Source organism: uncultured Cloacibacillus sp. (assembly GCF_963926575.1).
GTDB classification, from domain to species: Bacteria; Synergistota; Synergistia; order Synergistales; family Synergistaceae; genus Caccocola; species Caccocola faecigallinarum.
On record NZ_CAWUXW010000003.1, the window covers coordinates 171568 to 229238 of the forward strand.

The window sequence follows — 57671 nt, forward strand, 5'->3', positions numbered from 1 at the left end:
GTCGAGGACGAGAAGTCCGTATTCACGGCGCTGCCGGGAATTCACCGTCTGCTGATGATTCTCGACGGCGAGATAGAGGTGACGCACAACGGCGGGCGCGCGCTCGCGATGAAGCCGCTTGCCGACGTCGACGAATTCGAAGGCGGCTGGGAGACGGTCTCCGTCGGACGCTGCGTGGACTTCAACCTGATGACCGTCGACGGCTACCGCGGCGCTATGTCGGCCTGCGCGGCGGGCGGCGGGTGCGCCGAGATCGCGCCGGAGGGCGCGTCGGAATACTGGCGCGGGATTTATTCGCTGACCGACGGCCTCACGGTGAAGTGCGCGGCGGGCGGCGAAGAGGGCGAATACAAGCTCGACAAGGGAGATTTCCTGCTCTTCTCATACTCGCCCGCGAAGGAGGGAACGGCGCGCGTTTCGCTCCGTTCCGCCTGCGGCGGAGCGCCCGCGGTATGCGCCGAGGTGTGGAGATAAGAGCTTGGATTTGACTGGCGTACTGCGCGGCGCTGCGGCCAGACTTCAGTTCGCGCCCGAGTCGCGCTGGGAAGAGTGCGTCGCGCTTTCGCGAGGCGAGCCTGCGGACGCTGTCTTAAAATGGTTCGACGGCTTTCACGATGAAAATATCGGCGCGGAGCTGTTTTATGAAGCCGAGGCTGAGGAACGCCGCTTTTCCGCTTTTATAGGCTTCCGCTGTAATTTTGCAAAGCGGCGCGCCTTCGTCGAAGCGGCTGCGCGGGGCTTCGCGGCTGGAAAATTTGTGCGCGCGGAGAATTTTATAGCGGGGGCGGAGAGAGAATTCCGCGCGCCGCTTTTTGTCGGATGGCCGGATTTTATGGAGCTCGGACTCGTCAATCTGTGGAAGTCTTGCGGCGCGCTTTCATTTGCGCCACTGCCGGAAGAGCCATATGCCGTGTTTTCCGCCGCAGTCTCGGCGTCGCCGCGCTGGTGCGTCGCGCTGCCCGCACCTCCGGCTCTCGAGCTCGCCTTTTCGTCGCCCGTCCCGCACTGGCTCGGCGTTGATTTTTCGTCGCGCGCGGCAGACGGCTGGATGCTCGACATGAGAAAGGCCGAAGCCTTCCTTGGAAAGCTTCGGCCCTGAAAGCTGCGGACAATCCGCGCGCGTTATCTCTCGCAGAGACCTCTGAAGAACGAGAAAAGCGCCGAGGCCGCGAGCGCCGCGGTTCTGTGGTCCTCGTCGAGTGGCGGCGAGACCTCCATGATGTCGAGGTACTTGACCTTAACGCTGCGCCCCGCGAGGTAGGCTATCTTGTCGAGCTCGGGCGCTTTGAGGCCGCTCGGGTTGCTGGCGGACGCGCCTGGCGCTTCCGTGCTGCGCACCGCGTCGATGTCGAGCGAGACCGCTATCGCGCGCCCGTTCTTGCCCGCCGCGTTGAGCGCCTGGAGGAAAAATTCCATGACGCGCTCCGAGACCTCGCGCAGCGTGACGACGCGGCCGCCCTGCTCGAGCACCCAGTTGTAATAGTAGGGCGAGTTGTACTGCTCCTGTATGCCGAACTCGACGAAGGCCTCGCCGGAGAGCGCGCCGCCCGGCAGCTGCGTCAGCGCGCGGTAGAACGACGTGCCGCTGTTGATTCCGTTCTCGTCGCTGCGCACGTCGAGGTGCGCGTCGACGTTGATGAGCCCCATGCCGCCGCGCCCGATATTCGCACCCGTCACGAGGCCGCGGACGCCGGGGTAGGTCAGGTCGTGTCCGCCGCCGAGGACGACGGGCAGCCCGCCGCGCGCGACGATCTCCGCGACCGCCTCCGTCTCCGCGTCGTGGACCTCGGCGAGCGTCAGCTCCTTCGTGTCCACGTTGCCGACGTCGACGATGCGCAGCCTCATGAAGTCGGAGTTGAAGCCCGGCGTCAGCTTGTAGAGCCTGCGCCTGATGTCGTCCGGCCCCGCCGCCGCGCCAGCGCGCCCCTTGTTCGCGGTGATGCCGCGGTCCTCCGGGACGCCGATTATCGCGACCGTCCCCTCCGTAACCTCGTCTATCGCGGCGCGCCCGATGAGCTCGCCGAGGCGGCGGTCCTTCGGGTCGTTCCTGCTGTAGAACAGGTCCCGCGCCGCCGCGTTTATCTTATATGCCATCCGCAATTCCTCCCACGCTCAAAAGCATTCGCTAAATTCTATCCCCAGCGGCCCGCTTGCGCAACATTCCGATTCTCGCATCTTCGGGATATAATAAACGGAAACGAAACAAGGAGACTGAGAATAAATGAAAGAACTCAAGATGTTCATGTTCGAGGGCTGCCCGCACTGCAAACGCGCGGAGCAAATGATAGCCGCGCTGCTCGCCGCCCATCCGGAATATAAGGAAGTGCCGTTCGTCAGGATAGACGAGAAAAAGGAGCCGGAGCTCGCGGACAAATACGACTACTATTACGTGCCCTGCTTCTTCGCGGGTGACGAAAAAATCGCCGAGGGCGCGCCGACGGAGGAAAACGTGGCCAAGGCCTTCGCGGCGGCCTGCAACGGCTAGGAGGCGCGCCTTGCTGAAGGATATAGACAGCATTGAAATTATGCGCCTCGTCGGAAACACGCCGCTCTATCGCCTCGGCTGCGAGACGGGCGGCGCGGAGCTCTGGATAAAGCTCGAGGGCGGCAACCCCGGCGGCTCGATAAAGGACCGCGCCGCGTGGGGGATGCTGCGCGAAGCGCAGAAGCGCGGCGAGCTTACGGAGCGCAGCGTGATAGTCGAGCCGACGAGCGGAAACACCGGCATCGGCCTCGCGCTGCTCGGGCGCGCGCTCGGCCTCTCCGTCGTGCTGACGATGCCGGAGTCGATGTCCGTCGAGCGCCGCGCCGTGCTCTCGGCTTTTGGCGCGGAGCTGGAGTTGACGCCCGCCGCCGAGGGAATGGCCGGGGCCGTCGCGCGGGCGCGCGAAATCCTCGCGGGCAACCCGGACGCCGTGATGCTCGACCAGTTTTCAAACCCCGGCAACCCGCTCGCGCACGAGCTGACGACAGGGCCGGAGATACTTGCGCAGCTGCCCGAGGGCAAAAAACTCGCCGCCTTCGTCGCGTCGTTCGGCACGGGAGGCACCGTGACCGGCGTCGCGCGCGCGCTGAGAAAGAAATTTCCCGACGTTCACGTCGTCGCGGTGGAGCCCGCGTCGAGCCCGCTCGTCACGCAGGGGCGCTCCGGCGCGCACGCAATACAGGGCATAGGCGCAAACTTCGTCCCGGCTTGCCTCGTCGTCGGCGAAATAGACGAATTTGCGGCCGTGACGGACGAGGAGGCGGTCGAGACGGCGCGCCGCCTCGCCTCGGAGTTCGGCCTTTTCAGCGGAATTTCGACCGGCGCGAACGTCGCGGCGGCGCTCAAAATCGCGGCGAAGCTGCCGAAGGAGTGCGCCGTCGTCACAATCCAGCCCGACAGGGGCGACAAATACCTCAGCGTCTTCGCGCGCTGAGCGGAACGCGGACAAAAATCTAAGCGGGGTGCGCAGCATTGAAGGTTGACAAAAATCTGAAGGACCAGATGCTTTTCATAAAAAAATTCGTTACGGAGCCGCGCACGATAGGCAGCGTAACGCCGAGCTCGCCGCAGCTCGTCGACTCCATGCTCCAGAACGCCGACTGGGCGAAGCTCAGCGCGGTCGCCGAGCTCGGAGCGGGGACGGGCGTCATGACGCGCGCGATAATCGAACGCAAGGCGAAGGAGTGCGAGCTGCTCGTCTTTGAAATAGAGGAAGAGCTGCGCAAAAATCTGGAGGACGAAACTGGGCTCGAGATATACGCCGACGCGCGGACGCTGCCCGAGGTCATGAAAGCGCGCGGAATAGAAAAGGCGGGGCTCATCGTTTCGAGCCTGCCCTTCACCGTCCTGCCGCGCGAGGTGACGAAGAGCGTCATGGATGGCGTGACGCGCAGCCTCGCGCCCGACGGCAGCTTCGTCGCGTTCCAGTACTCGCTGCACATGAAGGGGACGCTCGAGAAGCTTTTCGACAAGGTGGACGTGCGCTTCGTGATGATGAACATACCGCCCGCCTTCGTCTACGAGTGCCGCGGCGTGAAGGCGCGGTAAGCGGGAATTTTTGCCGTCGCACGGAATCGGAGGCCGCGCGGCGATTTTTTTGCTGCGCATTTTCAATGCAAATAGTTTATAATATCTTGTTAGTTTGAATATCAATGGGGGCTGTTTCATGGAACGCAGGAGCGGGAAGGAATTAAGAGAACTTTTTCTGAACTTTTTCGAGGAGAAGGGCTGCAAGCGCTATCATAGTTTTTCGCTGGTGCCGGACGACCCGACCCTCCTTTTTACTATAGCGGGAATGGTGCCGTTCAAGCCCTACTTCCTCGGGCTCAAGACGCCTGAGGTGACGAGGGCTACGACGTCGCAGAAGTGCGTGCGCACCAACGACATCGAGAACGTCGGCCGCACGGCGCGCCATCATACGTTTTTTGAAATGCTGGGCAACTTCAGCTTCGGCGATTATTTCAAGAACGAGGTCATCCCGTGGGCGTGGGAGTTTCTCACACAGCGCGTCGGCCTCGAGCCGGAGCGTCTGTACGTTACGATATACCTCGACGACGACGAGGCCTTCGATATATGGCACAAGAAGGTCGGCCTGCCCGCGGACAGAATTTTCCGCCTCGGCGAGGACGACAACTTCTGGGCGGGCGGGCCCCGTCGGACCCTGCGGGCCGTGCTCCGAGATAATCTACGACCAGGGGCCGGAGTTCTCCTGCGGCAAACCCACCTGCACCGTCGGCTGCGACTGCGACAGATATCTCGAGATATGGAACCTCGTCTTCATGCAGTACAACCGCGACGAAGCGGGCAACCTCACGCCGCTTCCGCATAAGAATATAGACACGGGCATGGGGCTCGAGCGCCTCGCCTCCGTCGTTCAGCGCGTGCCGAACGACTTCGAGACGGATCTCTTCCGTCCGATTATGGATAAAGCCTGCGAGCTCGTCGGCGTGAAATACGGCGAGGACCCGAAGAAGGACATGGCCGTCAAGGTCATCTCCGACCACATCCGCGCCTCGGCGTTCATGATCGCCGACGGAATCCTGCCGACGAACGACGGCGGCGGCTACGTCCTTCGCCGCCTCATCAGGCGCTGCGTGCGCTACGGCAGGCTGCTCGGCATCGACAAGCCGTTCCTTACGGGGCTTTTGCCCGTCGTCCGCGAGTCGATAGGCGACGAATACCATGAGCTCGTCGAGCAGTCCTCCGCAATCGAGCAGGTGCTCAGCACGGAGGAAGAGCGCTTCTCGCGCACGCTCGCGCAGGGCAGCGACCTCATGGATTCCGAGATAGCGAAGCTCGAAGCCGCCGGCAAGAACGAGCTGCCCGGCGACGTGGCCTTCGTCCTCTACGACACCTTCGGCTTCCCGCTTGAGCTTACGGAAGAGATGTGCGCCGAGCGCAACATCACCGTCGACAAGGACGGCTTTGAAAAGGCCATGGAGGAGCAGCGCGAGAGGGCGCGCGCCTCGAGCAAGCAGACGAGCAGCGTAATCTCCAAGAACGTCTACACAGAGCTCGCCGACAAAATCGCCCCGTCGCCCTTCTGCGGCTACAGCGAGACGAAGTGCGAGGCCGAGGTCAAGGCCGTCATAATAAACGGCGCTCTCGCGGACGAAGCCTGCGAGGGCCAGGAGGCCGAGCTCGTGCTTTCCGACACGCCGTTCTACGGAGAAAAGGGAGGACAGGTCGGAGACACCGGAAAGATTTACGCCGACGGCGTGGAATTTGAAGTTGCCGATACAGTTTACCCCGTCGCCGACCTCATTGTTCATAAAGGGAAAGTAACCAAGGGAACGATAAAGCCCGGCGCTCACGTGACGGCGGAGATAGACGCCGTGCGCCGCGCCGACATACAGCGCCACCACACCGCGACGCACCTTCTGCACGAGGCGCTCGCGCGCGTGCTCGGCAAGCACGTGCGCCAGGCCGGCTCGCTCGTCACGCCGACCTTCCTGCGCTTCGACTTCAACCACTTCGCGCCCGTCAGCCTCGACGAGCTGCGCGAGGCCGAGCGCATAGTCTACGAGCAGGTGCTGAAAAACAGCCCAGTCACGACGCGCGTCATGCCGATTGAAGAGGCGAAGAAGACCGGCGCCCGCGCGCTCTTCGACGAAAAGTACGGCGACGAGGTTCGCGTGCTCGGAATCTCCGACTTCTCGACCGAGCTCTGCGGCGGTACGCACGTCAAGAACACCGGCGAAATCGGCCTCGTCAAGATAGTCCGCGAAGAGGGCATCGGCTCCGGCATCCGCAGGATAACGGCGGTCGCCGGTACGCAGGCGCTTCCGCTCTTCCAGTCCTACGGCAACGCGGTCATGTCGCTTGTGACGATGGTCGGTGGAGACGCCGAATCGCTGATGGCGAAGGTCGGAACGATGATGGACGAGAAGAAGGTTCTCGAACGCAAGAACCGCGAGCTTCAGGTCAAGGCCGCGATGTCCGAGATAGAGAACAGCGTCAAGCCCGTCGCGAACGTCAACGGCGTCGACTTCATCGCGGAAAAGTTCGACAACATCACGCCGGACCTCCTGCGCCAGATAGGCGACAGAATCCGCAATAAATATCCGAACGCTATGATGCTCCTCGCGGGCGTGGCGTCGGAGGGCAACGTCGCGCTGACGGCCATGGCCTCCGACAACATCGTCAAGCTCGGAGCCAACGCGGGAGCTCTGCTCAAGGCGGTAGCCGCCGAGCTCGGAGGCAAGGGCGGCGGACGCCCGACCCTCGCGCAGGGCGGCGCGCCGGGCGCGGACAAGCTCGACAAGGCGTTCGCGGCCGCTCCGAAGATTTTCGAGGAGCTTATGACAAAAGGAAAGTAATGCGGCGTATCGTAGCTCTCGATATAGGCAGCGTCAGAATCGGAGTTGCGGTCAGCGACCCTCTGGGCATGTTCGCCCAGGGGGCCGCCGTTTTGAACGCGCGCGGCGACTGGCTCTCGGAGCTTGCCGGCATAATCGCTCATTACGAAAGCCCGGTCATCCTGATAGGGATGCCGCGCCGCACCGACGGCAGCGAAGGTCCGGAGGCGGAGCGTATGCGCGCGACTGCCGAGACGATAAAAGAGCGCTTCCCGGAATGTGAGATACGCTTCTGGGACGAGCGCTTCACGACCACGATAGCGCAGCAGGCGCTGCTTGAGGCCGACGTGTCGCGCAGCGGCAGAAAACAGAAGGTCGACAAGATAGCGGCGACGCTCCTGCTGCAAAGCTACCTCGACAGCGGAAGGAACATCTGAATTTGGAACTGCCGCGCGGAGTAAAAATGACTCCAATGCTGGAGCAGTACGTCGAATGGAAGGACGCCTACCCCGACTGCCTGCTCTTCTTCCGCATGGGAGACTTCTATGAAATGTTCTTCGACGACGCGGAGATTGCGTCGTCCGTCCTTGATATAGCCCTCACCTCACGCTCCAAAGAAAACGAATACAAGATACCGATGGCGGGCGTGCCGTACCATTCCGTCGACTCGTACCTCGGGCGGCTCATCTCCGCCGGCTACCGCGTCGCGATATGCGAGCAGATAACCGAGCCGGACGGCAAGGGGCTGCTTGAACGCGAGGTGACGCGCGTCGTCACGCCCGGCACGTGGCTGCCGGAGAACTCAGACGACGGCGGAAAGATAGCGGCCTGCCTATTCGACGGAAAATCGACGGCCGTCGCGCTTCTCGAACCGGCGGGCGGCGCGCTGCGCGCCGGGACGTTCTCGAACGAGGGCGGAGCCGCCGTGATGTCGGCCTTCATGCCCGACGAGATACTCCTGCGCCGCGGACAGCGCGAGCTTTTTGAGAAAAACTGTCCCGGCCTCGCCTCGCGCGGCGTCATCGTCACGGAGTGCGAAAAGGGATACTTCGCCGTCGAGCAGGGCGCGGCGTGGCTCTGCCGCAAATGGGGCATAGCCTCGCTCTCCGCGATGGGCCTCGACGACAGGGACCTTGCAGCGGGAGCCGCGGCCGCCGCGGTGAAATACCTCGAAGAGACGCAGTTCTCGAACGCCGATAACATCTCCTCGCTCACGCCGATGCTGCCGAAGGAGAACCTCGTCCTCGACCAGAGCACGCAGGTGAACCTAGAACTCGCCGACAAGGGGCAGGCGACGCTCTTCTGGGTGCTCAACCGCTGCCGCACGCCGATGGGGCGGCGCGCGCTCAAAGAATGGATAACGTCGCCGCTTCAGGACCTCGACGAAATCTCGCGCCGCCAGGACATGATAGAGACGCTCGCGGGCGACGGCAGGCTGCGCGCCGGGCTTGCGGAGCTGCTCTCGCGCTGCCGCGACATGGGGAAATCCCTCTCCCGCCTCACGCTCAAGATGGGGTTGCCCTACGACGTGCAGTCTGTCGGCGTGACGCTGGGCGTCGTGCCGGAGATAGTCTCGCTCGTCTCCGATTATCCGGCGCTCGCGCGCATCGTTCCGCAGTGCGACACGTCGGAGCTCGCGGCGCTGCTGCGCGCGGCTGTCGCGGACAATGTCCCGCGCTTCGTGCGCGACGGCGGAGTCATCAGAAGCGGCTTCGACGCGGAGCTCGACGAATGGCGCGACAAGGCGGCGCACTCTTCAGAGTGGCTCGCGAGATTCGAAGAATCTGAGCGCGAACGCACCGGAATAAAGAACCTGAAGGCCGGAGTCAACAAGGTCTTCGGCTACTATATAGAAATACCGAAAGCGTCGGCCTCGAAAGCGCCGATGGACTACGTGCGGAAACAGACGCTCGTGGGCGCGGAGCGCTTCATCACGGAGGAGCTCAAACGCTTCGAGCACGACATGTTCCGCGCCGAGGGCGAGATACTCGCGATAGAGGAGCGCATATATGCGCGGCTCGTCGGCGAGGTGCTCGGACATTCCTCCGAAATACAGCTGACGGCGAACTTCATATCGGCGCTCGACGTGTTGCTCTCGCTCGCCGCCGTCGCATCGGAGCGCGGCTACACGCGCCCGACGCTCGACATGAGCAAGGACTTCATCGTGAAAAACGCGCGCCATCCCGTCATCGAGGTGACGCTCGGCAAAAATCCCTTCACGCCCAACGACTTCAACTTCAGCGCGGAGAACGGTCGGCGCATCGCGCTCATAACCGGGCCGAACATGGCGGGAAAATCCACCTACCTGCGCACCGCGGCGCTCATCGCGATAATGGCGCACATGGGCTCCTTCGTCCCCGCCGAGAGCGCGAAGATCGGCCTCATAGACCGCGTCTTCACGCGCATAGGCGCGCGCGACGAGCTCGCGCGCGGGCAGAGCACCTTCATGGTCGAGATGGTCGAGACCGCGAACATCCTGCGTCACGCGACGGACAGAAGCCTCGTCATCTTGGACGAAGTGGGCCGCGGCACGTCGACCTACGACGGCCTCAGCATCGCATGGTCCGTCGTCGAATTTTTGCAGGGGCAGGAACACGCGCAGCCGCGCGTGCTCTTCGCGACGCACTATCACGAGCTGACGCAGCTCGCCGACCTTCTGCCGGGAATAGTAAATCTCAGCATGGGCGTCGACGAAAGCGCCGGCCGCATAGTCTTCCTGCACAAGATAATCGAAGCGCCCTCCGACCGCTCCTACGGCATCGAGGTCGCGCGCCTCGCGGGCGTCCCCTCCGCGGTGCTGCGCCGCTCGCAGGAGCTTCTCGCGCAGTTCGAGGAAAAGGCCGAAGCGCGCAACGAAAACGTAAAAAATTCCTCGCAGAACCAGCTCACGCTCTTCGACGTGCGCCAGGAGGCGATACTCGAAGAGCTCGCCGCCTGCGACCCGAACAACATGACGCCGCTCGCGGCTCTAGAGCTCGTCATGAGGCTGCGCGGCGAAAGCCGTAAGGTGCTGGGGTTTAAGTAGAAATTATATATATTTGGCTGCAGCATTTACATAAAGAGCCGCTCCTCTAAATTACTAGCGGAGCGGCTCTTTGGTATAGTGCCGATATTTAAGTAGGATTAGTTTGTACCTAACCTCGCGCTTCTGCGCTCTTCAAGCTTTGCCACGCAAACCGTGCCGACCAGGTCGCCGAGGCAGTTTACCGTCGTGATGCCCATGTCGAAGAAGCGGTAGAATCCGGCTAAAAGTCCGGCGAATTCCGTCGGAAGCCCGAACGTTCCAAGAATCATCATAATCTTTACGACTCCGCCGCCTGGAATTCCGCTTCCGCAGCTTGACAGGAGCAGAGCGACGAGGATTATATGAATCAGCGTTCCCGTGCCGAATTCTATGCCGTTCATCTGCGCGACAGTTATAAGTACGCAGCTGAAGGCCATGCAGAGCCCGTCGTAGTTAAGCGTAGCGCCGAGAGGAATGGAGAAATTGGAAATACTGTCGGGGACATTGAAAACCTCACGTGCAGTCTTTATGCTGTTGGGAATATTGGCCGTGCTGGAGCATGTGGCAATCGTAAAAGACCATACTGGAGTTGCATCGCGCAGAAATTTGAATATGTTCATATGTGCGAATACGAGCAGAGACAAACCATAAACTATGAGTATCTGAGCACCGAGACCGATGTAGAACGTTCCGAAGAATTTGGCCATCGTCGTGAAGACGGAAAGTCCGTACTTGCCGAAGGAGTCTGCCATTAGGCACAGAACGCCTATCGGAGAGAGGTTGATTATCATTCGGAGGTATTCGTTGATAAGCGCATTTAACGCATCGAAGCATCGCAGGACGCGCTGTTTTTTCTCGTTGTCCTTAATCTTGATGACGGCTATACCGAACATGATACCGACAACAAGTGTTCCTAAAACATCGCCGTTACTCAAGGCTTTAAATAGATTTGACGGGAATAGGCTTGTGAAAAAGCCTTGTACACTTAAAGAGACTGTCTTAATTGAATTAGATGCATTTTCCACGGCCATCATGCTGAATCCGACACCGGGTTTGAAGATAAAAGCAATTATGAGCCCGATGATAATAGCCATGACGGTAGTTATCATATAATACGCGATGATTCTTGACGCTACACGTCCGAGACTGGAGAGATCCTGTTGGTTCCCTATTGAAGTAATAACCATGCATAAAACGAGTGGAATCATAATGAGCTGAATACAACTAAGCCATATTGTACCTATAAACTTCAACTCACATGCAGTTTCTCCTAAAACGAGACCGATAATTGCCCCGAGTATGATTGCGCCTACATTAAGATATACGCTTTTAAGGTTTGATGCTTTGCCTGCCATAATGAGTCTCTCCTTTCATATTTACAATGATGCGTCATAGCCGCGTATGATCGCCGCAGCTTGTGAAATTTGTTCATCTGTATTATTGCGGCAGAATACTATGCGTGCGTGATTGTCACCGGATACGCTAAGCCACACTCCGAGCTTTTTTATTTCTTCTACAACCTCGGAGGATGTTTTGCCGCTTTTCTCTATGTCCAGAATAATTATGTTGCTCTGTATGCTTTTGGGAACAGATATATGTTTCATTCCCCGTAGAAGTTCAAGACATTCTTTTGCGCGTCTATGGTCTTCTGCGAGGTCAGAGATTTGATGCTGAAGTGCGTAGATACCGCATGCCGCTATAACGCCAGCCTGGCGCATCGCTCCTCCCATAAGTTTTCTCGTTGCGGCTGCTTTCACGATAAAGTCATGAGTGCCGCACAGCATCGAACCTATAGGTGCGCCGAGACCCTTTGAAATGCAGAACATTATACTGTCTGCATAATGGCATATTTCTTTTACCTCTAAGCCAGAGGCGACGGATGCGTTGAACAGACGCGCGCCGTCCATATGGATGGGGACGTTAAATTTATCCGCCAATTTGCGGATAGCTCTCAGCGCGTCAAGCGGGATGAAAGTGCCGCCTGCACCGTTATGTGTGTTCTCGATACACATCAGTTTTATGTCGTGTTCCTCCAACGCTCTTTCCACATCAGCGACGTTTGGATAGCCATCGCCGGTAAGATGATAGAACACGGGATTAAGCTGCCCGAATCTTGCATCAAAGCAAACTTTTTCAGTACGATACAAATGCTGCATTGTGTCAATGAGCACGTTGTCGCCAGGCGCGCAGTGCGTCAGAAGCGAGACTGTGTTTCCCATCGTGCCGGACGGCAGCAGAATCGCCCTCTCCTTGCCGGTTATCTCGCAGGAAATATCCTCAAGGCGGCTTACGGTTGGATCTCCTCCTCGCGCATCTCCGTCAAGTCTTCCGGAGTCGCCAAGCGGCGCGGTCAGAATAGTTTCCAACATCTCATGACTCGGTAGCGTAAGAGTGTCGCTTCTTAAGTCAATCATGCTATCTCCTCGCTTTCTATTTTGCACGGATTAGTGATGCATTTCTCTATTGACTAATTTAAACGCAGAACTATGATATAATCAAATATAAATTAGAATATACATACTTTGATAAATATCAATAATTATGAAGAAGGGAGTTTATGAAAATGTTTGAACATAGAGAGTACGTCTACGCAGTTTATAAGGAGCGAAGCTTCAGCAAAGCCGCCGAAAAACTTTTTGTTTCTCAATCTACGCTTAGCCTGATGGTGAAGAAGGCGGAAAAAGCTTTGGGCGCACCTCTATTCAACAGAAAATCAAACCCTCTGTCTCTCACTCCATTGGGGGTGGAGTATATTCACGCGATAGAACAAATACACCGCCTGGAAGGCGAGATTGATCAGTTCATAAACGACGAGCAAAATCTGCAAAGAGGAACGTTGACGATAGGCGGGCATAATTTCGGGCTGAATTATTTTCTCCCGCAGAAGATAGCCCAATATCATAAGCTTTATCCTAACGTAAACTTAAGAATTATCGAGATGAATACCGTTCACGGAAAGCACGGGCTTGACGAGGGTGAGCTTGATTTTGTCGTCACGAACAGGAAATATGATTCAAAAATATATGAACAAAAAGTTTGCGACAGGGAGAGCCTCGTTCTTGTTGTCCCTAAAAGATTTCCCGTTAATAATGAATTAGCGGATAAAGCGCTTAGGCGCAGCGAGCTGGGAAATGCTGTCTTTGACGTGCCGTCCGATAAGGCCGTCGATTTATGCGCATTTCAGGAAGTTCCGTTTATCTTACTGAGCGATTCCAATTATTTGCGCGAATGTACCAATATGCTTTTTCATGAAAGCAAATGCATGCCTTCCGTCATTTCTGAGATGGAACAATCATCCGTATCTTATAATTTTGCGAAAATGGGAATTGGAGCTACTATTTTGAGCAATAGGCTAGTAGAGAACGATGCGGATAACGACAGTGTATGTATTTATAAAATCAAGAGTGAATATGTTACAAGAAACACCTATATAAGTTATAGAAAGGGCAGTTATTTTACCTTTGCTATGAGAAAATTTTTGGAAATGATTTTAACCCGTTAGGTTATGTTGTTGATGTTAGAATGCTATCGGACAAAAGCTGTTGCATAGAGTAAAATAAATCCGATATAAGGTCATATGCGCTGAGACTGATTTATGTTTCAGTGCATTTTGATTGCATGTATTGTTAAGGAGCAGATATATCAGCGAATGATTAAACGTCTCGCACCGGACATTTCCACAAGGATAGCGGCGGGGGAGGTCATCGAGCGGCCTTCTTCGGTTGCTAAGGAGCTTATCGAAAACTCGCTCGACGCGGGGGCGAAGTCGATTTCGCTCTACACTGAGCAGGGCGGCAAAAGCTCGTTCGTCATCGAGGACGACGGCTGCGGCATCGCCTTTGCGGAACTGCCGCTCGCCGTCGAGCGCTACGCGACGAGCAAGATAAGCACGCTCGACGACCTCGAGAACATCGCGACGCTCGGCTATCGCGGCGAGGCGCTCGCGAGCGTCGCCGCGGTCTCGCGCATGGAGATACGCAGCCGCGCCGCGGGCGCGGAGACTGGCGGCCTGCTGCGCTGCGAGGCGGGGCGGATTACGCTCCATTCGGAGACGCCAGCGAAGCCCGGGACGCGGATACAGATAGACGACCTTTTCTTCAATTTACCCGCGCGGCGCAAATTTCTCAAAAGCTCCTCGGCGGAGCTGCGCCGCATCATTCAGATAGTCAACGACTACGCCCTTATACACCCTGAGGTCTCCTTCCGCGTGCAGGAAGAGGGACGCAAAATTCTCGAATATTCCGCCGCCGCGTCGATCGCCGAGTGCATCGAGCGCCGCTGGGGGAAGCAGACGAAGATTTTCTATTCCGCCTCGGCGCAGGGAGCCGTTTCTGCGCGCCTGTGGTGGAACCCTATTCCCGACTCGCGGCGCGTCGTCGTGATGCTCTTCGTCAACGGGCGGCGCGTGCAGGATTCCGCGGTGCGCGCGGCGCTGACGGCGGCGGAGGGCGCGGCCTACGGGGAGTGGGCCGTGATGATAGACCTGCCGCCGCACGACGTGGACGTAAACATCCACCCGACGAAGGAAGAGATACGCTTCCGCAGAAGCCAGGATATCTTCAAAATCGTCTACGACAACGCGCGGGCAGTCTACGCGCAGCGCCATTCGATAACCTCGGGCGGCGCGTCGCCTCAGCCTGCGCCTTTGCCCGGCATGCCCGCGCAGTCGTCTGAACAGCCGGCGCAGCCGCCGGTCTCGTTTTACCCCTCCGGCGCGCAGCCGTGGAACCTAGTCTCGAAGAAGGCCGCGCCCTCATACGCCTCGCGCGTCGCCTCGCCTGTCGAGAGCGTCTTCTTCCCCGCAGAAAACGACGAGCCGCGCGCGGAAGTTCCGCAAATTCAGACGAAGAGATACGTCGGGCAGAGCGCCGAGGGATTCCTGATTTTCGACTTTCCGGAGGCGCTCGCGATAATGGACCCGCACGCGGCGCACGAGCGCATACTTTTTGAGGAAATATGCGAGAGCTTCAAAGACAACGTCGCGACGCAGGGGCTGACGCTGCCGATGGAGATTCCCGCCGCGGTGCGCCCCGAGGCCGCGCTTTACGAAAAGGAGCTCGCGGCGCTGGGCTTCGAGACGGCGGACGGAATGGTGACGGCTGTGCCCGCGATACGCGGCAAGGGACACCTTTCGCCGGTCGACATGCTGCGCTCGGCGCTGCGCGGAATAGAGACGGAGCGCGACGCCGCTAAGCGCGACCGCGAGGTATGGTGGCGCATGGCGCGCCTCGCCTGCCGCGACGCGGTGAAGCTTGGGCGGCGCTTCGAGCCGGAGGAGGCCGCGGAGCTGCTCGCGCGCCTCGAGCGCTGCGAGACGCCATACACCTGCCCGCACGGAAGGCCGACGGTCTTTATAATAGAAAATAAAAAACTTCGGGAATGGTTTGAAAGATGACGAAAGAAAAAATTCCGGTAATCGCGATAATAGGGCCGACCGCCGTCGGCAAGACTGAGTTCAGCCTCTCGCTCGCGAAGGAGCTGAACGCCGAGGTCATCTCAGTCGACTCGCGGCAGGTCTACCGCTATCTCGACGTCGGGACGGACAAGGTCTCGCGCGAGGTGCGCCGCGAAATCATTCATCACCTGATAGACATTGCTGACCCGGACGAAATTTATTCCGCCGCCGACTTCGCGCAGGACGCGGACGGCGCGGCGCGGCGCATCATCGCGCGCGGGCGCGTGCCTCTGCTCATCGGCGGCACGCCCTTTTATTACCGCGCGCTCTCGGGCGCGCTTTCGGAGGATTTGCCGAAGGACGAGGCCGTGCGCGCGCAGCTCGCCGCGGAGATAGAGGAGCGCGGCCTCGCTGCGCTTCACGACGAGCTTTTGGAAATAGACCCAGAGGCCGGCGCGAGGATACACCCGAACGACCCCGTGCGCACGATGCGCGCGCTCGAGATTTTCAGGATAACGGGGCGCAACGCGAGCTGGTGGTACAAGGAGCAGCAGAAGATGGAGTCGCCGTACGACATCTTCTACATCGGCCTCACGCGGCTGCGCGCGAACCTATATCAGAATATCGAGCGCCGCGTCAAGGAACAGTTCGCGAGCGGCTATCCAGAAGAGGTCGAGTGGCTGCTCAACAACGGCTACTCGCCGTCGCTGCCGGCGCTGCAGGGCTTCGGCTACCGCGAGCTCGTGGACTACCTCGCGGGGCGCTGCACCTTCCTTGAGGCGATAGAGGGCGACATACGCTCGACGAAGGCCTTCTCGCGCCGCCAGACGACGTGGTTCAAGCACTTCGAGCCCGCCGTGTGGTTCGACTTCGACGAAATCTCGAAGGCCGAGGCGCTGCGCCGCGCCGTGCCGCTCTGCCTCGCGCACCTGAACGGGGAGCGCGCGCAATGAAGGTCATAACGGCCGACCCGACCGGCCTCTGCTTCGGCGTCAAGCGCGCTATAACGACGCTCGAGGAAGAGCTGCGAAAATCGCCAGCCGTCTACGCGCTCGGCAGCCCGATACACAACCCGCAGGAGATAGCGCGGCTCACGGAGATGGGGCTCGTCGTCGTCGACAAGCCCGAAGACGTGCCTGACGGCGCGGTTTCGTTCGTGCGCGCGCACGGCGTCCGCCCCGAGGTGCTCGACGCGCTGCGGCGCAAAAGCTCGAAAATGGTCGACGGCACATGTCCTTTTGTAAAAACGGCGCAGGAAAAGGCAAAATCGCTGTCACAAGAAGGCTATATCGTGATAATATTAGGTAATGCGGCGCATCCTGAAGTTCAGGGAATTATGGGATATGCGTCGGGGGAGGTACACGTCCTCGCGTCAGCGGACGAAATACCGCCGGGGCTGAAAGGCAGGCGCTGCGGCCTGCTGAGCCAGACGACGCAGCGCGTCGAGACGTTCTCCGCGCTCGTGGGCGCTTTCGTGCCGGTATCTCCCGAGCTGAAGGTTTATAATACCATTTGCCGGGCTACGCTGGCTCGCCAGCAGTCCGTCTGCCGCCTCGCGCGGGAAGCGGACGGAATAATAGTCCTCGGAGGCAAAAACAGCGCGAACACTCGCAAGCTCGCCGAGATAGCCTCCCTTTCGGGAGTGCCGTCGCTCTGGATCGAGCACGCGGGCGAGCTGGACGGGAGGTGGCTGGAAAATAAGAGCAGCGTAGGAATAGCCGCGGGCGGAAGCACGCCTGACTGGCTGATAAAAGAACTTATTCAAAAATTAGAGAAGATGTAAGCAGGAGGATGTTGGGTATGGTTGACGAGCTTCACAACGAAGACGTAATCGAAACGCAGGAAAAGAAGAAACAATGGAAGAAATGATGCAGCAGTACGATGTGATGGGCGATTTCCACCGCGGCAAGGTCGTCGAGGGGACAATCGTCGATACACAGGAGGACGGCTGGCTCGTAGACGTGGGCTACAAGTGCGAGGGATTCCTCCCGCGCAAGGAGTGGACCCACCGCGTGCTCGTGGAGGAGACTCCCGAGCCGCAGAACGGCGATAAGGTCCGCGTCCAGATAACGAACATCAATCAGGGCGAGGACGCGCAGCTCGGCCTCTCGCGCTGGCGCTGCGAATTCGACGAGCGCTGGAATAAGCTCGAGGAAGAGGCGGAGAACAACGAGACGATCAACGTCAAGGGCCTCCGCAAGGTAAAGGGCGGCCTCATCGTAAACTGCTGCGGCATCGAGGGCTTCATTCCCATCTCGCACCTCACGCAGGAAGGCCGCGGAGTCAACCCGGGCAACCTCGTCGGACAGGAATTCCCCGTCAAGCTCATCGAGAAGGACCGCAGAAAGCGCCGCCTCGTATTCTCGCGCCGCAGCCTCATCGAAGAAGAACTCTCAAAGACTCGCCAGGCCTTCTACGAGCAGGTCCATGAGGGCGACGTCCTTGAGGGCGACGTCAGCAGCATCACTTCCTTCGGCGTTTTCGTCAACCTCGGTGCCATGGAAGGGCTCGTCCACATCAGCGAGCTCGCGTGGCAGCGCAACGCCAAGGCCAAAGACATCGTGGCCAAGGGCGACCATGTGAAGGTCAAGGTCATCGGCATCGACACGGAGAACAACCGCGTTTCCCTCTCGATCCGCCAGACCCTCGACGATCCGTGGAACACCGTCGCCGAGCGCTGGACGCCTGGAAAGACGACGGAAGGCACCGTCACCAACCTGACCGACTTCGGAGCTTTTGTTGAAATAGAGCCCGGCGTGGAAGGACTCATCCACATCGGCGACCTCAGCTGGACCCGCATCAAGCACCCGAAAGAAGTGCTCAAGAAGGGCCAGAAGGTCGAAGTTTCCATCATAGACGTAGACAAGGACCGCAAGCGCATCAGCCTCGGCTACAAGCAGCTCCACGATCCGTGGAAGAACGCCGCCGAGAAGTACCAGAAGGACGCCGAGGTTCCCGTGAAGGTCGTCAGAATCGCCGACTTCGGCGCGTTCGTCGAGCTTGAAGAGGGCGTCGAGGGACTCATCCACATCTCGCAGCTTTCGAGCCAGAGAGTCGAGAACCCGAGAGACGTGCTCACCGAGGGACAGGAAGTCACGGCCCGCGTGCTCGAAGTCAACCCGACCGAGCGCCGCATCCGCCTGAGCCTCCGCCCCGCTCACGAGGAGCCCGCGAAGCGCGCCCCGCGCGACGAGCAGCCGCGCGAGCGCTTCCAGCAGGACGACCAGCCGCGCCGCGACGAGCGTCCGCGCCGCCGCCGTCCCGACGGTGACCGCAGGAGACAGGAGAACCCCAACAGCCAGCTCCCGCAGGAAGAGATGAACTTCACGCTCGGCGACTTCCTCAAGAACCGCGAGAAAGAAGACGCCTAACGCAGGCACAACGCCGTAAACCCGCGCCCGCGCTCGTTCCCTTGAGCGCGGGCGTTTTTTACGTTAGAATATCTTAAAAAAAGCGACGGGAGGTCAATTTATGGCCCTTAGGACTATATGCGTTTATCCCAACCCCGTTCTCCGCGAGGAGACGGAGGAGGTGACTGTGTTCGGCGACGAGCTCAAGGCGCTCGTGGCCGACATGTGGGAGACGATGTACGCGAACGACGGCATCGGCCTCGCGGCCCCGCAGGTAGGCGTCTCGAAGAAGGTCATCGTCATCGACTACAAGGACGACAAATACGTGCTCGTGAACCCCGTGATACTCTCCGAGGAAGGGGAGGTGACGGGCGAGGAAGGCTGTCTCAGCTTCCCCGGCATCTATGAAAAGGTCGTCTCGCCCGAGAAAATGACCGTGACCTACAAGGACGAGAACGGCGAAGAAATTACGCGCGAGCTCGAAGGATTCATCGCGCGCGTATTCTCCCACGAGATAGACCATCTCAAGGGACGGCTGCTCATCGACCGCGTCTCTACGCGCTATCTCAGAGTAAAGATCGCGCGCCGCGCTGCGGAGGAGAAATGACGAAGCTTACGGCGGCCTTCCTCGGCTCCGGACATTTCGCCGCGCGCTGCCTCGAGCTAATATCCGGGCGGCTGCGCCCCGAATGGGTGCTGACGAACGCGCCGCGCGGAGCGGGGACGCGGCCTCGCGCTGCGCAGCACGCCCGTCTGGGAGCTCGCGCAGAAGCTCGGCCTTCCATCCTACACGACGGAGCGCCTTTCCGCCGACGCGGAGCGCGTCGAATGGATAAAGGCCAACGCGCCGGACGTCCTGCTCGTCATAGACTTCGGACATATAATCAAGGAGCCGGTGCTCAGCGCGGCGAAGTACGGCTGCCCTAAACATCCACCCCTCGAAGCTGCCCGAGTACCGCGGCTCCGCGCCGCTCCAGCGCGCGCTGATGGACGGGCGCGCGAACACCGCGGTCTCCATATTCCGCCTCGACGCGGGGATGGACTCCGGCCCGATACTCGCGCAGCCGGAGCTTGAAATCGCGCCCGAGGACGACTTCGCCTCGCTCGCGGAGAAGGCGGCGAAGCTCGGCGCGGAAACGCTGCTGCATTACCTCTGCGACGTGCCGCCGGACGAATGGCGCTTCACGGCGCAGAACGAGGATGGCGCGACCTACGCGCCGAAGATAGACAAAGCAGAAGGAAAGATAGACTGGACGCGCCCCGCCGCCGAAATCGCGGGACAAAATACGCGGCATCGGCGCGGCGCCCGGTGTGTTCTGCACGGTGCGCGGCAAGCGGCTGCGCATATACAGGGCCGAAGCCGTCTCCGGCTCCGGAGTGCCCGGGACGTACGCGGTGCGCGGCGGGAGTACCGTGCGTCGCATGCGGCGAAGGGCTTCTGCGCCTCGCCGAGGTACAGCCCGAGGGCAAGAAGCTCCAGCGCGCGGAGGACTGGGCGCGCGGCCTGCGCGTGAACGAGGGCGAAAGCCTCGAATAGGAGAGACGCCATGACGGAAGCTAAAAATCCACTCCGCAACATATTAAAGAGCGAATTCCCCTACAAGGGGCATATAATCGACGTGCGCGTCGACACGGTGAAATTCCCGTCGGGCGCAGAAAAGCTGCGCGAAGTCGTGCTGCACAGCCCGGCCGTCGCGATGCTCGCCGAGGACGCCGATGGCGGGATATTCCTCGTTAAGCAGTACCGCCACGCGGTGGACGAAGAGAGATATACGAAATCCCCGCTGGCCTCGTCGAAGAGGGCGAGTCGCCGAGGAGACTGCGGCGCGCGAGCTCCAGGAGGAGATCGGGCGCAGGCCGGGGCGCATGGAGAGGATCGCCGAGCTCTACTCGTCGCCCGGCTTCACGACCGAGAAGATAACGATGTTTTACGCGACGGAGCTCTCCGATTCCAAACTGCCCGAGGACGACGACGAATACATAAAGGTGCGCAAATTCTCGCCCGCCGAGCTTGCGTCGCTCGTCGCGGAGGGCGGCGTCAAGGACGGCAAGACCCTCGCCGCCTACTACTGGCTCCTCGCGCGGAAGGCGCAGATATGATCCGCGCCGCCGCGGACGACCCTGGAACGTACCGCCGAAAGATTCGGCGACTACATAAAGCTCGAGCGCGCCTGCAGCGAGAACACGAGGCGCGCCTATCTCTCCGACCTGTCTATATGGACGGCGTGGTGCCGCCGGAATTCGCGCGACCCGCTCGACGTGCAGGCGGACGCCGTCTCGCGCTTCCTGCTCGAAGCGCAGATAGAGGGGCGCAAAAAAAAGCTCCGGTCCAGCGACTCGGCGCGGTCCTGCGCTCCTTCGCGAAATTCCTCCAGTACGACGGGCAGACGGACAAGGTGCCGCGCCTCTCCCCGCTTCCGTCTCGCGAGGAAAAAACTTCCCGAAATACTCAACGAAAACGAATCCAGAGAATAAACAACGCCTGTGAGGACGGCACGGCGCTCGGCAAACGCGACCGCGCCTACATAGAACTCGCATACGGGGCCGGAATGCGCGCCTCGGAGCTCTGCGGCCTGCGGCTGCGCGACCTCGACCCCGGCAGCGGGATTTTATACGCGCGAGGCAAGGGCGACAAGGAGCGCGCCGTCCCCTACATGGGCGCGCCGCGCCGCGCCGTCGAGGAATATATAGCGGAATATCGCCCTCAGCTCGACAAAAACAAGGCCGAATGGCTGTTTTTATCGCGCAACGGCAAGCAGCTCCACCGCGAGACGCTATGGGTTATCCTGCACAAGCGCGGCGAGGCCGCCGGAGTGCCCGCGAAGCGGCTTCACCCGCACGTGCTGCGACACACCTTCGCGACAGTCCTCATCCGCAACGGCATGGACCAGAGGACGCTGCAGGAGCTGCTCGGACACAGCTCGATAATGACCACCGAAAAAATACACTCATCTTGATTTAAGCCTGCGCGACTACTACGACCAATACCACCCGCGCGCAAAGTAAAGGAGGAAACGCGATGTACTACTGGGACAAAGTCGAAGAAGCGCTCAAATATATCGAAAAGAAAACCTCCGTCAGGCCGGAGGCCGCCGTCATACTCGGCTCTGGCCTCGGCCGCGCCGCGGAGAGCATAGAGGAACCGGAGATAATCCCCTACGAAGACATACCCTACTGGCCGCGTTCCACCGCGCCGGGCCACGCGGGCCGTCTCGTGCTCGGACGCCTCGGCGGCAAGACCGTCGCCGCGATGCAGGGGCGCGTGCATTACTACGAGGGCTACAACATGCAGGAGGTCACCTTCCCGATGCGCGTCCTCGCCTGTCTCGGCGTCAGGGCGCTCGTCGCGACGAACGCCTCGGGGCGCGTCAACACCGACTTCCGCCCCGGCACGATAGCCGCGATAACGGACCACATAAACTTTATGGGCGTCAATCCGCTCGCCGGCGTCAACAACGACAAGTGGGGGCGTCCGCTTCCCGGACATGACGGAGGCATACGATAAAAAATTCATAGAGACGCTCGAACGCGCGGCGCGCGAAGAAAACATCGAGCTCAAAAAAGGTGTCTACATAGCCTTCAGCGGCCCGTCCTTCGAGACGCCCGCCGAGGTGCGCATTGGCGCGCATCATGGGCGCGGACATGGTCGGCATGTCCACAGTGCCCGAGGTGCTCGTCGCGAACCACATGGGCGTCCGCGTCCTCGGCATCTCCTGCGCCGCGAACTACGCCGCCGGCATCACGCAGGAGAAGCTCACCCACACGGAGGTCCTCGAAGTGATGGAACGCAGCGGCGGCGGCCTGTCGCGGCTTGTGGAACGTTTCCTCGCGGAGGCGGAACTATGAGCTTCAACATGATAGATTTTATCGAGAAAAAACGCGACGGAGGGCCGCCACACGAAGGCCGAGTTCGACGAGCTCATCCGCGGCGTAATGGACGGGAGCGTGCCGGCCCTACCAGACTGCGGCGTGGCTCATGGCCGTCTACTTCCGCGGCCTCGACGGCGGCGAGCTGACGCATTACACGGACGCGCTCGCGAAATCCGGGCGAGACCTACTCCTACCCGCCCGAGATGCGCGTCGTAGACAAACACAGCACAGGCGGCGTCGGCGACAAAACGACGCTCGTCCTGCTGCCGCTCGCGGCGGCCTGCGGCGCGCACGTCTCGAAGCTCTCCGGCCCAGGCCTCGGCTTCACGGGCGGCACGGTCGACAAGCTCGAATCAATTCCCGGAATGCGTATGCACCTTGAGCCGGACGAATTTATATCCCAGATGAAAAAAATCGGCTGCGCCATATCGGGCCACTCGCGCCTGCTCGCGCCCGCCGAAGGAAAATTCTACGCGCTGCGCGACGTGACTGCGACTGTCTCGATGGTGCAGCTCATAGCGGCGAGCATCGTCAGCAAAAAAGCTCGTCGGCGGAGCCTCCGGCTTCGTCTTCGACGTGAAATGCGGCAGCGGCGCGATTCATGGAAACCGAGGACAAGGCGCCGCGAGCTTGCCCGCGAGCTTGTCGCACTCTCGAAAAAATTCGGACGCAAAAGCGTCGCCGCGATAACTAGCATGGAAGAGCCGCTCGGCGAATGGGTAGGCAACGCCGCCGAGGTCTACGAAGCTATAGAGGTGCTCAGCGGACGCGGCCCCGCCGACACGCGCGAGCTCTGCGTCGCGCTCTGCGGCCTCATGCTCGAAGTCGCCGGAATCGCGAAAGACCGCGAGGAAGGCGCGGCGCTTGCGAAAAAAAGCGCTCGACGACGGACGCGCGCTTGCCAAATTCGGCGAAGTGATAGCCGCGCAGGGCGGCGACGCGGAGGTCCTGCGCAGGCCGCTTGAAATACTGCCTGCGCGCGAAAAAAATCTTCGAAATAAAAAGCGACGCGGACGGTGTCCTCTCCGAGCTCCGCGCGCGCCCTGTGGGCGAAGCGCTGCGCGCCCTCGGCGGCGGCAGAATGAAGCTCGACGACAAAATCGACCACGCCGCCGCGATACGGCTCAAAGCCAAGACAGGCGACGCCCGTGCGCAAAGGCGATACGGTGATGGAGCTGCATTACAACGACGAGGCGAAGCTTGCGGAGGCGCTCAAATACATCGACGGCTGCTGGAAAGTCTCGGAAACGGCGGAAAAGCCGAAGCTCATCGCGGAATACATATACTAGCCTGAATTTGAAAAGACGGCGGCGCGCGGCGGAAAACCCCGAAGCGCGCCGCTTTTTCGTGCGCGCGCGCCGGGCCGCCGCGCCGCGCACTCCCGACATAATAGAAGAACTCATTTCTATCTCACGGGAGGAAACCAAAATGTGCAGACAATACGCCTACATCCGCGTCTCGTCGAGAGAACGCGCTATCTCAGAGTAGCGCGCCGCGATGCTGGAATACGGCGTCCCGGAGGAAAACATCTACCTCGACCGGCAGTCGGGCAAAGACTTCGAGCGCGGCGGCTACAGGCGGCTCATACAAAAACTCCGCCGCGGCGATACCCTCGTCGTCAAAAGCATAGACCGCCTCGGACGCAACTACACCGAGATACTCGAGCAGTGGCGGCTCATCACGAAGAAAAAACAGGCCGAAATAGTAGTCCTCGACATGCCTCTGCTCGACACGCGCCAAAGCCGCGACCTCACAGGCGTCGTAATCGCCGACATCGTGCTCCAGCTCCTCAGCTACGTCGCTGAAACCGAGCGCGCCTTCATCCGTCAGCGCCAGGCCGAGGGCATAGCCGCGGCACAGGCGCGCGGCGTGCGCTTCGGCAGAAGGCCGAAAGAGCGCCCAGAAGACTTCGAAATGCTGAAAACAGCCTGGGAAAACGGCGAAATCTCAGCGCGCGGAGCCGCCCGTCGGCTTCATGTAGACCGCGGCACATTCAAAACGCTGGACCGAAGCCGCGTGAAAAAACACAAAACGCGGCGGACGACCAAAGCGGCGCGGCGCAGCCCCTAAATATCCGAAAAGACAAAAGGCAAAGCCGCGGCGCGCGCAATACGGAGCGTGCGAAAAACGCCCGCGCGTTGGAACGCCGCAGTCCGCCGCGGCGCAAACGCAGCCCCGCGCCCAAAACGCCGCCGTTCCTTGCGAACCGCCGCCATTTCTGATAAACTGTACTAGTCATCTCACGGAGGTGCGTTTCAGCTGGTGCTGGGCCCGGACTTCAAATCCGGTGAGAGGGGTTAATAGCTTCTCTGGTAGGTTCGATTCCTACACGCCTCCGCCATGAAAGACCAACGGCTCGGAGCATTCACGCTTTGAGCCGTTTTTATTTTGCCTTTAATTTGGGAAAGCATCTGGAAAACCTTCGCCGTTGGTTTTTCGCAGGGATAAGATTTCAGGACAGAACGCAAAAAGCGGCGAAAAAAGCATACTTTCTTCACCGCTCTCTCATATCTTCAAAAACTTTCATCATACACATTAAAACGACAGCTAAAACCGTCGTTTCAGCTTCCATATATTGTGCCAAGCCTCCGCCCAAATGTCAATCTCGAAGCGGCGAAGAAAGTATAGGTTCTTCGCCGCGCAGGATAAACAAGACGAGATACGAAGGAGGCGGCAGGCAGTGATAGACCTATTCGAACACAACCAAACTGTATACGAAAAAGTCTGCTTAATGCTCGCCGCGCGCGGCAAAGCCGCCGTCGTCCACCCCACCGGAACGGGCAAATCCTTCATCGCATTCAAGCTCGCGGAGGATAACCCGTCATCCCCGTGTCTTGTGGCTGTCGCCGAGCGAATACATTTTCCGCACACAGATGGAAAACCTGAAAAGAGCCTGTAACGTCGAGTTCTCAAACATCTCGTTCCTGACCTACGCAAAACTCATGCTGGCAGACGAAGAGACAAATAAAGGAGTATGCGCCCAACTACATAATCCTCGACGAATTCCACCGCTGCGGGAGCCGAGATGTGGGGCAAAGGTGTAGATAGACTTTTATTCCGTCTATCCTCAAACTCCCGTGCTCGGGCTTAGCGCCACAAATATCCGTTATCTCGACAACCACCGCGACATGGCCGACGAACTCTTCGACGGCAACATTGCCTCCGAAATGACCTTAGGCGAAGCCGTAGTCAGAGGCATCCTAACGCCTCCCGAATACGTCCTGTCTATCTACTCCTGCTCCAAAGATATAGAAAAATACCAGACGCGCATCCGCAAGGCAAAAACAAAAGCCATGCGCGACGAAGCACAGAAAAAACTCGACGCCCTCCGCCGTTCACTGGAAAACGCCGAGGGCTTAGACGTAATGTTCCGGAAGCACATAAAAGACAGCGAAGGCAAATACATAGTCTTCTGCGCGAACGTCGAGCACCTGCGCGAGACCGAGACGCATATACACGAGTGGTTCTCCGGAATAGACGGCAATCCCAACATATACAAGGCTACTCCGAAGACGCGGAATCGTCCAAAGCCTTCGATGCTTTCCGCAGCGACTCATCGTCTCACCTGAAACTCCTTCTCTGCATAGACATGCTCAACGAAGGAGTACACATAGACGGAGTATCCGGAGTAATTCTCCTGCGTCCCACCGTATCGCCCCATCATCTACAAACAGCAGATAGGCAGAGCGTTAGCCGCAGGCAGCAAGAAAAACTCCGTCATCATAGATGTGGTAAACAACATAGAAAACCTCTACAGCGTTGCGGCGATCCAACAGGAAATGACCGACGCCATAAACTACTACCGCGGCATAGGCCAGCCGGACAGAATAGTCAACGAGACATTCACCATAACCGACGAAACCAGAGACAGCAAACAGCTCTTCTGCGAACTCGAAGAGACCTTGTCCGCCTCATGGGATTCGATGTACCTGCTGGCAAAAGACTACTACGACAAGCATCACAACCTTGAAATAGAAAGACGCTACATGACGCCCGAAGGCTACGCCCTCGGCTCATGGCTCAACACCCAGAGACGCGTCCGCTCCGGCAAAATTTGCGGGATACTCACCGAAGAGAGAATAAGAAAACTCGACGCCATAGGCATGGACTGGCGCGGCAAATACGACCTCGCATGGGACAAGTACTACAACGCCCTCTGCAAATACAAATACGAGTTCGGCAACATCGACATAAAAGCCAACTACGTCACGCCCGACGGCATAGAACTCGGCGCATGGATATCCAACCTCCGCACGGCAAAAAACAGCCGCCGCAGAGGCTATTACCTCACCGACGAGCGCATAGCCATGCTAGACAAGCTCGGCATGATATGGGACAAGCTCGACTACCAGTGGGAGAAAAATTACCATGCCTGCGTCGAATATTACAAAGAACACCGCAGCCTCGACATCCCCGCGCATTACGCGACGAAAGACGGCCTCCGTATAGGCGCGTGGATACGCAGAATGCGCAAAGCGAGAGACGGACGACTCAAAGGCGCGCAGCCGCTTACGCAAGATCAGATTCGGCGCCTCGACGCCATCGGCATGGACTGGCAGGACTCATTCACTCAAAGATGGGAATACGGCTACGCCAAAGCCAAAGAATACTACGCACAGCACAGCAACATAGACGTGCCGGCGACATACGTGACCGAAGACGGCTTCCCGCTCGGCAAATGGCTCAAAGGCCACGTACAGATAACGACAAAACGGGACGGCTTTCTATAAAAGTAACCGCGGAGCGCAAAGCAAAGCTCGACGCCCTCGGCTTCAAATGGGACGCGGAAGACTCATGGGCCAAACGCATAGCCGCCTGCAAAGAATACAAAGCCGAACACGGCGACCCTCAACGTCTCGCAGCAATACGTGACGCCAGACGGCATCTGGCTCGGCAAATGGCTCTACGAATGCCGCAGAGCCTACAAAGGCGAGCCCAACCAGAGGCAAAAGAGCCTGACCGACGAACAGATACATGAACTCAACACCCTAGGCATGGACTGGCGCACGCCCGCGGAACAGGCATGGGAAGAAAAATACAAAGCCGCCGCGGAAATGCTTGAAAAAATGAAACGTGCCGAAAACAAAACATACGTAAAAGCGGAATACCCGCCGAGCCACAGCCTGCGTCAGTGGATAAGCAGGCAGAAAAGCCTCCTGCGCCAAGGAAAGCTCACAAACGAGCAGATAAACAAACTCCACGCGCTGAATGTGACGAGTACACCTATCTCGAAGGTGTTATAGACGTTGGGCGAGCATAGCATAACTGGAGATGCAGAAAAGATGAAAAAAACGGATAAGCGAATTCTACTATCCTACCCGCACATGAGCGGAGACGAGCTAAGGCTTGTAAAAGACGCATTTGAATCAAACTGGATAGCGCCCCTCGGCCCGCAAGTCGACGCCTTTGAAAAAGAGACAGCCGCGTACGCCGGTGTAAAATCAGCTCTTGCGCTCTCAAGCGGAAGCGCAGCCATCCACCTCGGGCTTCGTCTGCTTGACGTACAAGCCGGAGACACAGTCTTCTGTTCCGCACTCACGTTTATAGCTTCAGTAGCGCCTGCAATCTACCAGAACGCCGTGCCTGTATTCATAGACTCCGATGAAGAGACTTGGAATATGTCTCCGGTCGCTCTTCAGAAAGCATTCAACGACGCGGTAAAAACAGGCAAAATGCCGAAATGCGTAATAGTAGCCGAACTCTACGGACAGCCGCCCAAAATGGACGAAATATGCGCCATATGCGATAAATACAACGTACCCATACTGGAAGACTCGGCTGAAGCTCTGGGCGCCATATACGACGGCAAAAAATGCGGCTCCTTCGGCAAAGTCGGGGTATATTCCTACAACGGCAACAAAATAATAACCACCTCCGGCGGCGGAATGCTCATATCCGATGACGAACAATACATAGACAAAGCCAGATTCTGGTCCACCCAGGCCAGAGACAAAGCGCCGTGGTATGAACACACTGAAATAGGCTACAACTACAGAATGAGCAACATACTCGCCGCCATAGGCAGAGGCCAGATGCTCCACCTTGAAGAACGCATAGACAGAAGAAGATCCATATACAGGAAATACAAACAGGAACTCGAAAAAATTCCGGGCATAAAACTCATGCCCGAAACGCCGAAATGCCGTTCCATCCAATGGCTCACGGCGATAACCGTAGACAAAGAAACAACCGGCAAAACATTCATGGACGTAATCAACTACTTAAACGACATGAACATAGAAAGCCGCCCTGTATGGAAGCCGATGCACCTCCAGCCGTATTTCATGGAAAGAAACGCTAAATACTTCCCGCACGGCGAAGGAGACGACGCAAGCGTGTCGGACAAACTTTTCAACACAGGCATCTGTCTGCCCTCGGCATCGGCTATGACCGATGAGGAGCAGGAGTATGTGATTGAAACGGTAAAAGAAGCGATAGCAAGATAAAGAGGAATAGGGAAAGAGCTACAGCAGAAAGCAGAACAATGAGCAAAGACAAGCCTATCCAGAAACTGCTCAAAAGAGCGTTCGACATATGCGGAGCGACTGCTGGCTTAATAATATTCTCCCCCGTGCTTCTCTGGACGGCGAACAGGATAAACAAAGAAATGGGCAGTCCGGTTTTCTACAACAGACAAAGAGCCGGCAAAGGAGGCAAACCGTTCAAACTCTACAAATTCAGAACCATGACCGACACGAGAGATGAGAACGGCAACCTGTTGCCGGATGCAGAGCGCATAACGCCTATAGGCCAAAAAATCCGTTCCTCCAGCATCGACGAACTGCCGCAGCTTATAAACGTGCTGTTTGGAGACATGAGCATAGTAGGGCCGAGGCCTCTGCTTCTCGACTACGTGCCTCTATACAACGAAGAGCAGAAAAGAAGGCTTGAAGTCAAACAAGGCATAACCGGCTGGGCGCAGATACACGGCAGGAACGCGACGACATGGGAAGAAAGATTCAAGAACGATATCTGGTACGTAGACAACTGGTCGTTCTTGCTGGACATAAAGATAGTAATGATGACGGTAAGCAGAGTGCTGAAGCACGAAGGAATAAGCGCAGAAGGCGATGCCACTATGCCGAGGTTCATGGGAAATGGTGGTTGTAATAAATAACATGGCTGATACCAAGGACCTAGTTATATATGGGGCTGGAGGACTCGGAAGAGAAATTCTGTCGCTGATACGCCGCGACTATGCTGACGAATGGAAGGTTGTTGGCTTTATCGTTGATTGTAGCGATAGGCCAGACGTGGTTGAAGGTGTTCCGGTGTTTTCTCCTGAATACCTAAAAACGGCTGGTTTGGCTGTTGTTTTCGGATTTGCAGATACACACCAGAAAAATAAACGGTTGATCCAATTAGAATGTTGTAACAACTTATCTTTTCCCAATATCTTGTCTAGGTACGCGATTGTCAGTCCAGATGCAAAATTAGGTAAGGGCGTTGTCGTTACAGATTTTTGCAATATCTCTACAAAGGCAACTATCGGCGATGCCGTATTCATTAATATGGGTACGCTTATAGGACACGATGCTGTGATAGAAAGAGCATGTTCTATTATGCCTCAATGTGCAGTTTCTGGATTTGTGAAAGTAGGGCAAGAAACGTTTATCGGAGCTCATAGTTTCATTATGCAAGGGAAAAACATTGGCAAAGATGTAACTATTGCTGCTGGTTCTGTCGTTTGCAGAGATGTTGATGATGGCGGAATTGCAATGGGCAACCCGGCGAAAGTTCTTAAAAGAAAGTAACTACGTAAGTGTATCGCATGATTTATACGATGTAACAAAGAGAGGATATTCTTTAACATGGATGTTAAGCAATTCATCGAAGAAATAGCCGAAATAATAGAAGCGGATCCAACGACGCTTACCTTAGACTCAGATTTCCGTGAATCAGCCGACTACTGGTCATCTCTCACCGGGTTCAGCATCCTCATCTTTATGCAGGACAGATGCGGCGTGAAAGTCTCTGTGGATGATTTCCTTGAGATGAGCACCATCGGAGATCTTTATAAGAAGGCTGCTGCGACTAAGTAGCTAGCGCCAATCGCTGAAAGGAATGTCATGACAGGTAATTTGTCTGTCGTAAGCGGTTTTTATAAAGAAGAAAATAAATAACAAGAATCTATGCTATATGACAATGTTATATGTTATTCAAAAATTATTAATTCTTGAATTATTGAGTTTATGTTGAATAGATCGATTTCTGAAAGGTTATTTTTATAATGAAACATATTTGGTGGATAAATCATCATGCAGTTCCTCCGATAGTGCCAGGCGGTACAAGGCACTATTCTTTAGCGAAAGAGATAATGAATCTTGGAGATTATAAAGTAACTATTATCAACGGTAGTTTTGACCATTTGACTCCGCATTTTGAGGAAGGCGCAAGATGGGGATCGGAACTCTCTGCTCCAGTACTGCGGTGTTATGATGGGGTGGATTTCTTATCATTGCCTACACCATATTATGAAGGCAATGCCTCGTTGGGCAGGCTAAAAAATATGTGGAGTTTTTACAAAAATGCTCAAAAATATTTGGGCACATGTATTCCTAATATTATTGATAGACCTGATATGATTATTGGCTCAACGGTACATCCTCTTGCGGCGTACGCAGGATATAAACTTTCGCAGCGTTACAACGTGCCTTTTATATATGAAGTACGCGACTTATGGCCTCTGACTTTGGTAGAGATTGGAAAAATATCGAAATATAATCCAGTTGCTTTAGCGTTTGGATATCTAGATAGAACTATGGCGAAAGCATCGGAGCTTATCATTACAACAGCCCCATTGATGCAAAATTATTATATTGATAATTATCAAATAGATGCAAGTAAGTTTATTTGGATAACGAACGGTTCCGATATCACTAAGGTACAAACTAGTGGTGATGATAGGATTGGGAATAATGCAGTTATCCGCATAGGATATACTGGGACTTTAGGTCTGGCAAATGGTATAGAGTTATTTTTAAAGAACTTGAATGAAGTGCATAAGGATGTATTAAAGCACTTTAATTTTACATTTATTGGTAATGGTATTAAAAAGCCTGAATTAATTACTTATTGTAAGAAATATTACTTGCCAGTTATCTTTCAGAGTGCTGTGCCTAAAAATAATATTGTTGATGTCTTAACACAATTTGATATGTTGTTAGTAATTGTTTTGCCATCACCCATTTATCGTTATGGAACTTCTCTTAATAAAATGGCAGATTACTTTGCGATTGGACGACCAATTATGATGATTGGCAACGTCGCGCAAAATCCAGTAATTGAATCAGGCGCTGGATTCATAGGAACAGACATAAATGATTTAGAAGCAATCCTAAAAAGCATTATTGCATGCTCGCCTGAAGATCTACAAAAAAAAGCAAATAATGCTAGGGCTTATGCTGCACTTCATTATGATTGGACACAATTATCTAAACGCTTGCTTGAAAAATTAAAGCCATTAATGCAAGGAGAGACAACCAGATGCAGCTATTAGAAAAAATTAGGTCCAGAACAGCACATATCGGTGTAATTGGTCTTGGCTACGTAGGCCTCCCATTAGCTGTAGAAAAAGCAAAAGCTGGATACAAAGTCTTAGGCTTCGACATCCAGCAGTCCAAAGTAGACATGGTAAACCGCGGAGAGAACTACATAGGAGACATAGTGGCGCAGGAACTGAAAGAACTCGTTGTGTCAGGCCATCTTTCAGCGACATCGGACTATGACCGTATTGCCGAATGCGACGTCGTAACCATCTGCGTGCCGACGCCTCTCGATAAATTCAAACAGCCGGATCTCTCCTACATAATCAACTCGGCAAACGAAATTTCAAAGCGTGTCCACAAAGACATGCTCGTAGTCCTCGAATCCACGACATATCCCGGCACGACCGAAGAAGTCGTCAAGCCAATACTTGAGCGCAGCGGCTTAAAAGTAGGCAAAGACTTCCACCTCGCCTTCAGCCCCGAGCGAGTGGACCCTGGCAACGCAAAATACAAAACCCACAATACACCGAAAGTAGTAGGCGGCTGCACGCTCGAATGTACAGAGATAGCGAAGACTATGTACAGCATAGTCCTTGGCGCGGACGTATTTACAGTATCCTCGCCCAAAGAGGCGGAAGCGACCAAAATCCTCGAAAACACCTTCCGCATAGTCAACTGCGCCCTCGCTAACGAAATGGCGATAGTCTACAACAAAATGGGAATAAACATCTGGGAAGTAATCGCTGCTGCGTCTACCAAACCGTTCGGCTACGTGCCGTTCTATCCCGGCCCTGGCGTAGGCGGCCACTGCATCCCGCTCGATCCGTTCTACCTTACATACAAAGCTAGGGAATACGACTACCACACAAGATTGATAGAACTCTCCGGCGAAATCAACGACAACATGCCGGACTACGTCGTAGAGCGTCTCATGGATATACTAAACGAAGAAGAAAAGCCGCTCAAAAACAGCAAAATAATGCTTCTTGGCGTAGCGTACAAAGGTGATATAGACGACCTTAGAGAATCACCCGCTTTAAAAGTCTGGGAAGAACTCGAAAAGAAAGACGCCAAAGTCGTCTACCACGACCCATACTGCAAAACCACGAAATGGAAAGGGCAGACAGTCGAATCTACAGAACTTACTCCTGAAACAGTTGCCTCATGCGACGCTGTAGTCATCACAACATGGCATAAACACAACGTAGATTATCAGATGGTCTTAGACAACGCGAAAGTGTTGTTTGACACTAAGAATGCTGTTGTTACGGCCTTAGGTGAGGAAGTATTAGCTTTCCCCAACTATACAAGGTTATAAATAGGTGCGAAATGATGAGCTTAAAAGAGAGTATTGTTAAACTTTTTGGATATGAAGTCAATTCAGACATAAAATATACTGGTATGTCTGACGCAGTACGTCCATGCACAATAAGTTTTTTGGATAATCCTAAGTTCGCCAAAGATATTAACAAAAATCAAAATATCGTTGCTGTATTTGTTAGAGAAAAAGATAGTAATCTGCTCGCAAATGGCAAAGAGATAATAGAAGTAGATAATCCTAAAGCAGCGCTTTTTGAGCTGCATAATTATTACTGCCGTGAGTTTTTATCTTATCCATCTAACCAGATTGCAAAAACGACTCGCATTCACCCGACGGCATTTCTTGCACCAAATGGCGTCATCTTAGGCGAAAACGTTGAAATCGGGCCGCATTCGACAATTTTGTCTGGTGTGGAAATCGGAGACAACACGGTAATCGGCGCAAATTGTGTCATTGGCGAGGATGGTTTCCACGTATTTGACGATATGCATGGGATAAAAAGAATTGCTATACATGATGGTTGGGTAAGAATTGGTAAATATGTTGAAATACATGCCTCGGTCATTGTGGATAAAGGATTTATGGGACGTGACACAATAATTGGTGACGAATGTAAAATCGATGAACTTACACATATTGCCCACAGAGCACATATTAATACACGAACTGTTATTGCTGGTGGCGTAGATATTGCGGGTTCTACCAATATTGGGACCAATGTATGGATTGGTCCTCAGAGTGTCGTTTCTAACAGAGTAACGGTTGGCAATAATGCAAGAGTAAATATTGGGGCTGTTGTTATCCGAAACGTTAAGCCTAATACTTCTGTATCTGGAAACTTCGCCATAGAACATGAGAAGCATTTGATCGCAGATGCGAAGGATCAACTCGCTAAATTATAAAATTATCATATAGAAGAGGTCTTACATATGGATGTTAAGCAATTCGTCGAAGAAATAGCCGAAATAATAGAAGCAGATCCAACGACGCTTACCTTAGACTCAGATTTCCGTGAATCAGCCGACTACTGGTCATCTCTCACCGGGTTCAGTATCCTCATCTTTATGCAGGACAGATGCGGCGTGAAAGTCTCTGTGGATGATTTCCTTGAGATGAACACCATCGGAGATCTGTATAAGGCAGCTACGAATAAGTAGCTAGAGACAGTCGCTGAAAGGAACGTCATGACAGGCAATTTGTCTTTAGCTCATATAGGCTGGGCCGTTGAATCTGTTGATAAGGCTATGCAGGATTTATCCGCGCTTGGCTTTAAAACTGTAGGCGACGTCTGTACAGATGATGCGAGAAAGGTGAAGCTGACGCTCATGTCTGACTCGTGCGGCAATACAATAGAACTTGTCTCGCCGATGTCGGAGGACTCACCTGTCTCAGAAATTCTGAAAAAGAATGGCCCGACGCCCTATCACATCTGCTTCACCGCAGAAGTAAAACGTGACTTTGGTGACTGCAGGAAAGAATTTGCGTCGAAGGGCTTCGCCGTGCTGCACAAACCCGCTCCGGCGCCGCTCTTCGGCGGCAAAGACGTTGTATTCCTATATTCGAAAAATCTGGGGCTTATCGAACTTGTAATAGAACCCGCTGACGGAAAGGATGCAAGCAACCATGACTAACGTGAATAAAGATATAGAAGACAAAATCATAGCGACAGTATCAGATGTACTGGACCGTACCGTCGACAGTTTATCTTCGCTCGACGACGTAAGCTCATTAAAAATCCTCCAGATAATCATGACGCTTGACGAGGAAGGCGTCTCCATACCTCTGGAAAAAATCGCAAAGATTAAGTCTGTAAGCGACATCATCGCTTTCGCCGAGGTGGAATAAAATGCCGGACTTCGCTCTGGCAAAAGCTCATAACATAAAAATCTCCGGACTTGCCGCATGCGTGCCGTCCCATATCGTTTCCAATAGGGAGGCCGCGTGTGAGCTCTATGGAGATGATATAGACGGGGTAATAAAAACTACAGGTGTAGCGGAACGGCGCACATCGCCGGAAGGCAAGATAACAAGCCTTGATCTATGCATTAGGGCTGCTGAATATCTGCGTGACGAGTGCGGCGTAAGCTACGACGACTTCGGAGGGGCAATCTGCGTCACCCAGACGCCTGATTGTCTGCTGCCCAATAACTCGACGTATGCCCAGCAGCGTCTTAAGCTGCCATTGTCCGTATCTGCGTTTGATATAAACTTAGCCTGCTCCGGCTACATATATGGTCTATGGGCTGCCGCGCTGACCGCTCAATCGCTTTCTAAGCCGGTTCTGTTATTAGACGGGGATACTCACAGCCACTTTGTTTCCACGAAAGACAAAGCTACGGCCGTTCTCTTCGGAGACGCCGGGACCGCGACGATCATAGAGCCATGCGAAAAGAATACAGAATGGACGTTCGCCTTTGAAACAGACGGAAGCAAACGCAACGCCCTCATCATCCCCGAAGGCGGATACAGGAACAGGGCAAACGAACACAGCGTCGAATACAGGGAATACACCGACGGAGGAATCCGCCGCGGCATAGACATGAAAATGGACGGCATGGAAGTATTCAACTTCGTCGTGCGTTCCGTCCCCAAATGCCTCGACTTCCTTATGCAGGAGACGCAGACGGAGCCGGAATGCTACGACATACTCGCTCTCCATCAGGCGAACCTCTTCATGATCCGTCAGGTAGCCAAGAAAATGAAATTCCCTATGGACAAAGTGCCGACGACCATACAGAAATACGGCAACTCGAGCTCGGCGACGATCCCCGTGACTTTAGCTTCAGAGCTTCACGAAAGAATACAGACGGAAAACCTGAAAGTACTGGCGTCCGGTTTCGGAGCGGGACTCTCACTCGCCTCAGTATCTATGGAACTCGGCCCGTGCTGTTGCCCTGGAGTGGTCGAATATGAATGCTGACAAAGATAAAAAAATCCTCGTAGCCGGAGCATCGAAAGGCATAGGCTTCGCGACTGCGAAAATGTTGCTTGAGAGAGGATACAAAGTCATAGCCGCGGCGAGAAACGAAGAAGCCATGAAAGAAAAATTCAGCGGCTATGACGGCGTCGATATATATTCCTGCGACTTCTCTGACATCGATGCGGTACAGGCGTTTGCCGACAAAGTCAATCACGAGTCAGGCCCAATCTCCGGCCTCGTATATACGGCAGGGGCGCAGCTTACCATGCCCATATCAATGAACAAGCCTGACAAGGTAAAAGAGCTCTTCACGCTTAATACCTTTGCGCCGATAGAACTCATACGCTGCTTCTCGAAAAAGAAGATGATAAGCGAAGATGGAGCGTCTTTCGTGCTCATTTCATCGCTCTCAGCTCATGAAGGAGCAACGGGAAAATCTTTATACGCCGCTACAAAAGGAGCACTCGAAGGTTTTCTGCATACCGCCGCGTTGGAACTTGTACAGAGAAAAATACGCCTCAACGCGATAGTGCCTGGAATAATAGAGACGGATATGTCCAAAGAATTCCTCGACAGGATGACGGAGGAGCAGCGCGCGTCAATAGATAAATCCTATCCGCTCGGTCTGGGCAAACCGGAAAACGCTGCGTCTCTCATAGTCTGGCTCCTCTCCGACGAAAGCAGATGGGCGACAGGTCAGTCCTACGTCATAGACGGCGGGCATATGATAAGAGGGTAACGAAAATGATAGCGCTGCTTTCAAACATAACGATAGATTCCCTAGCCCAGGCCATAACAAAAGCCACCGGAGAAGAAACCTACACCTCCTCCGGCTACAACACATGGGCGCAGGAGTTACTGTCCGCCTCATTCGGCGGCGGCACGCCTGACTGCGTATTCCTCATCCTAGATGGCACGCAGCTCATGGGTGACGCATTTCCTGCGAACTGGGAGTCAGCCCAAGCGACTCTTGACGAGGCTTTATCCGTAATCATCGGATTCGCTTCGTCCCATAAAGACATTCCCATATTTGTATCTTCTCTCGATATTCCTAATAAGAAGATACAGCCATATATATCGGCACGGATAGAACATAAAGCTGAATCCTACTGGCTCAACGTGCTAGAAGAAAACGGCACTCCTGTGCTGGATATTAAAGAACTCACTGCAAACGTAGGACGCGATAAGTTTTACAGCTACCGCATGTGGTACTTGGGAAGCATTCCGTACTCCATGACCGGAGAAAAAGCTATAGCCGAAGAAATATCCTATGCTCTGAACTCTATCAAAGGCCGCAGAGCCAAATGCATCGTGCTCGACCTCGACAACACCCTATGGGGTGGAGTTATTGGGGAAGACGGGATAGGCGGCATAGAGCTTTCCACAACCAAAGAAGGCTCTCGTTACCGCGACTTCCAGAAAAGAATAAAAGAAATAAAAGAAGAAGGCGCGATACTCGCAGTAGTCTCCAAAAACAACATCGAAGACGCGTTGGACGGCATAAACAACCATCCAGACATGATACTGCGCGAAAAAGACTTCGTAGCCATAAAAGCCAACTGGGAGCCTAAGCCCGTCAACATAGGCGAACTGGCCAAAGAACTTAACATCGGTCTAGACTCCTTCGTATTCATAGACGACAATCCGATTGAAAGAGAAGCCGTAAAAACGGCACTTCCACAGGTAATCGTTCCTGAATTTCCCAAAGATACTGCAAACCTTGAAAAGTTTGCGATAGAGATAGGGAAGAAATATTTCCCCACGTTAAAACTAACGAAAGAAGATACGCAGAAGACGGAGCAATACCAGATAGAACACAAACGTTCGGAACTCAAAAAAGAAGCTCCGTCACTGGAAGATTATCTCAAATCGCTCGAAATGAAACTCACCATACGCGAGATAACAGAAGAAGACATCCCGCGCGCGGCGCAGCTCACGCAGAAGACGAACCAGTTCAACCTGACGACCAGACGCTACACCGAAAGCGACATCCGCAGGATGAAAGAAGACAAAAACTACAAGCTATGGATAGGCGAACTGGAAGACAAATTCGGCAGCTACGGCAAAGTCATACTGGCGATAGTAAGACTTGAACCAGAACACAGAGCGGTCATAGACACGTTCCTTATGAGCTGCAGGGTTATGGGGAGGAACGTGGAGACGGATTTCCTCAAACATATAGAACAAAGCCTCAAAGAAGAAGGGATCCGAGAAATCATAGGTGAGTATATAGAGACTCCGAAGAATAAAGTCGTTAAAGAGTTTTGGAGTCAACAGGCATACAAACAATCATCCTTGGAAGATAAGAATCGTAGTTGCTGGATAAAAGAGACCTTATAAATAAAAAGTTGAGAGATGGAGGTAAACGCAATGCACAAAATAGCCCTAGCCGGATGCGGCAGAATAAGCAAAAACCATATAGAAGCGATAAACCAGCTCAAATCTGAAGGACTTGCGGAACTCGTAGCTTGCTGCGACATAATCCCAGAACGCGCCATAGAAGCGGCGATGAAAGTCGGCGGAGAATGCCGCGCATACACGGATTACTCGCAAATGCTCAAAGAGACCGACGCCGACCTCGTAACGCTCTGCACGCCGTCAGGCCTTCATCCTTATCAGGCGATAGAAGCGGCTGAAGCAGGCAAAAACATCCTCTCCGAAAAACCGCAGGGCTGCTCACTTGAAGCCTGCGATAAAGCGATAGAAGCTGCGGACAAAGCCGGAGTAAAATACATGGTGGTAAAGCAGAACCGCTTCAACCCCAGCATCCAGCTTCTGCGCCGTGCCTACGAACAAGGCCGCTTCGGTAAAAGCTACATGATACTAGCAAACGTCCTCTGGACTCGTCCGCAGGACTACTACGACATGGCGAAGTGGCGCGGCACATACGAACTAGACGGCGGCTGCCTCTCGAACCAGGCAAGCCACTACGTAGACCTCGTACAGTGGTTCGGCGGAGAAGTTGAAGACGTAAAAGCGCTCTACTCCACACAGAAAATAAAAATGGAAGCCGAAGACACCATATCTGTAGCCATCAAATTCAAAACCGGAGCCATAGGCAGCATAAACGCCACAGTTCTTACCTACCCGAAAAACCTCGAAGGCAGCCTGACCATCCTCGGCGACAAAGGCACGGTAAGAGTAGGCGGCTTTGCCTTAAACCAGATAGAACACTGGGAATTCGCAGACCAAGACCCGATGGACGAAGAAGTCAAAAACGCCAACGAAGCGCCGAAATCCGTCTATGGGCATGGACACCTGCCGTATTACAGGCACGTGTTGGACGTGCTTGACGGCAAGTGTGAGCCGATGTGCACGGGGAGAGAGCTAGGAAGACTGTGGAAATAATAATGAAAAGCTACGCTAAATAACTATTCTACCATCCTGCCATGAAGATAGCCTTTTTAGCGCCATTAAGTTCCATACATACAATACGTTGGGCTAATGTCTTTGCAGAACACGGACATGAAGTTCATGTCATAAGTATGCATAATTTGTCCGTTGATCAGTTGCACCAAGGCGTGTGTGCTCACATGTTGCCATTAAAAGCACCGTTGGGATATTACTTAAATGTTTGGGCAATAAAGTCAATTTTAAAACGTATTAAGCCGGATGTGCTGAATGCTCATTATGCCAGCGGATATGGGACATTGGCGAGACTTTCTGGTTATCATCCGCTCGTACTATCCGTATGGGGAAGCGATGTCTATGATTTTCCCTATGAATCACATATCAAGATGTCAATAATACAGAAAAATTTAGACGCAGCAGACATTATTTGTTCTACAAGCGAAGTCATGAAAAAACAGACTGAAAGTTTGTTGAGGTCTTCTAAAAAAATTTTTGTGACTCCATTTGGTATTGATACTACCAAATTTACTCCAAAAAAGAATTTTGCGGAAGAAGTGCATGTAATCGGCACAGTAAAAACGCTTGCGCCGCAATATGGCATAAATACACTGATAAAGGCTTTTGCCATTGTAGCTAATAAGCTCGTTGACAAAAGCTTAAAGCTGGTAATTGCCGGGGATGGCCTGCAGGGCACAGAACTTGTGAACCTCGCGGCAAGTCTTGGAATAGCAGATAAATGTGAGTTCCTGGGAAAAATCCCACATAATAAAGTACCAGAAGTATTACATTCTTTTGATATCTATGTAGCCTTAAGCGAAAATGAAAGTTTTGGCGTTGCGATACTTGAAGCCTCAGCGTGTGGCCTGCCTGTCATAGTATCTGATGCCGGAGGATTACCGGAAGTTGTTGAAAATGGTGTGACAGGCATTGTTGTTCCTAAACATGATCCCAAAGCTGCGGCAGAAGCTATACTTCAACTGATTCGATGCGATAAGAAGCGAAAAATATACGGTCAAAATGGAATACAACGTGTAAAGTCTCTCTACCATTGGGAGAATTGTTATTGCATAATGCATGAAGTGTTTAAAAAGGTATCATGAAAGTATGAAGACTTTCGCTAGAGGCTACATCTATCTTTTAATTGTATTATCTCTTTGCGGCGCAAATATATGGGCGATAAACATAAAGGGGATAAACGTAACAATATTTAGAATCATTAGTGTGCTGCTGCCAATAGTTGTGATGTTGTGTTGTTGTCGTCGTGAACCCCAAAAATCTTGCTGTTCCTTAAATCACACATATAATTATAATAATCTTAATAACTTTTTATATTATTATTTTTTCATTGTATGGTTTATTTATGGTCTTGCGTCGTTTCTTTGGGTCAAATCATATAAATGGTGGATAATTGCTGAATATTCATTATTCATTGGGGTTGCTTGTATTATTATATGTAATAAATTGTTAATAACAACTAAATATATTGGTATTTCTTTAAAGTTAATGTATTTTGTCCTTACATTACATTCATTAATTGGATGGTTTGAAATTATATCAGGTAAATATTACTTTATTTCAAGTAATATGTCTGCTATATATTCAATAAACCAATATCCTGCCTCAGCGTTAGGAAATACAAATAATTTCGCAACGGGTATGTTAATTGGTTTTTTTATTTCTATTAGTTTTATTTATATATGTAGATCTTGGGTTATAAAAACATTGGTTCTGTTGAATGCACTTAGCATGTCCTGCTTAATTTATATGGCTTCATCTAGAGCCAATCTAATAGCTCTTATTCTAGGCATTACATTTCTTATATTTGTGAAAAAAAATAAATTTTCTAAAAGTATAAAAGTGTTGCTGATATTTATTTTATTAGGTAGTTTTAGTCTAATCTATCCAACATTATATCGGCAAATTATTAATTTCATATTAGAATTAATTGGTACATGTGACAATGGGGATTCTATAAGTGTGCGTAAAAATCTCATATTGAATGGCCTTATATTTCTGAAAGAATCTTTCTTGTTAGGTGTTGGGAGTGGTAATACTAATTATTATATGGAAATAAATAGCTGTTCAGATGGTTATCACACAACGTATGGCATTATTAATATGCACAATTGGTGGATGGAAATCCTTGTAGATTATGGAGTAATTATATTTATACTTTATATAATTATGTATATCAAATTAATTGTTGATAATGTTATGATTTACAAAACGGTTAGCTATAATATACAAGAAAGATATTATGCTCTTTCGTTTGCGTCTTTTTTAATAGCATACTCAATTGGATGTATTTCTGCCAGTTCTAACATGACAAAAGAATATATTTGGCTGTTTTTCGCATTAATTCTGGCTTTTACAAATTTAGTACTTCATAAAAGTATGCAATGATGGCAAGATAATATGATTTCATCAAAAACTTTCCTTAAAAATATATTAGGATACTCAACAGCTACGTATGTAGGGGCTATTCTGAGCTTGATTTCAATACCGCTATCAACTAGATTTTTTTCAACGACAGAGATGGGCAAAATAAATATGTACATCGCTTATGCCAACATTCTTATGGTGTTTTGTAATATGGGGTATGAGCAAGCATTTGTTCGTTTTTGTAACGATAGCGAAGAGGGAAACAAAATTGAAACTTTCGCGGGGCAATGTATGTTTATCTCGATGTGTGCGCTAGTTGTGATTTCTGTTTTTTCTCTCTTATTTTATAAAAAGATATCCATGTCAGTATCTGGCCAGTTTTCCCTTTGGTGCGTTATTTCTCTGATACTATTATTGATACCTAAAGTGATAATTCAATATACGACCCTAATTTCCAGAATGCGCCAGAATATTTTCCTTTATTCGCTGCAGGCGATATCTACTGCTGTTGTTACACGATGTATTTATATTTTTGCCGCAGTATGGGATGCCACATATGAAACAGCAACGACAATATTAGTAGCTTCAAATATTTTATTATGTATCGCAGCGTTGATTTATTTTATTCCCAGAGGTCTTTTCTTCGGTGTTTATAATATTACGTATGTGCTGTTAATAAGATTGACGAAATATGCCGTCCCGTTAGTTCCGACTTTCTTCTTGTCGATGGCAAATATGTATTTGCCGCAATTTGTACTGCGCAGCCATGTAGGATTCGACGCTATAGGAATTTATACAAATGCGGTGACGATGGCAAGCGTCCTCGCACTGGTACAGTCAGGCTTTAACGCATATTGGCCGGCTTTTGTTTTTGCAAACTATAAAACGGAACAAAAGACCATACAAACAGTACATAAATACATTGTGCTTGTTATTACTTTATTTGCTATGACAGCTGTTGTTGGGCAAGATATTTTATATATACTTGTTGGGACGGATTTTCGTGCCAGTAAACGTATTTTCCCTATTCTTATCATTGTCCCTGTTGTATATACAATTGCTGAAACAACTAGAATCGGTATACGTTTAGCACAAAAAACATATTATGAATTATTGGTATCTGCTTGTGTATTAGCCTTAAATTATGTACTTTGTTTGGCATTGATTTATAAGTATACGTTAGTAGGAGCGGCTTTAAGTTCTGCTCTGTCTTCTATATTTGGACTATATATAGCTTCTTATATGGCTAATAAATATTATAGGGCCGTCGATTCATTTGTGCAGATGTCAGTCGCCATTATTGTATTGTTATTGTTGTCTTACATTAATCTAAGCCTGACAGGAGGCTTGAAATATTTATTATATGCATGTATGTATTGTATCGTAATTATAGTATATAAAAATCAAATTGTAGATACTGTCAATTTTTGTGTAAAAATCTTAAAACGAAAAGTATAAAGGGTTGTGCACCATATGATCTACTCCTTTATTCTTCCCCCAGGGATATTTATTTTTATCATATTGTTGCTTGCTGTTTGGGCTATGTGCCAGAAAATACATAAACTCTTTGTATGTGCGCTGTGCTTGATAGCGCTTCTGATGTATATTATAAGTATTCCTATTTTTGCAATAAGTATTCATAATATAATCGAACATGCATATCGACGTCAATTACCTCCTAAAAACGTACCAACGGCTGTTGTTGTCCTTGCCGGTGGGTGGTCAACCGACGAAAACGGCCGTCCTTTTCAGCCTTCTATATCTACGATGGAGCGGCTTTACGCTGCGGTAAAATTGTCAAAAGAACGCCGGTCGTGTAAGTTTTTGATCATGTCAGGCGGCGATACTTATGAGCGTCATTCGATATCTGTAGCAGAAGTGATGAGGGACGCTGCTGAAACAATGGGATGCCGGGCAAAAATCATCCTTGAAGACAAATCCCGTAACACTGATGAAAATTTAAAATACAGCGCTGAGTTAGTCAAAGAGCTTGGCGTCAAGCATGTCGTGATTGTTACCAGCAATTCTCACATGGCACGTGCTATGGATTTTGCGCATCGTTATATGCCTGATGGTGTTAAAATCTATGCTTATCCAAGCGGAGGATATAGAAAGCGGAAGGAATTGAGCGCAGACATGTTTCTTCCGAGCGATAAGGCCCTTAGCGCTTCTTGCGGCAGCATCAAGGAATTGATCGGCGGAGTAATTGCGAAACTTAGACCAAGGTAGACTAGATGCCAGATGTTTCTCATACATTAGCCTAGCGATTGGGCCATATGCACTGATAGTTTAGGCAATAGCATCGGAGTAGGGCACTTGCCAGAATAGACATGCCGCTATACCAATTCGTGTTGAATAATATGTTGGTTTATCATAATTATTATGTACTCGTATGGCAGACTTCTAGGGTGCGTGCGGCAAAACATCGGGAAGCGCCTTATGTATGCGTTTCCCGATATATGACATTTTATTTACATAAATGGAGTCTTACCCCTGCTGCTGCGCCTCTTTGAGCAGCGCCATTTTCATTTTGTAGTAGGCGGGGCTCATGTCTAGGTAGTGGTGGTGGGGGTTTTCGAAGCGCTGTTCTTCGGGCCAGACTTCTGTGGCAAGCTGGCGTTTTACGAAGGCGCGTATTTCTTGGAGCGAGGGCGAGCGGCGCACTCTTTTGCCGCCTTTCATGACGAGCTCGCGCAGGCCGCGGATTGTGTGGTCGGAGAATACGTGGCGTTTCCACGGCTTCTGCGGGTCGACGAAGGCGTAGGCTCCGCTGAAGTCGGGCGATTCGTCCTCCTTTGTGATGAGGTCGGCGATGGCCCATCCGTCGGAGTCGTAGACGCGCCAGAGCTGTTTGCGTCCCGGGTTCGTGATTTTTTCAAAGGTCTCGGATATTTTGATGGTGGGGCGGCAGGCCTGCCCCTCGTGGACGGCGACGAGCTTGTAGACTGCGCCGAAGACGGGGTCGCTTTTTGCCGTTATGAGGCGCTCGCCTACGCCGAAGGAGTCTATGCAGCCGCCCTGGTCGAGTATGGAGCGTATCGTGAATTCGTCGAGGCTGTTGGAGGCGACGATTTTGCAGTCGGTGAGGCCGGCTTCGTCGAGCAGCTGGCGCGCCGCCTTCGAAAGGTAGGCGAGGTCGCCGGAGTCTATGCGGATGCCTTTGAGCCGCTTGCCCATCGGTATGAGGACGTCGTTCGCGGCCTTTATCGCGTTGGGCACGCCGGAGTCGAGGACGTTGTATGTGTCGACGAGCAGGACGGCGTTGTCGGGGTAGAGCTCGGCGAAGCGGCGGAATGCCGTGTATTCGTCGTCGTGGTACATGACCCAGCTGTGGGCCATCGTGCCGCTGACGGGGATGCCGAACATCTGTCCCGCGAGGACGGTCGCGGTGCTGTCCGCGCCGCCGATGTAGGCCGCGCGTGCGCCGTAGACGGCGGCGTCGATGTTGTGCGCGCGGCGCGCGCCGAAGTCCGCGACGCCGCGTCCCTGCGCGGCCTGCACGATGCGCTGGGTTTTTGTCGCGACGAGCGACTGGTGGTTTATCTGCGTCAGTATCGCGGTCTCTACGAGCTGCGCGTCGATGAGCGGCGCGTTGACGGTTAGGATTGGTTCGTCGGGGTACATGATGCTGCCTTCGGGCATCGCGATGACGTCGCCGCGGAAGCGGTAACCGGAGAGCCAGCGCAGGAAGTCTTCGTCGTATATTTTGAGCGAGCGCAGGTATTCTATGTCGCGTTCGTCGAAGTGGAGGTTCTCGAGATATTCGAGCACCTGTTCGAGCCCGGCGAATATCGCGAAGCCCCCGCCGTCGGGGTTCCTTCTGTAGAATACGTCGAATGTGGCGAAGTCGCCCTCCTGGTCTTCCTTGAAATACCCGTGCGCCATCGTCATCTCGTAGAGGTCCATCATCATGGAGATGTTGCGCGCGTCGTACTGCGTCATGTCTGTCGCCTCTTCCTGTATGTATTATGCCGCGGGCCTTTTTCTTCGTGAACTCTCCGGCCCGCGGATCCGTCTTTGCCGCTTACGGTGACTTTCATCGTTCGCCCGCTATTATAATGTAATAAGTCTCTTTCGGCAAAAATACGGGCGCTGTGCTTACAGATAGGGCGCGCCGCCGTCGTGGTTCGCTGCGTTTGCGGCGGTTTTCTTTGCGCTGTGCGTCGCGTAGCAGTATTTGCAGCCGTTCGGGCAGGTGTCGTAGGCGCCGATGTCTGTGGCCGGCGCGCAGCGGCAGTGCGGGCGCTGGTTTTTGTCTTTTGTCCGGAGGACGGGGCGGCCCGTGATTTTTTCTATCAGCGCGGCGTCTATGCAGCTTGTGTGTAAAATTCCGAACTGTTCGAGGTTTATATCCTCTGCGCAGCTTTCGAGCGTCATGCCGTGCGCATGCGCCATCGGCGCAAGCTCGCGGGCGAGCGCGAGCTTTTCACGCTCGTCCGGCGCGCGGAAGCCGAGCTCCCTCGCTGCACGGCTCATGCCGCGGTATATGTCGAGGTAGCTGAATACGCAGCGTCGCGTGAAGCCCTCGAGGGCTAGCGCAAATTTCTCAAAGCTCCTCAAATGGAAGTCGACGTCGTAACGCTCGCCGACGAGCAGCGGGTCGCATCTCCATATCACGCGCTCGGAGCCTATCGTCCCGGCGAGGCGGCGGAAGGCCGGAATTATTTCTTTCTCTTTGTCCGGCACGCCAGGCTCGATGTCCGAGCCGTATGGCGTGACGGTGAACTGGAAATAATATGAATAGTCCGCGAGCTCCGCGAGGCGCGGCATGAGCGGCGCGGGGTTCTTCGTCCAGAAGACGATCGCGTCCACGTCCTCCGGGCGCAGGCTTACGCGCCGCTGCTGCCGCGGATTCATCGGATTGCGCGCGACGGCGTATCCCTCGCGCACGCGGCGCAGGAACCACTCCGCGTAACGCGCCGGTATGTCCGTGCGGCGGCTCGCGCTGATTATCATCGGCGGGCGCGCGTTACTGCGCGGCGCTCCAGAGCATCTCGTTGTCTATAAATTCCGCCTTCACCCTGCCGTCGTCGTAAAGGTACGAGAGGTATGACTTTATCGTGCTTCCGACGAGGACGTGCTGATTGTCGTCCATCGTCAGCGCGTAATGGTCGAAGACGGCCTTGAGGATTTTTTCGAAGGTTTTCGGCTCGCGGCAGAGCCCGACGAGAAGCTCCGCGATTTCGAGCACCTTCGAGCGGTTCGCGGCGGCGAGCTCATGCACATCCTCCGCGGCGTCGGCGTGCGCGGGGACGAAGAGCTTCGCCTCGAGCGTCTCTATCATGTCGAGCGTCTCGAGGAACTTCGCAACGTCGTAGATGAAGACGATGTGATATTTTTCGATTATCTCGCGGCGGAATATCGAGTCGGCGAGGAAGCAGACGCCGTCGTCGGTCATTATCCCTATCATGTCGAAGTAGTGGCCCGGCAGCTTTATGGCCGAGAGGCCCGCGGGCAGTCCGTCCTCCACGGCGCAGGTTTTTTCCGTCGGCTTCGCCATGAGGAATTTATTGCGCAGCTTCGCGTATGGATAGCCGCCGTAGAGCATCGTTGGCTCGAGCATCGGATGGCGCGAGACTGCGTTTTCGACGTCGGTCGAGAGCACGCGGCAGCCGGTGCGCCCCTGTATGAACTGGTTGCCGCCGGTGTGGTCGGCGTTCGAGTGCGTGTTGACGATGCAGCTCACGCGCCAGCCGCGCTCCGTGATTATCTTTAAAATTTTGCGCCCGGCGTCCTTATCGTTGCCCGAGTCGATGAGGCAGACCTCTTCGTCGTTCATCCGGTAGACGCCGATGTTCGCGGGGCTCTTTATATACCAGCTTTTTTCGCCGGCCTGGATAAGTTCGTACATTTTCGCGTTCCTCCGTCCGTTTGTGTGCTTCGGGTTATATTGTACCGCAAGATATGCTATGATTATCTGTTGTAAAGGCGGGGATGTGATGTTTATTACCTTGGAAGGGATAGACGGGTGCGGCAAATCCACCCAGGCGCGGCTGCTCTGCGAGGCGCTCTCGGCGCGCGGCGCGGTCGTGCAGACGAGGGAGCCCGGCGGCTGGGAGGGCGGCGCTGAGCTGCGCTCGATGGTTCTCGGCGGCTCTCTGAAGCATCCCTGGAGCGAACTTTTCCTTTTTCTTCTCGACCGCGCGGAGCACGCCGCGCGCGTCATAACGCCCGCGCTTGAGGCGGGGAAGCACGTCGTCTGCGAACGCTACCACGATTCCACGCTCGCCTATCAGGTTTGGGGGCGCGGGATGCCGTTCGAGCCGCTTCGCGGAGCTGCGGAGCTCGCCGGTTTTCCGGCCCCGGACGTGACGGTGCTCTTCGACATCGCGCCCGAGCTCGCGCTCTCGCGCGTTGCGAAGCGCGGCAGGCCGGACGCGTTCGAGAGCGAGGGGCTCGCCTTCATGCGCAGGATAGCAGATGGCTACCGTGCGCTCGCCGCGGCTGACGAAGAGCGCTGGCTCGTTGTGAAGTGCGGCGAATGGACGGCGGAGGAGATTTTCGCGGAGATGAAGCGCGGCCTCGCGGACAAGGGGCTTTCGCTGTGAACGCGGAGACCGTCGCGCTTATAGAAGAATCGCAGGGCTGGCGCGAGCTGGCGCTCGCTGCCGAAGCGGGGCGGCTCCCGCAGTCGGTCGGCGTATCCCTGCCGTCGGTCATGCACGGCGCGTTCGCCGAGATGTACGGGCGGCTCGTCCTCGGCGACGACGGCCTCTGGACGGAGGGCGCGCATCCGGACATGATAAGCGCGGGCGGAGCGAACGCCGCGCCGACGATAGAGGAGTGCCGCAGGCTCCAGGGCGAGCTGGCACTGCACCCGCTTTCTGCGAAGCGCAGGCTCGCGGTCGTCTGGAGCGCGGACAAGCTCGCGGCCGAGGCGTCGAACAGCCTGCTCAAAATAACGGAGGAGCCGCCGGTCCACGGCTGCATCCTTTTTATATCGGAAGAAAATAATCTGATACCGACGATAAAGAGCCGCATCTGGTCGGTACACATAGATCTGCCGGAGGAAATGACGAAGCCCGCCCCGGCCCCGCGCGACGCCCGCGAATGGGCGCGCTGGATGGACGCGGGCAGAAAGCCGAGCCCCGAGATACTCTTTCTCGAAATGCAGGGCTGGGCGCGCGACTTCGCCGGCAGAGGGGATTATATGCGCGCGTCGGAGCTCGACACTCTGATTCGCATAATGGAGCAGAGGCGGCTTTCCGTATCGATGATACAGGACGCTGCCTTCGCGGTGCTCAAGGAGGGCGTTCCTTATGAGAAAATACTTGGCGGTCTATGGTAAGCCGCGTTATCTCGGCCTCGTCGAGTACGACGGGGATATAAAAAAATGTGAAAAGCTCGTCGTCGAGTCCACGCGCGGCGAGGAGCTCGCGCTCGTCGTCGGCGAGGTGAGCCCGGAGCAGGAGGCCGAATACCGCCTGCTGAAGCACTCGTCGGAGCACGGCGACGGCGTGATGAAGAACTCGGAGCCCGTCGTCACTGACCTGACCTTCGTGGACTTCGCCTCGGAGGAGGACTGCGACAGAGAGGCCGAATACCGCGAGGAGGAGAAGTCGATACTCGTGAGCGCGAAGCGGCTGCTGAAGCCGCACAACCTCGACATGAAGCTCATCGACGTCGAGTTCCTGCGCGCGAAGCGCAAGCTTTTCTTTTACTTCTCGTCCGACCAGCGCGTCGACTTCCGCGCCTACGTGCGCGACCTCGCGCGCGAGTTCAAGACGCGCATCGAGCTGCGTCAGGTCGGCGTTCGCGACGAGGCGAAGATAATCCGCGGCGTCGGCCCCTGCGGGCGGCCCTGCTGCTGCAGCTACTGGCTCAACCAGTTCGCGCCGATCTGCATAAAAATGGTGAAGGAGCAGAATCTCGCGCTCAACCCCTCGAAGATATCGGGGATCTGCGGCAGGCTCATGTGCTGCATGTGCTTCGAGTACGAGGTCTACCACGAGGCGTGGGAGGGCTTCCCGCACCCAGGTTCCAAGATAAAGACGCCGAACGGCAGCGTCATCGTAGCGGGCATCGACCTGCCAACGCAGAGCCTCCGCTGCCTCATCGCAGGCAAGGGCGAGGTCAAGATACCGAAGGAGCAGTTCGAGGAATTCCGAGAGACGGTCGCCTCCGGCGGCGAATGGGTCGTCCCCGAGGTCGAACCCGAGGAAGAGCCGCTCTTCTCCGTACAGGACGCCTTCCACATGGAGATACAGAGCTTCCGCGTGACGGCGGAAAAGGAAAAGGCTCCCGAGCCGCGCCGCGAGCGCGCCGCCGCGCCCTCCGGCGAAGAGGCGCAGAAGGAGCCGCGCGACGAACGCCGCCGCAATAAACGCAGGAAAAAGCACGCGCCGCGCCCGGAGCGCCGTCCCGAAGGCGAGGAAACGGAAGCGCCGGACGCGGCCCCGCGCTTCGGCTCCGAGCCGGAACAGCCCGAAAAAGAAAAACGCGGCGGCGACAGGCCGAGACGCCATTCGCCGCGCCGCAGGCGGCCCTCCGGCGCGAAAAAGAGCGCCGAATAGCGCGCGCCGCGGAACGGCGCGATTTTACAGAAGGAGGCACATAAATTGAGCTTTTTCAAAAGTTTTGCCGAAAAGCTGAAAAACGCCGGGAACAAATGGACGCAGAGCGTCTCCAACCTCTTCTCGGACGACCCCGTGGACGAGGGGTTCTGGGACGAGCTTGAGGAGCAGCTCATACTCGGCGACGTAGGCATAGAGACGACGGAGGAGCTTATAACGGAGCTCCGCCGCGTGATGATAGACAAGAGGATAAGCAACAAGCGCGAGCTGAAAAACGCCTTTGCCGAGCTGCTCATAGCGCGCCTCGAAGCCGTCCCGGGCATGGGCCGCCCGCTCGACGTGGAGCGCAAACCGTCCGTTGTCATCATGATTGGCGTCAACGGCAGCGGAAAGACGACCACCTGCGGCAAGCTCGCCTCGCAGTTCAAGGCCGAGGGGAAAAAGGTCATCATGGCCGCGGCCGACACCTTCCGCGCCGCCGCGATAGAGCAGCTTAAGGCGTGGGGCGAGCGCGCCGGAGTGCGCGTCATAGCGCAGAAGCAGGACAGCGACCCCGCGGCCGTCGTCTACGACTCGCTGCTCGCCGCCAAGTCAGCGGACGCGGACGTGATACTCGTCGACACCGCGGGCCGCCTCCACACGAAATCCAACCTCATGGAAGAGCTCTCGAAGGTCACGCGCGTCATCAAGCGCGAGATACCGGAAGGCCCATCCGAGGTCCTCATAGTCCTCGACGCCGTTACGGGGCAGAACGGCTTCATGCAGGCCGAGACCTTCGGCAAGGCGATGCCGATAACGGGCGTCGTGCTGACGAAATTCGACAACACCTCGAAGGGCGGCATAGTCATAGCGATAGCGGAGCGGCTCAAGATGCCGATACGCTACGTCGGCCTCGGCGAGGGCATCGACGACCTTCAGCTCTTCGAGCCGCGCGCCTTCGTCGAGACGCTGCTCGACATAAAGCATGACGAATAGCGGCGTCCTCCTGCACGACTGCGAAGGCCGCCACCCGCGCGACCCGCTCGTAAAAAAAATAGCGGCGTTGCTCGTGCCGCGCGGCGACGAAGATACGCTCCGCCGCACTCTCTCCATGCTCGCCGGAAAATGGGGCGAGCCGCAGCGCGTCGGCGCTCGCGTCCCCTTCGTGTGGACGAACTACTACGAAGAGATAGCGCCCGAGCTCGACCGCGTATTCGTATCGTACCCCGGGCTCTATAAAATGTCGGACCTGCCGTCGTGGAAGCTCGAAAGCTGCGCGATGGAGCGCGAAAGCGGCGGCGGAGCGGGCCGCCGCGTCAACATAGACCCAGGCACGATAGACGGCGCGCGGCTGCTGCTCGCATCGACGAAGGGGCAGGCGCACCGCGTCTACCTGCGCGACGGGATATTCTGCGAAGTTACGCTCTGCCGGAGAAAAGGACGCTGGGAGAGCTTTTTTTATACCTTCCCCGACTTCAAAAGCGGCGCCTACGACGCGTGGCTCGAGCTCGTGCGGGAGGACTGGAAGCGAGAAGTAAGAGAAATTTAAAAATATAAATCAGGAGGTCACAACATGATACCGCGCTACGAGACACCCGAAATAAAGAAAATATGGACCGACCAGAACCGCTTCGGCCGCTGGCTCGACGTCGAGCTCGCCGCCACGCGCGCGTGGCACGAGGAGGGCGTCGTCCCCGACGAGGACTATAAGAACATCGTCGAAAAAGCCGGCTTCTCCGTCGAGCGCATTCACGAGATAGAGGAAGTCACGCAGCACGACGTGATTGCCTTCGTCTCGAGCGTCGCCGAGACGATAGGCGAGTCGGGCCGCTTCGTCCACCTCGGACTGACCAGCAGCGACGTTATAGACACCGCCTCGTCGCTCATGCTCGGCGAAAGCCTCGACGTCGTCATCGCGGAGCTCGAGAAGCTGCACAAACTCGTCGGAGAAAAAGCCGTCGAATATAAAATGACGCCATGCGCGGGCCGCACCCACGGCGTCCACGCCGAGCCGACGACATTCGGCCTCAAGCTGCTCAACCACTACTCCGAGATAGGACGCGACATAGCGCGCCTGAAACAGACGAAGAAAGAGATGATGGTCGGCAAACTCTCCGGCGCCGTCGGCACATACGCCAACTGCCCGCCGAAATCGAAGCGCGCGTATGCGAGCTTCTCGGCCTCACGATAGACCCCGTAGCTACGCAGGTAGTCCAGCGTGACCGCCACGCGCGCGTAATAACCGACATGGCGATAGCGGGCGGCTCGCTCGAACGTCTCGCGCTTGAAATCCGCCACCTTCAGCGCACCGAAGTGCTCGAAGCGCTAGAACCCTTCAAGAAGGGACAGAAAGGCTCCTCCGCGATGCCGCACAAGAAAAACCCGATACTCTGCGAGCGCGTCTGCGGAATGTCGCGCCTGCTCCGCGGCTACGCGGTCCCCGCGCTTGAGAACATCGCCCTCTGGCACGAGCGCGACATAAGCCACTCCTCCGTCGAGCGCGTAATGTGGCCCGACGCCTTCCACCTGCTCCACTACATGACGAAGAAAATGATACAGATAGTCTCCGGCATGGCCGTCGACACGCAGAAAATGCGCGAGAACATGGATATCACGAAAGGCCTGCTCTTCTCGGGCCGCGTCCTCATCGAGCTCGTAGAGCACGAGGGAATCAGCCGCGAGGACGCCTACGCCATCGCGCAGAGCAACGCCATGCGCTGCTGGAACGAGAAAATCCCTCTGCTCGAATTGCTGAAATCCGACGAGAGAATCACCAATATGTCCGCGCAGGAACTGGAATCTTTGTTTGATTTGGGGTATTATCTAAAGCATATCGATGAGGTCTTCGGCCGCTTCCCGGAGCTTTGCGGCGCGGGGGCTTCCAACACAAAATAATACGGGGGGATTTTTGTTATGTCACCTGACAGAAACCTAGCGCTTGAAATGGTAAGAGCCACCGAGGCCGCCGCTATGGCCGCGGGACGCTGGATGGGCCGCGGCGACAAAAACGGCGTCGACGGAGCCGCCGTCAACGCTATGCGCTTCATGCTCAACACCGTCGAGATGGACGGCGTCATCGTCATCGGAGAGGGCGAAAAAGACGAAGCGCCGATGCTCTTCAACGGAGAGAAACTCGGCCGCGGCGCAGAACCGCAGGTCGACATCGCCGTAGACCCGATCGACGGAACGCGCCTCACCGCCTACGGTCTGCCGAACGCAGTCAGCGTCGTCGCCTTCGCAGAGCGCGGAACGATGTACAACCCGCAGCATATCTTCTACATGGACAAGATAGCGACCGGTCCTTACGCGGCTCACGCTATCAACATCGAAGCCAGCCCGACCGACAACATCCGCGCCGTCGCGCGCGCGCTGCGCAAATCCGTCGAAGACGTCACGGTAGTCGTCCTCGACAGGCCGCGCCATGAAGAGCTCATCAAAGAGATCCGCTCCATCCACGCCCGTATCCGCCTCATCCCCGACGGAGACGTAGCGGGAGCACTCTCCACCTGCAAACCGAATTCCGGAATCGACCTCCTCATGGGAGTCGGCGGCTCGCCGGAAGCCATCATCACCGCCTGCGCCATCAAGTGCATCGGCGGCAACATGCAGTGCAAGCTCTGGCCGCGCAACGACGAAGACCGTGAGAAATGCAAAGAAAAAGGCATGGACGTCAACAAGGTCCTCCACCTCAACGACCTCGTCAAGAGCGAAAACGTCTTCTTCGCGGCCACCGGCGTCACCGACGGCGACTGGCTCCGCGGCGTCCGCTACACGGGCGACGGCATCGAGACGAGCTCCCTCGTCATGCGCGCGAAGAGCGGCACGCTGCGCTACATCAACGCCGTCCACAACGTCCAGAAGCTCGACGAAATCAGCAGCATCAAATACGGCGCTCAGAACAACCAGGCGTACTTCCTCTAAACCTCAAATAACAGAAAAACCCAAACGTATGGAGCGCGGGCGCAAAGCCCGCGCTTTTTAGTGTAAATCAAGACCTCTGATTATAAATCGAGCCCCGTAACTTAGACAAACTTGCACTGATAAACATGATTAAGCAAAAAGGTCATTGATGGCTACATATTACACTATTAGGGTGATGAGTTCATACAGGCCAGTTCTAAGTGACTCTGTTGGAATACAGGGCCATTTGGAACAATGGTTGTATAGTTTTTGTCGGTGAGTGCTTATACATGTTCAAGTCGGGAGGTGCTGTTCTAATCTAGTGTTCTAGGTTACGCTGCATTTGCTTTAGTTCGCCGTTGTGTTTGGCTGTCGGCGCGCGCATAGGTTTCCTACGCTTTCGACGCGCGTTCGAGTTCGGCGCGGATTTTTATGTGCTGCGGACAGGCTTCTTCGCAGCGGCCGCATTTTATGCAGTCGGCGGCGCGTTTTTTGCCGTGGCCTTCCGTGAGCCAGTCTTCCTGAACCTTCGCCGCTTCCTTGTTGCCGTAGAGGATGAGGCAGTTCATCGCCGTGAAGGTCCCCGATATGCCGACGTTCTGCGGGCAGACCTTCGCGCAGTAGTTGCAGGTCGTGCATGGAATGACGGGATATTTCGCAAGTTCGGCGCGCGCGGCTTCGATTACGGCCTGTTCCTGAGCGTCGAGCGGCTTGAAGTCCTTCATGTAAGATAGGTTGTCGTCCATCTGTTCGACGCTGCTCATGTCGGAGAGCACGGTTATCACGCCGTCGAGGCTCGCCGCGAAGCGCACGGCCCACGATGCGACGGAGGCCTCCGGCGCGGCCTTTTCAAAGACTTCGCGCACCTTCTCGGGCGGCGTCGCGAGCATCCCGCCCTTGACCGGCTCCATTATGATTACCGGCTTGGCGTGGGCGCGCGCGACTTCGTAGCAGCGGCGCGACTGCACAGCGGGGTTATCACAGTCGGCGTAGTTTATCTGGAGCTGGACGAATTCCATCTCGGGGTGCGCGTCGAGGATTTCTTCGAGCTCTTCGGGCGTCGAGTGGAAGGAGAAACCGGCGTGCTTGATGAGCCCTTCGGCCTTCTTTTCCTTAACGAAGCTCCACATGTCGAAGTCGTCGAAGAATTTCGTGCGGTGTTCGCCGAGGTTGTGGAGCAGGTAGAAGTCGAAGTATCCCGCGCCTGTGCGTTCGAGCGACGTGTTGAACTGGTTGACAGCCTCTTCGCGCGTTTTGCACTCAATCCACGCGGCGTTCTTCGTAGCGAGCCGGTAGCTTTCGCGCGGATAGCGTTCGACGAGCGCGGCGCGGATCGCCTCTTCGCTGCCAGGGTATGCCCACGCGGTGTCGAAGTATGTGAAGCCCGCCGCCATGAATTTATCGACCATCGTCTTGGTCTGCTCGACGTCTATGACGTCGCCGTTCTTGGGCAGGCGCATGAGGCCGAAGCCCAGTTTTTTGATTTCTTCTCCGAGGTATGCCATTCTCGTCCTTCCCCCTGTGTCATCGCGGCTCCGCGCCGCGCGTATTTTTCTATGAAAGCGGCCCTTCGTCCGCCTGTTATTATAATTTTACAGCTGCGGCGCTTGACGCGGAATTGGCGGAAATGTTATAACGGCGTTTAGATTTATTAAACGCTTGGAGGATTTTGCGGTGCGGGACAAGCTGCTGACTGCTTTCATAACTGCGGCGGAGCGCGGGAGCTTTGCGAAGGCGGCGGAGAGTATGCTGCTGACCCCGGCTTCCGTGATGAATCAGATAAACGCGCTCGAAACGGAGGTCGGCGCGCAGCTCTTCGAGCGCACGAGCCGCGGCGTCGCGCTGACGGCGGCGGGGGAGTCGTTCTACCGCGACGCGAAGCGCATTGCCGCGGAGCTCGAGGAGGCGGCGTCGCGCGCGAGGGACGCCGCGGAGGGGCGCGGCGCGGTGCGGATAGGCACGTCGCTGCTGAATCCCGCGGGCGTCCTCGTCGACCTCATGGGGCGGCGCGGCGGCGGGCCGGAGGGCGTGGATGTGCGCATCGTCCCGTTCGACGACGACTCCGGCGGAATTCTGGCGACGCTCTCGAACCTCGGGCGCTCGATAGACATAATAGTCGGCCCGTGCGGCTCGCGGCTCTGGCGCGGCCTCTGCAACGTCCGCGCGCTCGGCGAGTACGCGGTCTGCTTTGCGGTTCCGTCTGGGCACAGGCTGGCCGGAGCAAAGTCGCTGAGGCCCGAGGATCTGCGCGGCGAGCGGCTGATGATGTGCCGTCGCGGCGACGCGGAGGCGCTCGACGGCCTGCGCGATATGCTCGAAGAAAAATATCCTGAGATTGAAATTGTGGACGCGCCCTATTTTTACGACGCGGGAGTGTTTAATAAAAGCGAACGCTCTGGCTGCATCCTGCTGACGCTCGACGCGTGGGCGGGCGTCCATCCGTCGCTCGTCACGATTCCCGCGGAATGGGACTACCGCGTGCCTTACGGCCTGCTTTACTCGAAAACGCCGTCGCGCTGCGTGACGGCCTTCCTCGAAAGCCTCGGGCTGTAATTACATCCGCGCCGCGGCGTCCGACGCGAGCGGCGAGCGCTCGCACTCGCCCGGCTCCATAGTGAGCTGGAAGCATAGCGGGCTTCCCTTCATCTTTTCGCTCGCGTAGGATAGGCCGTTCGTCCGCTCGTCGAGGAACGGGTGGTCTATCTGCTCCGGGTCGCCGAGCAGAATCAGCTTTGTGCCGCGCCCCGCGCGCGTGATGACGCCCTTCGCCTGCTTCGGCGTTAGGTTCTGCGCCTCGTCTATAATCAGGTAGGTTTTTGTAATCGTGCGCCCGCGCACGAAATTGAGCGCCTCGGTCGAAATGTAGCCGCGCTCGAACAGCTCGTCTATTTTCCCCGAAAGCTCGAACTCGTCTCTGTAGCGCTCGTTCTCGTCACGGTCGACGAGCGCTTCGAGGTTGTCTATGACCGGGCGCAGGAAAGGCGCTATCTTCTCCTGCTCGCTGCCGGGCAGGAAGCCTATGTCCGCGTCGAACTGCACGTTCGGCCTTGTCACGAGTATGCGGCGGTATTCGCGCTCCTGCGCGTTCACTATTTTTTCAAGGCCGACCGCGAGCGAGTAGAAGGTCTTCGCCGTTCCCGCCGGGCCTTTTATTATGACGAGCGGCGCTGCCGCGGCGCTCTGCATCAGAGCCTCCTGCATGAAGCGCTGGCCGACGTTCTTCGGCTTCACGCCGAAGGGCTCTTTTTTTAAGCTGTCGAGCGCGACGATTTTCTCTCCGTTGAAGCGCCCGAGCAGCGTCTTCTTCTCCGAAAGCTCGGAGCGTATTATGACGAACTGGTTCGCGACGGGGAAGAACGGCTCGCGCTCGCCTCCGCGCAGAATGTAGACCGCCTCGGGCGGGAGGCCCTTCTTC

At 55.1% G+C, this 57671-nt stretch carries 59 protein-coding genes, 1 tRNA gene and 4 pseudogenes (2 of these 64 only partly in view); 55 read left to right on the plus strand and 9 right to left on the minus strand.

All coding sequences use genetic code 11. The features are described from left to right. Positions 1-474, plus strand: partial view of a HutD family protein gene (locus ABGT66_RS05865; RefSeq protein ID WP_346689457.1) — the 3' portion only. Its footprint begins 138 nt before the window's first position; only the last 474 of its 612 coding nucleotides appear in the window; the start codon falls outside the window, past its left edge; it ends in the stop codon at positions 472-474. 4 nt (positions 475-478) lie between these two features. Beyond that, the gene (locus tag ABGT66_RS05870) at positions 479-1099 is read left to right on the plus strand and encodes a hypothetical protein (protein ID WP_346689458.1); all 621 of its coding nucleotides are present in this window, start codon (positions 479-481) and stop codon (positions 1097-1099) included. Between the two features lie 23 nt (positions 1100-1122). On the opposite strand, the gene ABGT66_RS05875 is transcribed toward ABGT66_RS05870, so the two are convergent. Beyond that, entirely contained in the window at positions 1123-2094 is a 972-nt protein-coding gene (locus ABGT66_RS05875) for a formimidoylglutamase (protein ID WP_346689459.1), read from the minus strand. Positions 2095-2221: 127 nt separating this feature from the next. On the opposite strand from ABGT66_RS05875, the gene ABGT66_RS05880 reads away from it, so the two are divergent. The 7 genes and pseudogenes from ABGT66_RS05880 (at position 2222) to mutS (ending at position 9808) form a co-directional block, all read left to right on the plus strand. After that, complete coding sequence (locus tag ABGT66_RS05880; RefSeq protein ID WP_346689461.1) at positions 2222-2485, plus strand: thioredoxin family protein; 264 nt, start codon at positions 2222-2224, stop codon at positions 2483-2485. Between the two features lie 10 nt (positions 2486-2495). Next, a complete protein-coding gene (gene cysK / locus ABGT66_RS05885; RefSeq protein ID WP_346689463.1) occupies positions 2496-3419 on the plus strand; it encodes a cysteine synthase A in 924 nt (307 codons plus the stop codon). Between the two features lie 38 nt (positions 3420-3457). Next, positions 3458-4033 (plus strand): methyltransferase type 11, encoded by a 576-nt coding sequence (locus ABGT66_RS05890; RefSeq protein ID WP_346689465.1) that lies wholly within the window; start codon positions 3458-3460, stop codon positions 4031-4033. Positions 4034-4151: 118 nt separating this feature from the next. Next, positions 4152-4568 (plus strand): annotated as a pseudogene (locus ABGT66_RS05895) (alanine--tRNA ligase-related protein); the annotation flags it as partial. A gap of 100 nt (positions 4569-4668) precedes the next feature. Next, a complete protein-coding gene (gene alaS, locus ABGT66_RS05900; protein ID WP_346690449.1) occupies positions 4669-6804 on the plus strand; it encodes an alanine--tRNA ligase in 2136 nt (711 codons plus the stop codon). Next, a complete protein-coding gene (ruvX, locus tag ABGT66_RS05905) occupies positions 6804-7220 on the plus strand; it encodes a Holliday junction resolvase RuvX (protein ID WP_346689467.1) in 417 nt (138 codons plus the stop codon). The genes alaS and ruvX overlap by 1 nt, the downstream gene beginning before the upstream one ends. Before the next feature lie 26 nt (positions 7221-7246). Next, entirely contained in the window at positions 7247-9808 is a 2562-nt protein-coding gene (gene mutS, locus ABGT66_RS05910; RefSeq protein ID WP_346689468.1) for a DNA mismatch repair protein MutS, read from the plus strand. Between the two features lie 98 nt (positions 9809-9906). Here mutS and ABGT66_RS05915 read toward each other — a convergent pair whose 3' ends face one another. Together ABGT66_RS05915 and ABGT66_RS05920 are read right to left on the minus strand one after the other, a co-directional pair. After that, complete coding sequence (locus ABGT66_RS05915; RefSeq protein WP_346689470.1) at positions 9907-11142, minus strand: dicarboxylate/amino acid:cation symporter; 1236 nt, start codon at positions 11140-11142, stop codon at positions 9907-9909. Between the two features lie 21 nt (positions 11143-11163). Continuing rightward, positions 11164-12201 carry a threonine aldolase family protein gene (locus ABGT66_RS05920; protein WP_346689472.1) on the minus strand — a complete coding sequence of 346 codons (1038 nt, stop codon included), beginning with the start codon at positions 12199-12201 and terminating at the stop codon, positions 11164-11166. Between the two features lie 143 nt (positions 12202-12344). On the opposite strand from ABGT66_RS05920, the gene ABGT66_RS05925 reads away from it, so the two are divergent. The 7 genes and pseudogenes from ABGT66_RS05925 to ABGT66_RS05955 form a co-directional block, all read left to right on the plus strand. Then, positions 12345-13289, plus strand: a complete 945-nt coding sequence (locus ABGT66_RS05925) for a LysR family transcriptional regulator (protein WP_346689473.1) — start codon at positions 12345-12347, stop codon at positions 13287-13289. Positions 13290-13436: 147 nt separating this feature from the next. Beyond that, entirely contained in the window at positions 13437-15182 is a 1746-nt protein-coding gene (mutL, locus tag ABGT66_RS05930; RefSeq protein WP_346689475.1) for a DNA mismatch repair endonuclease MutL, read from the plus strand. Continuing rightward, positions 15179-16135, plus strand: a complete 957-nt coding sequence (gene miaA, locus ABGT66_RS05935) for a tRNA (adenosine(37)-N6)-dimethylallyltransferase MiaA (RefSeq protein WP_346689477.1) — start codon at positions 15179-15181, stop codon at positions 16133-16135. The genes mutL and miaA overlap by 4 nt, the downstream gene beginning before the upstream one ends. After that, the gene (gene ispH / locus ABGT66_RS05940; RefSeq protein WP_346689478.1) at positions 16132-16965 is read left to right on the plus strand and encodes a 4-hydroxy-3-methylbut-2-enyl diphosphate reductase; all 834 of its coding nucleotides are present in this window, start codon (positions 16132-16134) and stop codon (positions 16963-16965) included. The genes miaA and ispH overlap by 4 nt, the downstream gene beginning before the upstream one ends. A gap of 73 nt (positions 16966-17038) precedes the next feature. Next, entirely contained in the window at positions 17039-18553 is a 1515-nt protein-coding gene (locus ABGT66_RS05945) for a S1 RNA-binding domain-containing protein (protein ID WP_346689480.1), read from the plus strand. Positions 18554-18653: 100 nt separating this feature from the next. Continuing rightward, the gene (gene def / locus ABGT66_RS05950; RefSeq protein ID WP_346689482.1) at positions 18654-19139 is read left to right on the plus strand and encodes a peptide deformylase; all 486 of its coding nucleotides are present in this window, start codon (positions 18654-18656) and stop codon (positions 19137-19139) included. Between the two features lie 319 nt (positions 19140-19458). Beyond that, positions 19459-20046 (plus strand): annotated as a pseudogene (locus tag ABGT66_RS05955) (formyltransferase family protein); the annotation flags it as partial. Between the two features lie 66 nt (positions 20047-20112). Here the strand turns inward: ABGT66_RS05955 and ABGT66_RS05960 are convergent. Beyond that, the gene (locus ABGT66_RS05960) at positions 20113-20283 is read right to left on the minus strand and encodes a hypothetical protein (protein WP_346689483.1); all 171 of its coding nucleotides are present in this window, start codon (positions 20281-20283) and stop codon (positions 20113-20115) included. 115 nt (positions 20284-20398) lie between these two features. On the opposite strand from ABGT66_RS05960, the gene ABGT66_RS05965 reads away from it, so the two are divergent. The 31 genes and pseudogenes from ABGT66_RS05965 to ABGT66_RS06115 all read left to right on the plus strand — a co-directional run bounded on the left by ABGT66_RS05965 (position 20399) and on the right by ABGT66_RS06115 (position 44093). After that, a complete protein-coding gene (locus ABGT66_RS05965) occupies positions 20399-20632 on the plus strand; it encodes an NUDIX hydrolase (protein ID WP_346689484.1) in 234 nt (77 codons plus the stop codon). A 116-nt stretch (positions 20633-20748) separates the two neighbouring features. Then, positions 20749-21489, plus strand: coding sequence for a tyrosine-type recombinase/integrase (locus tag ABGT66_RS05970; RefSeq protein WP_346689486.1), 741 nt, complete (start codon positions 20749-20751; stop codon positions 21487-21489). A 62-nt stretch (positions 21490-21551) separates the two neighbouring features. Beyond that, the gene (locus tag ABGT66_RS05975; RefSeq protein WP_346689487.1) at positions 21552-22037 is read left to right on the plus strand and encodes a purine-nucleoside phosphorylase; all 486 of its coding nucleotides are present in this window, start codon (positions 21552-21554) and stop codon (positions 22035-22037) included. Beyond that, positions 22018-22086: pseudogene (locus ABGT66_RS05980) on the plus strand (hypothetical protein); the annotation flags it as partial. The gene ABGT66_RS05975 and the pseudogene ABGT66_RS05980, both read left to right, overlap by 20 nt. 64 nt (positions 22087-22150) lie before the next feature. Then, positions 22151-22378, plus strand: coding sequence for a hypothetical protein (locus ABGT66_RS05985; RefSeq protein WP_346689489.1), 228 nt, complete (start codon positions 22151-22153; stop codon positions 22376-22378). Positions 22379-22605: 227 nt separating this feature from the next. Continuing rightward, complete coding sequence (locus ABGT66_RS05990; RefSeq protein WP_346689491.1) at positions 22606-23367, plus strand: hypothetical protein; 762 nt, start codon at positions 22606-22608, stop codon at positions 23365-23367. 183 nt (positions 23368-23550) lie between these two features. Further along, entirely contained in the window at positions 23551-23691 is a 141-nt protein-coding gene (locus tag ABGT66_RS05995) for a hypothetical protein (protein WP_346689493.1), read from the plus strand. 208 nt (positions 23692-23899) lie between these two features. Next, a complete protein-coding gene (locus tag ABGT66_RS06000) occupies positions 23900-24472 on the plus strand; it encodes a recombinase family protein (protein WP_346689495.1) in 573 nt (190 codons plus the stop codon). A gap of 174 nt (positions 24473-24646) precedes the next feature. Then, positions 24647-24743 (plus strand) — tRNA-Sec (locus tag ABGT66_RS06005). Positions 24744-25082: 339 nt separating this feature from the next. Continuing rightward, positions 25083-25301, plus strand: coding sequence for a hypothetical protein (locus ABGT66_RS06010; RefSeq protein WP_346689497.1), 219 nt, complete (start codon positions 25083-25085; stop codon positions 25299-25301). A gap of 178 nt (positions 25302-25479) precedes the next feature. Then, positions 25480-25971, plus strand: coding sequence for a hypothetical protein (locus tag ABGT66_RS06015; RefSeq protein WP_346689498.1), 492 nt, complete (start codon positions 25480-25482; stop codon positions 25969-25971). Positions 25972-26130: 159 nt separating this feature from the next. Beyond that, entirely contained in the window at positions 26131-27132 is a 1002-nt protein-coding gene (locus tag ABGT66_RS06020) for a helicase associated domain-containing protein (RefSeq protein ID WP_346689500.1), read from the plus strand. A gap of 138 nt (positions 27133-27270) precedes the next feature. Continuing rightward, positions 27271-27645: a helicase associated domain-containing protein gene (locus ABGT66_RS06025; RefSeq protein WP_346689501.1), complete on the plus strand. Its 375-nt coding sequence runs from the start codon at positions 27271-27273 to the stop codon at positions 27643-27645. Positions 27646-27648: 3 nt separating this feature from the next. Further along, positions 27649-28848 carry an aminotransferase class I/II-fold pyridoxal phosphate-dependent enzyme gene (locus ABGT66_RS06030; RefSeq protein WP_346689502.1) on the plus strand — a complete coding sequence of 400 codons (1200 nt, stop codon included), beginning with the start codon at positions 27649-27651 and terminating at the stop codon, positions 28846-28848. Between the two features lie 38 nt (positions 28849-28886). After that, positions 28887-29519 (plus strand): sugar transferase, encoded by a 633-nt coding sequence (locus ABGT66_RS06035; protein ID WP_346689504.1) that lies wholly within the window; start codon positions 28887-28889, stop codon positions 29517-29519. Beyond that, complete coding sequence (locus ABGT66_RS06040; RefSeq protein ID WP_346689506.1) at positions 29500-30156, plus strand: NeuD/PglB/VioB family sugar acetyltransferase; 657 nt, start codon at positions 29500-29502, stop codon at positions 30154-30156. Before ABGT66_RS06035 ends, ABGT66_RS06040 begins: the two co-directional genes overlap by 20 nt. Positions 30157-30213: 57 nt before the next feature. After that, the gene (locus ABGT66_RS06045; RefSeq protein WP_346689508.1) at positions 30214-30444 is read left to right on the plus strand and encodes a phosphopantetheine-binding protein; all 231 of its coding nucleotides are present in this window, start codon (positions 30214-30216) and stop codon (positions 30442-30444) included. A gap of 188 nt (positions 30445-30632) precedes the next feature. Next, entirely contained in the window at positions 30633-31901 is a 1269-nt protein-coding gene (locus ABGT66_RS06050; protein WP_346689509.1) for a glycosyltransferase family 4 protein, read from the plus strand. Further along, a complete protein-coding gene (locus tag ABGT66_RS06055; RefSeq protein WP_346689511.1) occupies positions 31889-33208 on the plus strand; it encodes a nucleotide sugar dehydrogenase in 1320 nt (439 codons plus the stop codon). The genes ABGT66_RS06050 and ABGT66_RS06055 overlap by 13 nt, the downstream gene beginning before the upstream one ends. Before the next feature lie 11 nt (positions 33209-33219). Then, positions 33220-34113, plus strand: a complete 894-nt coding sequence (locus tag ABGT66_RS06060; RefSeq protein ID WP_346689512.1) for a DapH/DapD/GlmU-related protein — start codon at positions 33220-33222, stop codon at positions 34111-34113. Positions 34114-34140: 27 nt separating this feature from the next. Next, positions 34141-34368, plus strand: coding sequence for an acyl carrier protein (locus ABGT66_RS06065; protein ID WP_346689514.1), 228 nt, complete (start codon positions 34141-34143; stop codon positions 34366-34368). 27 nt (positions 34369-34395) lie between these two features. After that, positions 34396-34842, plus strand: coding sequence for a VOC family protein (locus tag ABGT66_RS06070; RefSeq protein WP_346689515.1), 447 nt, complete (start codon positions 34396-34398; stop codon positions 34840-34842). Beyond that, positions 34835-35056, plus strand: coding sequence for a phosphopantetheine-binding protein (locus ABGT66_RS06075; protein WP_346689516.1), 222 nt, complete (start codon positions 34835-34837; stop codon positions 35054-35056). Before ABGT66_RS06070 ends, ABGT66_RS06075 begins: the two co-directional genes overlap by 8 nt. A 1-nt stretch (position 35057) precedes the next feature. Beyond that, complete coding sequence (locus ABGT66_RS06080; protein ID WP_346689518.1) at positions 35058-36131, plus strand: ketoacyl-ACP synthase III; 1074 nt, start codon at positions 35058-35060, stop codon at positions 36129-36131. Beyond that, positions 36121-36870, plus strand: a complete 750-nt coding sequence (locus ABGT66_RS06085) for an SDR family oxidoreductase (RefSeq protein WP_346689520.1) — start codon at positions 36121-36123, stop codon at positions 36868-36870. The genes ABGT66_RS06080 and ABGT66_RS06085 overlap by 11 nt, the downstream gene beginning before the upstream one ends. A gap of 5 nt (positions 36871-36875) precedes the next feature. Next, positions 36876-38471, plus strand: a complete 1596-nt coding sequence (locus tag ABGT66_RS06090; protein ID WP_346689521.1) for an HAD-IIIC family phosphatase — start codon at positions 36876-36878, stop codon at positions 38469-38471. 30 nt (positions 38472-38501) lie between these two features. After that, positions 38502-39479 carry a Gfo/Idh/MocA family oxidoreductase gene (locus ABGT66_RS06095; RefSeq protein WP_346689522.1) on the plus strand — a complete coding sequence of 326 codons (978 nt, stop codon included), beginning with the start codon at positions 38502-38504 and terminating at the stop codon, positions 39477-39479. A gap of 41 nt (positions 39480-39520) precedes the next feature. Then, positions 39521-40582 (plus strand): glycosyltransferase, encoded by a 1062-nt coding sequence (locus tag ABGT66_RS06100; RefSeq protein WP_346689524.1) that lies wholly within the window; start codon positions 39521-39523, stop codon positions 40580-40582. 121 nt (positions 40583-40703) lie between these two features. Then, positions 40704-41885, plus strand: a complete 1182-nt coding sequence (locus ABGT66_RS06105; RefSeq protein ID WP_346689525.1) for an O-antigen ligase family protein — start codon at positions 40704-40706, stop codon at positions 41883-41885. Positions 41886-41897: 12 nt separating this feature from the next. Continuing rightward, complete coding sequence (locus tag ABGT66_RS06110) at positions 41898-43322, plus strand: oligosaccharide flippase family protein (RefSeq protein ID WP_346689526.1); 1425 nt, start codon at positions 41898-41900, stop codon at positions 43320-43322. A gap of 15 nt (positions 43323-43337) precedes the next feature. After that, entirely contained in the window at positions 43338-44093 is a 756-nt protein-coding gene (locus tag ABGT66_RS06115) for a YdcF family protein (RefSeq protein ID WP_346689528.1), read from the plus strand. Positions 44094-44351: 258 nt separating this feature from the next. On the opposite strand, the gene ABGT66_RS06120 is transcribed toward ABGT66_RS06115, so the two are convergent. The 3 genes from ABGT66_RS06120 to ABGT66_RS06130 form a co-directional block, all read right to left on the minus strand. Next, complete coding sequence (locus ABGT66_RS06120) at positions 44352-45806, minus strand: nicotinate phosphoribosyltransferase (RefSeq protein WP_346689530.1); 1455 nt, start codon at positions 45804-45806, stop codon at positions 44352-44354. 156 nt (positions 45807-45962) lie between these two features. Beyond that, on the minus strand, positions 45963-46820 hold the full coding sequence (locus ABGT66_RS06125) for a DUF1848 domain-containing protein (protein ID WP_346689531.1): 858 nt from the start codon (positions 46818-46820) through the stop codon (positions 45963-45965). A gap of 13 nt (positions 46821-46833) precedes the next feature. Beyond that, positions 46834-47715, minus strand: a complete 882-nt coding sequence (locus tag ABGT66_RS06130) for an MBL fold metallo-hydrolase (protein WP_346689533.1) — start codon at positions 47713-47715, stop codon at positions 46834-46836. Positions 47716-47803: 88 nt separating this feature from the next. Here ABGT66_RS06130 and tmk point away from each other — a divergent pair, with 88 nt between their 5' ends. The 7 genes and pseudogenes from tmk to glpX all read left to right on the plus strand — a co-directional run bounded on the left by tmk (position 47804) and on the right by glpX (position 54277). Next, positions 47804-48412: a dTMP kinase gene (gene tmk, locus ABGT66_RS06135; protein WP_303148723.1), complete on the plus strand. Its 609-nt coding sequence runs from the start codon at positions 47804-47806 to the stop codon at positions 48410-48412. Beyond that, on the plus strand, positions 48409-49152 hold the full coding sequence (locus tag ABGT66_RS06140) for a hypothetical protein (protein WP_346689534.1): 744 nt from the start codon (positions 48409-48411) through the stop codon (positions 49150-49152). Before tmk ends, ABGT66_RS06140 begins: the two co-directional genes overlap by 4 nt. After that, positions 49124-50377 carry a regulatory iron-sulfur-containing complex subunit RicT gene (ricT, locus tag ABGT66_RS06145; protein WP_346689535.1) on the plus strand — a complete coding sequence of 418 codons (1254 nt, stop codon included), beginning with the start codon at positions 49124-49126 and terminating at the stop codon, positions 50375-50377. The genes ABGT66_RS06140 and ricT overlap by 29 nt, the downstream gene beginning before the upstream one ends. 45 nt (positions 50378-50422) lie before the next feature. Beyond that, positions 50423-51352, plus strand: a complete 930-nt coding sequence (gene ftsY / locus ABGT66_RS06150; RefSeq protein WP_303148717.1) for a signal recognition particle-docking protein FtsY — start codon at positions 50423-50425, stop codon at positions 51350-51352. Further along, on the plus strand, positions 51342-51905 hold the full coding sequence (locus tag ABGT66_RS06155) for a DUF4416 family protein (RefSeq protein WP_346689537.1): 564 nt from the start codon (positions 51342-51344) through the stop codon (positions 51903-51905). Before ftsY ends, ABGT66_RS06155 begins: the two co-directional genes overlap by 11 nt. A gap of 24 nt (positions 51906-51929) precedes the next feature. Beyond that, positions 51930-53251 (plus strand): annotated as a pseudogene (purB, locus tag ABGT66_RS06160) (adenylosuccinate lyase). Between the two features lie 18 nt (positions 53252-53269). Next, on the plus strand, positions 53270-54277 hold the full coding sequence (gene glpX / locus ABGT66_RS06165) for a class II fructose-bisphosphatase (RefSeq protein WP_346689539.1): 1008 nt from the start codon (positions 53270-53272) through the stop codon (positions 54275-54277). A 371-nt stretch (positions 54278-54648) separates the two neighbouring features. On the opposite strand, the gene ABGT66_RS06170 is transcribed toward glpX, so the two are convergent. Continuing rightward, positions 54649-55761: an aldo/keto reductase gene (locus ABGT66_RS06170; protein ID WP_346689541.1), complete on the minus strand. Its 1113-nt coding sequence runs from the start codon at positions 55759-55761 to the stop codon at positions 54649-54651. Between the two features lie 169 nt (positions 55762-55930). Here ABGT66_RS06170 and ABGT66_RS06175 point away from each other — a divergent pair, with 169 nt between their 5' ends. Beyond that, positions 55931-56809, plus strand: a complete 879-nt coding sequence (locus ABGT66_RS06175; protein ID WP_346689542.1) for a LysR family transcriptional regulator — start codon at positions 55931-55933, stop codon at positions 56807-56809. Here the strand turns inward: ABGT66_RS06175 and ABGT66_RS06180 are convergent, their stop codons facing one another. Next, a protein-coding gene (locus ABGT66_RS06180) for a PhoH family protein (RefSeq protein ID WP_346689543.1) crosses the window boundary here: on the minus strand, positions 56810-57671 show its 3' portion. Its footprint extends 506 nt past the window's final position; 862 of the gene's 1368 nt are visible here — the last part of the coding sequence; its start codon lies beyond the right edge, outside the window — the gene reads right to left on this strand; it ends in the stop codon at positions 56810-56812.

Excerpts from the sequence above, each read along its gene's own strand:
- ABGT66_RS05875 (WP_346689459.1), bottom strand. The coding sequence starts at position 2,094 with ATGGCATATAAGATAAACGCGGCGGCGCGGGACCTGTTCTACAGCAGG.
- ABGT66_RS05880 (WP_346689461.1), top strand. The coding sequence starts at position 2,222 with ATGAAAGAACTCAAGATGTTCATGTTCGAGGGCTGCCCGCACTGCAAA.
- ruvX (WP_346689467.1), top strand. The coding sequence starts at position 6,804 with ATGCGGCGTATCGTAGCTCTCGATATAGGCAGCGTCAGAATCGGAGTT.
- mutS (WP_346689468.1), top strand. The coding sequence starts at position 7,247 with ATGACTCCAATGCTGGAGCAGTACGTCGAATGGAAGGACGCCTACCCC.
- ABGT66_RS05915 (WP_346689470.1), bottom strand. The coding sequence starts at position 11,142 with ATGGCAGGCAAAGCATCAAACCTTAAAAGCGTATATCTTAATGTAGGC.
- ABGT66_RS05920 (WP_346689472.1), bottom strand. The coding sequence starts at position 12,201 with ATGATTGACTTAAGAAGCGACACTCTTACGCTACCGAGTCATGAGATG.
- ABGT66_RS05925 (WP_346689473.1), top strand. The coding sequence starts at position 12,345 with ATGAAAATGTTTGAACATAGAGAGTACGTCTACGCAGTTTATAAGGAG.
- mutL (WP_346689475.1), top strand. The coding sequence starts at position 13,437 with ATGATTAAACGTCTCGCACCGGACATTTCCACAAGGATAGCGGCGGGG.
- miaA (WP_346689477.1), top strand. The coding sequence starts at position 15,179 with ATGACGAAAGAAAAAATTCCGGTAATCGCGATAATAGGGCCGACCGCC.
- ispH (WP_346689478.1), top strand. The coding sequence starts at position 16,132 with ATGAAGGTCATAACGGCCGACCCGACCGGCCTCTGCTTCGGCGTCAAG.
- ABGT66_RS05945 (WP_346689480.1), top strand. The coding sequence starts at position 17,039 with ATGGAAGAAATGATGCAGCAGTACGATGTGATGGGCGATTTCCACCGC.
- def (WP_346689482.1), top strand. The coding sequence starts at position 18,654 with ATGGCCCTTAGGACTATATGCGTTTATCCCAACCCCGTTCTCCGCGAG.
- ABGT66_RS05965 (WP_346689484.1), top strand. The coding sequence starts at position 20,399 with ATGGAGAGGATCGCCGAGCTCTACTCGTCGCCCGGCTTCACGACCGAG.
- ABGT66_RS05970 (WP_346689486.1), top strand. The coding sequence starts at position 20,749 with ATGGACGGCGTGGTGCCGCCGGAATTCGCGCGACCCGCTCGACGTGCA.
- ABGT66_RS05975 (WP_346689487.1), top strand. The coding sequence starts at position 21,552 with ATGTACTACTGGGACAAAGTCGAAGAAGCGCTCAAATATATCGAAAAG.
- ABGT66_RS05990 (WP_346689491.1), top strand. The coding sequence starts at position 22,606 with ATGCGCGTCGTAGACAAACACAGCACAGGCGGCGTCGGCGACAAAACG.
- ABGT66_RS06000 (WP_346689495.1), top strand. The coding sequence starts at position 23,900 with ATGCTGGAATACGGCGTCCCGGAGGAAAACATCTACCTCGACCGGCAG.
- ABGT66_RS06035 (WP_346689504.1), top strand. The coding sequence starts at position 28,887 with ATGAGCAAAGACAAGCCTATCCAGAAACTGCTCAAAAGAGCGTTCGAC.
- ABGT66_RS06040 (WP_346689506.1), top strand. The coding sequence starts at position 29,500 with ATGGTGGTTGTAATAAATAACATGGCTGATACCAAGGACCTAGTTATA.
- ABGT66_RS06045 (WP_346689508.1), top strand. The coding sequence starts at position 30,214 with ATGGATGTTAAGCAATTCATCGAAGAAATAGCCGAAATAATAGAAGCG.
- ABGT66_RS06050 (WP_346689509.1), top strand. The coding sequence starts at position 30,633 with ATGAAACATATTTGGTGGATAAATCATCATGCAGTTCCTCCGATAGTG.
- ABGT66_RS06055 (WP_346689511.1), top strand. The coding sequence starts at position 31,889 with ATGCAGCTATTAGAAAAAATTAGGTCCAGAACAGCACATATCGGTGTA.
- ABGT66_RS06060 (WP_346689512.1), top strand. The coding sequence starts at position 33,220 with ATGATGAGCTTAAAAGAGAGTATTGTTAAACTTTTTGGATATGAAGTC.
- ABGT66_RS06065 (WP_346689514.1), top strand. The coding sequence starts at position 34,141 with ATGGATGTTAAGCAATTCGTCGAAGAAATAGCCGAAATAATAGAAGCA.
- ABGT66_RS06070 (WP_346689515.1), top strand. The coding sequence starts at position 34,396 with ATGACAGGCAATTTGTCTTTAGCTCATATAGGCTGGGCCGTTGAATCT.
- ABGT66_RS06075 (WP_346689516.1), top strand. The coding sequence starts at position 34,835 with ATGACTAACGTGAATAAAGATATAGAAGACAAAATCATAGCGACAGTA.
- ABGT66_RS06080 (WP_346689518.1), top strand. The coding sequence starts at position 35,058 with ATGCCGGACTTCGCTCTGGCAAAAGCTCATAACATAAAAATCTCCGGA.
- ABGT66_RS06085 (WP_346689520.1), top strand. The coding sequence starts at position 36,121 with ATGAATGCTGACAAAGATAAAAAAATCCTCGTAGCCGGAGCATCGAAA.
- ABGT66_RS06090 (WP_346689521.1), top strand. The coding sequence starts at position 36,876 with ATGATAGCGCTGCTTTCAAACATAACGATAGATTCCCTAGCCCAGGCC.
- ABGT66_RS06095 (WP_346689522.1), top strand. The coding sequence starts at position 38,502 with ATGCACAAAATAGCCCTAGCCGGATGCGGCAGAATAAGCAAAAACCAT.
- ABGT66_RS06100 (WP_346689524.1), top strand. The coding sequence starts at position 39,521 with ATGAAGATAGCCTTTTTAGCGCCATTAAGTTCCATACATACAATACGT.
- ABGT66_RS06110 (WP_346689526.1), top strand. The coding sequence starts at position 41,898 with ATGATTTCATCAAAAACTTTCCTTAAAAATATATTAGGATACTCAACA.
- ABGT66_RS06115 (WP_346689528.1), top strand. The coding sequence starts at position 43,338 with ATGATCTACTCCTTTATTCTTCCCCCAGGGATATTTATTTTTATCATA.
- ABGT66_RS06120 (WP_346689530.1), bottom strand. The coding sequence starts at position 45,806 with ATGACGCAGTACGACGCGCGCAACATCTCCATGATGATGGACCTCTAC.
- ABGT66_RS06125 (WP_346689531.1), bottom strand. The coding sequence starts at position 46,820 with ATGATAATCAGCGCGAGCCGCCGCACGGACATACCGGCGCGTTACGCG.
- ABGT66_RS06130 (WP_346689533.1), bottom strand. The coding sequence starts at position 47,715 with ATGTACGAACTTATCCAGGCCGGCGAAAAAAGCTGGTATATAAAGAGC.
- tmk (WP_303148723.1), top strand. The coding sequence starts at position 47,804 with ATGTTTATTACCTTGGAAGGGATAGACGGGTGCGGCAAATCCACCCAG.
- ricT (WP_346689535.1), top strand. The coding sequence starts at position 49,124 with ATGAGAAAATACTTGGCGGTCTATGGTAAGCCGCGTTATCTCGGCCTC.
- ABGT66_RS06155 (WP_346689537.1), top strand. The coding sequence starts at position 51,342 with ATGACGAATAGCGGCGTCCTCCTGCACGACTGCGAAGGCCGCCACCCG.
- glpX (WP_346689539.1), top strand. The coding sequence starts at position 53,270 with ATGTCACCTGACAGAAACCTAGCGCTTGAAATGGTAAGAGCCACCGAG.
- ABGT66_RS06170 (WP_346689541.1), bottom strand. The coding sequence starts at position 55,761 with ATGGCATACCTCGGAGAAGAAATCAAAAAACTGGGCTTCGGCCTCATG.